Here is a 57,671-nt window from a genome sequence, read left to right on the forward strand (position 1 = left end):
CTGCAGCAGGAAAATCAACTTACATATGATGAGTGGAAAAAAAACGAATTTGATATAAATTACACGTTTATAGTGCTCAAGTGCAATTTATTACTTATAGCAGCTGAAAATGGCTATGAAAAAGTAGTAAGATACTTAACAAAAAACGGAGCTAATGTTAATGTACAAGATGAATGGGAAAAAACCTCCTTACATTATTCTGCTCAGCATGGGCATGCACAAGTAGTAGAAGTTTTGCTAGAAGAAGGAGCAGACGTTAATGCACAAAATGAAGATAAAGGGACTCCTTTGCATTATGCTGCTTATAGTGGTCATATAGAAGTAGTAAAACATCTTATAAAAAAAGAGGCAGATGTTAATGTAGTGGACAGATATGGAAGAAGTCCTTTACATTATGCTGCTGAGAATGGATACACACAAGTAGTAGAAGTTTTGCTAGAAGAGGGAGCAGACGTTAATGCACAAGATAAAGACGGAAGAACTCCTTTATATTATGCTGTTTATTACACTCATGGTGAACATCCAAGACTAAATTATCAACATCCAAAAGTAGCGAAACTTCTGCTAAATTATGGTGCAGATCCATCATTTATTCATAGACCTGAAGCTATAACAGCAGGAATTACTGTAGGTATATTAGCTGCCATTGTTGCTCCATTAGCACTCATTTATGCTACTGCATTACCTGCACTAGCAATAGTTGGAATTACTGTGGCATCTGCACTGATCGTTGGTGGAATTTCCTATGGGGTTGCATATAAGTCATCAGAGCATTCATTAAACAGTAAGCTAAGTGAGGTTAGCTGCAGTAATGTTGATGGAAATAAACAAACTGTACAACCATAATTATTAATTCACCACAGTAACCGCGCCGTGGCAGTGTTTGTACTTCTTTCCAGAATTACAAGGGCACTTGTCGTTTCTTGAGACTTTGGGAAGTCTGCTATTTCTAGCAGAATGTAACCTATTGCCTATCTCTTGGTTATCTGCCAACTTAAAGTGCGCTAGGCGGTGAATGGTGAGTTCCTTCCATTTTTCAAGCATTGACTCAAACATCAAGAAAGCTTCGCGTTTAAATTCATTCAGTGGATCTTTCTGCCCCATGGCACGTAGGCTTATGCTTTGTCTTAGGCTCTCTAGAACTGAAAGGTGTTCCCTCCATAAATGATCAAGTGTCATTATCATCATTTGCTTCACGATCGTATTCCACAAATCTGTAGTGTGCTGACTGTTGAAATATTTTTCTTTCTCAGTAAAAAATTCTTGTATCTTATCATTTATATAATCCAAAGCTTCTTGTTTGTTTAAAAACTTTGCTAAATCTTCTTTATCAAGCGTTATTCCATACCTTGTATGGAATTCTTTGACTATATCTTCAATATAATCCTCATAATAGCCACTTTGGACTATACCTTCTATTACGCTCTCATTTACTTCGCTATATACTTCAAGTAAATCATTAATTTCGTTGCCTAAGATATTGTTTCTCTGCTTAAAAATAACTTTACGTTGGTTGTTGATTACGTCATCAAACTTAAGTAGAGATTTCCGCACGTCATAGTTTCTAGCTTCAACTTTCTTTTGTGCTTTCTCGAGTGCCTTATTGATCCATGGATGATGAATAGCTTCGTTATTCTTTAGCCCTACTTTTTGTAAAAAACTTCTCATTCTATCAGAGCCAAATATTCTCATTAGGTCATCTTCGAGCGATAAAAAGAACTTAGAAAGTCCAGGATCCCCCTGACGACCAGAACGGCCGCGTAATTGATCATCTATTCTCCTGCTTTCATGTCTTTCGGTTCCAACCACACATAAACCACCAGCTTTTATAGCAATTTCCTTATCTTTTTTTACTCTTTCAACTATTTCTTGGTATTTTTTTTCTCTTTCATCAGCATTTTTTATCTTCTTTAGCTCCACCTTTGCAATCATTTCAGCATTTCCACCAAGCTGAATATCAGTTCCACGTCCTGCCATGTTAGTTGCTATAGTGATACTACCTGGCACTCCAGCTTGCGCTATTATGTACGCCTCTTGTTCATGATAACGAGCATTTAATACTGAATGCTTAAGAGAATGGCTTTGCAAAAGCGCAGAAAGCTTCTCAGAGTTTTCGATGCTCACCGTGCCAACAAGGACCGGTTGAAGGCGTTTGTAGCATTCTTCTATAAACTTCAACACAGCATTAAATTTTTCCTTTTCTGTACCGTAAATTTCATCATCAATATCAACTCTTTTTACAGGTACATTGGTTGGAATTTTTACTACATTTAATCTGTATATATCACGAAACTCTTCTGCCTCTGTTGCTGCTGTTCCCGTCATTCCGGAAAGTTTATTGTACATACGAAAGTAATTCTGAAATGTGACCGATGCTAAAGTTTGGTTTTCATGCTGAATTTCAAGATTCTCCTTCGCTTCAAGTGCCTGATGAAGACCATCGGAATATCTCCTGCCCTCCATCATACGCCCAGTAAATTCATCAATAATCACTACCTTGCCATCCTTTACTATATAATCTTTATCAGCAGTAAACAGCTTATATGCACGTAATGCTTGGTCTATATAATGAGTCATTATCATGCTGTCAGTATCATAGAGCGAGGAATTTTCAGGAATGAGATTGTATGACCTTAGTAGTTCCTCCACTCGTGAAATACCATCTTCAGTCAAGAATACCGTTCTACCTTTTTCATCTACTTCATAATCGGAGTCAACTAATTTGGTTACTATTTTATTGATATGCTTATATATCTGATTGTTTTCCTCAACCGGGCCAGAAATAATAAGCGGAGTGCGAGCTTCATCAATGAGTATTGAGTCCACTTCATCAACTATTCCGTAGTGAAAGCCTCTCTGAACCATGTCTTCTTGAGAAAATTTCATATTGTCTCGCAGGTAATCAAAGGCAAGCTCGTTATTTGTGGAATACACGATATCTGCACTGTAAGCCTCTTTCCTCTCTTCGTCTGTCAAGTTATTCGTAATAAACGCAACAGAAACCCCAAGAGAATTATATAATTTGCTCATCCACTCTGTGTCTCGTTTTGCAAGATAGTCGTTAACAGTTACGACATGTACGCCTTTCCCTTCTAAGGAATTTAGATATGCTGCTAAAGTTGCAACGAGTGTCTTTCCCTCTCCTGTTTTCATTTCTGATATCATGCCATTGTGGAGCACCATTCCACCAATCAGTTGAACATCAAAGTGCCTCATGTTAAGAAACCTTCGAGAGGCTTCACGCACAACTGCAAATGCAGGTACGAGAAGATCATTTAACGTTTTCCCATTTTTCAATTCTCGATTGAATTCTTCAGTTTTACCAGCAAGCTCCTCATCAGATAAGCTCTGCATTTCTGTTTCTAATGCATTTATTTGCTGAACAATTTTCCTAAAGGATTTTATTATCTTCTTGTTTGTTGATCCAAATATCTTTCTTATAAAAAAGAATGACAACGTAAAAATAAAAAATATAAGAATGGCTGTCAAAATTAGCGGAGAATCTAGCATAAACTTAAGTAAAGTCTTATTTAATATGAGATTATATTACTAAATGCAGCCTACAGCAATGACATATTAGATTCGGGGAATCTTTATGCTTAAGACAGCAAACAAAATTGACCCTGTTCGGCACTGTTATTACAATGTTAAAGAATCTGTTGCATTATCTTAGGCACTTGGTGACTTTAATTTTTTATAGAAAGAAGTTATTCGTAGGTTTAGTAGGGTATGAATGTAGAAAACAAACAGTCTGAAGTACTTAGTAATCGTACATTTAAGAAGAGAGATGGCACATCAACAGGTGATCATGGTCGCAAGTATGAAGTAAAATTATTAATGCTGTATCTACTTCATGGGTTAAGTAGTAAAATTGACTTTTGGTTAGCATCAAACATAGAAGGTTTTGGAGCCTTTGATGATATTTTTTTTGAGTATAAAGATCAGAAGAACAAATCGAGAATTATCTTGGTTCAAGCTAAGCACTGCAATACACATCGCTCTCCGAAGAATATTACTTTTGAAGATTTGTTTATTGATGGAAATGATAGAAAGCAACAGAAAGAAGATTTCGGGTTAAACAAATATTTTGAATCTCATCCTGAGATTAAGCAAAACCCTGAGTGTAAGAACAGTGATATTACGCTTGTCATTCATACTAATGTCAATGTGAACCTAAAAAAAGGTACAGAGAAGCAAGGAAGCGTAGAAACATTAGAGAAGTATCTGGAAGAGTCAAAGTTAACAAATGATAACACTTTAAATATTTATGAAGGTCAAAAAGGAACGTGCTACAAAATAAAAAATCATACTGAACTGAAAAAATACTTCAGTTGTGGTAGTGACGATGAAATAGAAGATTTTTTACTTAGAATAAGGTTTGTAGTTGATCAACCTAATCATTCAAAATTAGATGATATTATTAAGAAAGAAATAGGGAATATATACAAAATATCAGGGGAAGAAGATATTGATACGGTTTTTGTCCGTGTATTTGACAAGGTAGAGAAATGGTGGGCACAAAAGGGTAGCAAAGTTTCTTATCTAACAAGAAAAGACGATTATTTTAGGGAAGCTATAGAACATCTTTATAGTCTCAAACCTAGAGAAGATCTATTTGAACGGTGGAACATTCCACCTAAAATAGCTAGTGGAAATTTCATTGAACGAGAATATCTCAATGAAGAAATAGTAAATCATCTAAAGACAAAAAATGAGCCAGTTATATTAACTGCTTTGTACGGGTTAGGTGGAGTAGGTAAAACACAGTCAGTGCTAGATTTTATTCAAAAACATGGGAAAGAATACAAGGCAATATGTTGGTTTAATGCAAAAGATGAAGATCAACTACTCAGTGAATATGTTAATTTAGGAAGAAAATTAAATATTATTCACGATGAAGACAACATTTCTATTGCACAGCGAGCTTATTATGTGAAAAACTGGCTAGAAGATTCTAAACGTGAAGGCTGGTTGTTGATTTATGATAATGTATCAAATTATGAAGTCATTTCTAAGCTCAGACCTACAAAAGGCGGCAAAATAATAGTTACGTCTCGTAATACTGAATGGCCACAAGGGAGTATAGGTGTAGACGTTTTTACTCCTCCAGAATCAGAATTATATGTTAAGAAAATTCTAGGCCAGGTTTCAGAAAGCGATAGGCCAAATATAGGTATATTGGCAGAAAAGTTAGGTAGATTACCTTTGGCATTAGCTCAGGCTTGCGCTTACATCAAAGAAAACAAAATGACTATCTCACGTTACTTAGAAATTTATGCAGAAAGGAAGCTTTATTTATTATCTCATAAAACACTACCTAAGGATTCTAACCATGAGCCTGTGTTTATTACTTGGGATATTACAATGGACGCAATTCGTAATGAGTCTAAACTAGCAAGCAAGTTGTTAGTAGCTTGTGCATATTTAGACAATGATATTCCTAAAGATTTGTTAAGAATATTTCCTGAGATTGTAGAGAACAATTCTGAAGAAAAACCTTTTGAAGAAGTATTAGGTATATTATTGAGATATTCGATGCTAGTGTCCAATGAGCAGAGTAGTAGTGTTTCTATTCACTGTTTAGTACAAGATGTAATTAGGCTAAAGTCAAAGGAAAGTGGAAAAATTAAAAAAGATATAAAAACCGTTTTTCAATTATTAAAAGAAAGCTTCCCTGACGACAGTGACAAATTAGAAGATTATGCTAAGAAACGACAGTTGTTACCACATTTAGAAACGTTCTTATCACATATAGATGATTGGCTAGGAAAAAATCCTTTAGAAAAGCAAACAATAGAGAAGGATTATCTTGTGGATTTGTTAATACGAATGAGTGATGGATATTATTACTTGGGTAATCCTAGAAGACAAAAGGAGTCGCTTGAACGGGTTTTACCTATCTTTAGAAAACATTATGGATCTGATCATTTTATAGTCGCCACGGCACTGACAAACCTCGGTATCGCTTGCGGGGATTTAGGTGATCACAAGAAAAAAAAGACGTTGCTTGAACGGGCTTTACCTATTTCTGAGAAACATTATGGCCCTGACCATTTCGAAGTTGCTGCCATACTGACAAACCTAAGTAGTTCCTACGGGACTTTAGGCAATCATGATAAACAAAAGGAGCTTCTTGAACGGACTTTAACAATTAAAGAGAAACATTATGGCCCTGACCATTTCGAAGTTGCTAGGACACTGGCAAACCTTGGTAACTCTTATAGGGCTTTAGGTACTCCTCAAAAAGCAAAAGAGTTGCTTGAACGAGCTTTAGTAATTCAAGAGAAATATTATAAACCTAATCATTTTGAGGTTGCTAGGACACTAGTGAATCTAGGTAATGCTTACAGGAATTTAAGTGATCCTCAGAAGGCAAAAGAGTTGCTTGAACGAGCCTTAGTAATTCAAGAGAAACATTATGGCCCCAATTATTTTGAAGTTGCTATTACACTAACAAACCTTGGTGTCTTTCATGGGGATTTAGATGACTACGAGAAACAGAAGGGGTTACTTGAACGGGCTTTAGCAATTAATGAACAACATTATGGCCCCGACCATTTCGAAGTTGCTAGGACACTAGTGAATCTAGGTAACGCTTACAGGGATTTGGGTAATCCTCAGAAAGCAAAAGAGTTGCTTGAACGAGCCTTAGTAATTCAAGAGAAACATTATGGCCCCGATTATTTTGAAGTCGCTATTACTCTGACAAACCTTGGTATCTCTCATGTGGATTTAGGTGACTATAAAAAACAAAAGGAGTTACTTGAACGGGCTTTAGCAATCAAAAAGAAACATTACAGGCCTGACCATTTTGAAGTTGCTAGAACACTGGCAAACCTCGGTAATTCTTATAGGGTTTTAGGTAATCCCCAGAAGGCAAAAGAGTTGCTTGAACAGGCTCTAGCAATTCGAAAGAAACATTACGGCCTCGACCATTTTGAAGTTGTTAAATTACTGGCAACCCTCGGTATCGTTTATGGCACTTTTGGCGATCATCAGAAAGCAAAAGAGTTGTTTGAACGAGCTTTACCTATTTTTGAGAAACATTATGGCTCTGGTCATGTTCAAGTTGCCAAACTACTGGCAAATCTTGGTATTGCCTATGGCGCTTTGGGCGATCACAAGAAACAAGAGAAATTGCTTGAACAGGCCTTGCCTATTTTTGAGAAACATTATGGCCCTGATCATCCGGAAGTTGCTAAACTGCTGGCAGAACTAGATGACATTTAGGTTTTTAGCAATACTGGATTAACAACAATTCATTTGAGCTACACTTCCAAAACTAATCTATTTGGATCTTCTATATAATTTTTTATTTTAACGAGGAAAGTTACTGCTCCTTTGCCGTCAACTATTCTGTGATCGTAAGAGAGAGCAATGTACATCATAGGTCTGATTTCTACTGCATTACCAACAGCAACTGGCCTGTTTTGTATTGAATGCATTCCAAGTATTCCAGATTGCGGAGGGTTTATTATCGGAGTAGAAAGAAGCGAACCGTATACTCCGCCGTTTGAGATAGTGAATGTTGCACCTTCCATTTCTGATACTTGTAATTTACCTTCGCGAGCTTTTTTGCCAAGAGCAACCAAAGTCAACTCAATTTCTGCAAATGACATCTGATCGGCACCCCGAATAACTGGTACAACAAGACCTTTATCGGTGCCAACAGCAACACCTACGTCATAGTAATGTTTATATATGATTTCATCGCCTGAGATTTCAGCGTTAATTTCAGCAATTTCTTTCAATGCTTGCACCGTTGCCTTTATAAAAAACGACATAAAACCAAGTTTTATTCCATATTTTTTTTCAAAGGCGTCCTTATATTTTGCTCTTAGATCCATGACATTTTTCATGTCAATTTCATTGAACGTGGTCAGTATTGCAGCAGTATTTTGCGATGCTTTCAAACGAGCGGCAATTACTTGCCTTATTTTGCTCATTTTTACTCGTTCCTCTCTTTGCTCTCCATTTACTACACTTTTTGGCAATTCATATTGTTTTATTGCAGGTTGTTCAGCTTTGTTCATATGGCCTATCACATCTGCTTTTGTTATTCTGCCTCCCATGCCAGTTCCTTTGACGCTTTCTGCACTGATTGCATTTTCTTCCATAATTTTACGAGCTGATGGAGCATCTTTTTTAGCAGCACTTTCGCTTTTATCTTCTTTTCTCGCTTCCTCTTTTACTTCTCCCATGGAAAGCTTTGCTAACAATTGATCAGGACTTATTACATCATCTTCTTTTATAAGAAATTCAGTTATTTGCCCTGAAGCTTCTGCAGTTAATTCGAGTGCTGTTTTGTCAGTTTCAATTTCAAAGATCAAGTCATCTACTTTTACTGCTTCTCCAATACCCTTCTTTATTTTTACTATACCTTCTGTAACTGATTCACCACCAAGAGTTTTTGGTGCTCTGATTTCTATAATTTTGCTCATAAAACAACTTCCGTATAAAACTTTCTATAGATTTATACATGAAAAGAGACATGTAATAAACTAATAAATTCATTGAGGCTCTTATCATTTAGAAGTGACAAACGGATAACATATTCCCAAATGTCATTCCAGCACGTGACGCTAGGCCATAAAAATTCCTTGACAAGCTTTGTCAGCCCCCCTATCATGGTACTGAAGCTATTTATTTATCTTCGCAATCTGTGCAGGTTAATGACAAAAAACTTAGGGTATTTGGCGTCTCATGTTTAATTTTTCGCACTGCGTGCATCGCATGTCTTTAAAAATTTTTAGGTTTTTACCTATATAAGCCGAAACGCGCTTACAAAGCGTTTAAGACAGCAAAAAACGTCAAATTGACAAGGGAGAATTTGAATGCTAGCTACTACGGGGTTTCTTTGCCTTTTTTCCTGCTTAGTAAATTTCTTAAACACTTGCGGTGTAGGTTAGTTGCAAGTTAAAAGCAGCTAAATCGCTCTTAATCAAGCGTTTTAGAATAAAAAAAACGCCGATATTTTAGTACATAGTAAATAGCCAACCACCACGGGGCTTCTTTTGCCTTTTTTTTCGCTTGGTAAATTTTTTAATATTTATAGCTAAACGACAACCGTCATCCCGCTGCTTGTTAGCGGGATCTAGAGATACCGCGAATGAATCGCGGTATGACGGTTAAATAATTCGTCATCCCGCTACGTGTTAGCGGGATCTAGAGATACCGTGACGGTATGACGGTTCGCGGTGGTATGACGATAAGGTTTATACCTTGTCATGCAAGTAGCTTGACACTAGAATCCAGTAAGCTTGTTTATGCATATAAAAGGTTATTATTTTGTAAAGGCAAAGTTGCTTTTGGTTTTAAGTTAAAGTACAATAAATGCAAAGGCTCATATAAACTGGATCCAAGTAGTCAGCTACTCGGATGACATCAGAGAGAGGGTAACCGAAGTTCATGCGATACACGTTACCAAAGTGTTTAAATAATTAATTAGGTTAAGGTTTGGTATTCAAACAGTCGTACATATGCTAGTCAAAATAGGTACCAGAGGAAGCAAGCTTGCAGTTGCCCAGGCTTTGGAAGCAAAACAAAAGTTGCTGGACTCTTTTCCTAACTTATCTATTGAAATTGTTAAGATAAAAACTTCTGGAGATAAGTATGCAAACGCAAATCTTGCTGAAATAGGAGGTAAAGGATTATTCATTAAAGAAATTGAGGCTGAATTGCTCGAAAATAATATAGATATGGCAGTTCATTCGTTAAAGGATGTGCCTGCGTTTTTCTCAGGGGGCTTAACAATTCCTTGTGTTTTAGAAAGGCTAAGTCCATGCGATGCGTTTATTTCTCATAAACACAATAGCCTTGAGTCTTTGCCACAACAGGCTATTATTGCCACTTCTGCAATAAGAAGAAAAGTTCAGTTACTAAATTTTAGACCAGATTTAAATATAGTACCGTTACGTGGAAATGTAACAACTAGATTGCAAAATCAAAGTTTTGATGGAATAATTTTAGCTGAAGCAGGGCTCATAAGATTAGAAAAACATCACTTAATTACAGAGGTATTGCCACCAAAAGTTATGTTAAGTGCAGTGGGACAGGGAGCGATTTGTATTCAATGTAGAAGGAATGATGTAAAAATTATCGATCTTTTAGAGAAAATTAATAATAATATGTCTTTTATAAGAGTGAAATCAGAGCGCAGTTTTATGAAGACAGTGAATGCTTCATGTTTTACACCACTTGCAGCTTTGGCTGAATATGTGAGCGAAAATATGCTACATCTTCGTTGTATGTTGGCAGATGAAAAAAATATATACTTCACTGAGCGCACTTCATTTATAGAAGATGCGGAGAAAATGGGTATGGATGCAGGGTTAGAGTTGAAATCAAAATGCTTATAAGCTTACCTAAAGTACGTGGAGTCTATCGTTATGACATCTTAATGTCTAAAGCAACGTGGTTAAATGTCGGTGGACGAGCTGATATATTATTTAAACCACGTGATATTGAAGATTTAACATGCTTGATTAAAAACACTGAGTTGCCAATCAACGTTATCGGTGCAACATCCAACATAATAGTGCGGGATAGTGGCATTCGAGGAATAATAGTAAAATTGGGTAAGGAATTTTCATATATAAAAAGTAAAGGTAACAACTCCATTGTTGCAGGTGGTGCTGCGCTGCTCAGGAACCTTGCTTACTTTGCAGGAGAGCAACAAATTGGTGGACTTGAGTTTCTAGTTGGAATTCCAGGAACAGTTGGTGGCGGAATAGAAATGAATGCAGGTGCGTATGGTAGTGACATCGCAAGCGTTGTACAATCCATAAAAGCAGTGAATCTAGAGGATGGAAACCTATATGAGTTCTCCAGCGAAGAAATGGGGTATTTTTACCGTGGACATAGCCTAAAAGGAAATTGGATTTTTGTTGAAGCTGAGTTTAAAGGAGTAAACTCAGAGTATGAGCTTATACTGCAAAGGTTAAAGGAAGTTATTGAGAGGAAAAATAAAAGCCAGCCAATAAGAGGAAAAACTGCTGGGTGCATATTCAAAAATCCAAAAAACTACCGAGCATGGGAGTTAATTGATAAATCTGGCTGCCTAGGGTTAAATATTGGTGGAGCTAGAATCTCTAAGAAACATTGTAACTTCTTGCTCAATTACGATAATGCAACTGCATCTGACTTGGAAAACCTTGGCAACAAAGTAAAAGATGCAGTAAAGGATAAATTTAATGTTGAACTTGAGTGGGAAATAAGGGTTTTGGGTAGCTATTAGATAGTTTTTATAGCTTATGTATATTCGTTCAGGAGAACGGCAAATAAGGTAGACAAGTAATCTAAAAAAATAATCATAGAGAAAACGTGAGGTAATGTGGTTAATCTTGTAGAACTTTGCAAGAATCTAGAGAGAAAAATAGCAAAGTTATACCAATTCTCATTATTAGTGAATCAAATAAGCGATATTGCAGAGTTATTTAATTGTGGAGTGAGAAAGAAAGGCAATAGTATGGCTTTTTTTCCATTGTTGCCTATCCGTTTGTTGTGCAGTGGGAATTGGTATTAGAGGTTGTCCGGAAACAAGTAAATTCAAGCATATTCCCTCTTTAACATAACCCTACTCATAGCTAGGTATATGAAATTCTCAGTGGATGTTGTGAGTAAATCATACTCCTTCGATAGCCTTCTATTCCTATTAACCCAAGCAAAAGTCCTTTCTACAACCCATCTTCTTGGCTGTACTTTAAACCCTTGTTCTCTTGTTGGTAGTAGCTCAGGTGGCGTATCTTTGTGCACCCAAAATCTACATGGAGGCCTTGTAACAATTTCAATATCTATGTCATATTCTTCCTTTATGTGATTCTTTAAATTTCTTCCTTGGTATCCCATGTCAGCCCACATTTTTTTAACTTTAGTATATTTTGTTCTCATATTGTTTAATGCTATTTTAATACCATCTCTATCATTTTCGTTAGCAGCGCCTACGTAACAACCTAGTATAAAACCCTGAGTGTCTGTAATTATATGCCTTTTTCTACCCTTTACTTTTTTACTTCCATCATAGCCTTTGATCCCCCCTTTTCTGTAGTCTTTACAGATTGACTATCTACTATACAGGCACTCGGCTGCTCATTCCTTCCTATTTTTCTTCTACTATATTTTGTAATTTCATAATTCATTTTCTCAAAAATTCCCTGCTTCTTCCATTGCCTGAACTGCTCATACACAGTCTTCCATAGCGGAAAATCATTTGGTAAATACCGCCATTGACACCCTGTACGCAATACATAGAAAATTGCTTCTAATATTTCTCTTTTGCTATACTTTGGCGGCCTTCCTCCTTTCTTGTATGATACTCTGAAGTGTTTTTCTATTCTTGCCTATTCCCTTTCGCTTAGATCTGTTGGATACTTTTTTCTCATCTTTACCCCGTACTAAAATTTCAGATATTATAGCCTTTTACTTGTTTCCGGACAACCTCTAAGCTGAACGGACACTATTGTTATACTATATCTTATATACAATTGTGCAATATGGATAATGGCAACAAATTTACTAACGAAATTCAGTGACTTATGATTGATAATTAAAGTTCTTAATTAGTAATTGTTCACACTTAATTCTTCAATCTCACTAATAGAAAGGCCAGTAAATTTGACAATAGTGTTAACATCAACATTATTAGCCAGCATTGCTTTTGCGACTTCAATTTTCCCTTCAATTTTCCCTTCAATTTTCCCTTCAATTTTGCCTTCCTCTTTACCGATTTTGATGCCTCTTTCTTCGCCAATTTGGATTCCTTTTTCAGTAGCAAGATCAAGTCTGTATTCAAGAATGGCTTCTTCTTTGCGTAGATCCATTATTCTTTCTTCATAAGCTACTAAATCTTTTTCATTCCAGCTAAACCTGTCTAATTCATCGTAGGCTAACTTTATTATCGGTGCTTTTTCTGCTATTTTCCTTAAGTCTTCTTCCGTAGTTTCATCTGCATATTTGAAGAAAAATAACCAACGATCCACTATGCTTTCTAGCTGTTCTTCCTTATTCTTAGGAAATTTAGGTAGTTCAATAAATACAAATTGAAAATCTTTTAAGTCATGCTCATTGGTTTTCTCATCTCTTATAGTGTGGCTGGATATATAATCAAGCTTATCAGGAAATAAATTACAATTAGAGATAGCAATAAAGAAAACCTTCTTTAAATCAATGTGCTTACCAGATTTATCAGCTTGCCTTGAGTAAGCCTTAGCAGCATATAATTGAGCTCGTTTTTCGAAGCCTTTATCGCGAGTAAGCTGCATTTCAATCACATACCTGGCCCCACTAGAATCCCTGCAAAGAACATCAACTATACTTTGTTTATCAGATGCAATTTCAGGATCCATTATAGTACTGAGGAATTCCACTTCTTGTATAGTATTTATCTCAGTAAACCCTAAAATATCATTCAAAAAATGTATGAGAATATTCTTATTTTTTTCAGTGCCAAATATTTTTTTGAAGGTCAAATCCAGCTTAGGGTCGAGAAACTTAGATAAAGCCATAGCCAAAGTGCTTAAAAATATTAATAATTATACACTATTATTAACAATTATTCAACCATATTTTTGAAGATAGCTATGCCGCCGCGAACCGTCATACCGCCGCGGTATCTCTGGATCCCGCTAACAAGCAGCGGGATGACGAATTACTTAACCGTCATACCACCGCGAACCGTCATACCGCGATTCATTCGCGGTATCTCGGCATAGATTCCGCTAACTAGTAGCGGAATGACGATTGTGTATCGTGTTTTGCTAAAAATCACAGAATGCAGTCTGGTTACCTTAATTAGAGGTTTAGCTTTAACTTTAAATGAACTACTCAACCGTGACAGACTTAGCTAAATTTCTTGGACAATCTGCATCTAACCCTTTTTTTGCTGCAGTAAAGTAAGCAAGGAATTGCATAGCAACACTGTAGATGATTGGAGAGATAAAGTTATCAGTGTCTGGAAGTTGCACCACATCTGCGCAAACTCCCCTTAGGAATGGCGCTCCTTGTTTATCACTGAAGGCAATTACTTTGCCTTTTCTTGCAATAATCTCTTGTATATTAGATAGCGTTTTAAAGAATAAATCATCATAAGGGATAATTGCTATAACAAGCACAGTAGAGTCTATTAAAGCAATAGAACCATGCTTCATTTCTCCCGCTGCAATACCAATGGTATTGATGTATGAAAGCTCTTTTATTTTCAATGCGCCTTCCATTGCAACTCCGTATGAACTTCCTCTGCCAATTAAAATAACGTTATTGTGTTCTAATATGCTGCCTGATATATGTTGTATTTTCATCACATTTAAAACATGCTCAACATACTTGGGAATAGAGTTAATAGCGTTGCTTAGCTGTTTTATTCTCTCTCCACCCAGTATACCTTTTATTTTTCCAAGCTCCGCGGCAAAGCATGCTAAAGTTGCAAGTTGCGCAGAAAAGGTTTTTGTTGAAGCAACACCAATTTCTTGCCCAGCAAGAGTATGTAACACAATATCTGAGATCTTTTCAATGCTGCTGCTAAATGTATTAGTTATACTTATGATTGTTTGCTTCTGTGATTTCGCATAACGCAGCGCTTCTATGGTATCTGCAGTTTCGCCAGATTGAGAGATAAATAACCCAATGCTGCCTTCTTCCAGCTTGACGTTGCTATACCTAAATTCTGATGAGATTTCTAGATATACTCGAACTTGAGCGACATTTTCCAGCCAATACTTTGCTATTAGCCCAGCAAAATAAGATGACCCGCATCCAACTATAGTAATGTAACTCAGCTCAGAAAACAATTTTTTGTTAGCAAATATTACCTCTTTATATTGCTTGTAAAATTGATTTATTGTTTTGTTTAATGCACGCGGTTGCTCAAAAATCTCTTTTAACATGAAGCTAGGGTAACCATTTTTGCTAATTAGAAAATCACTTGGACTACTATTTTCTATACTGCGTTTAACTTGTGTACCATTGTTGTATATACTAACTCCACTAGATTTTATCACTGCAATGTCATCATCTTCCAAATGCGATATTTTTTCCACAAATGCACTTAAAGCATTAGAGTCAGATGCAGCAAACACTGTGTTACAGTTATAGCCTATTGCTAAAGGCAAATTTCTCTTCGCAACAAATAAGGCGTCTGGATATTCTGCAAATAATAAGGCCAAGGCAAATGAGCCGTGTAGGTTGTTTAAACACTTAAATAGAGAATCAACTGGCGACAATCCTTCATCGAGATATAAGGTTAGCATGTTTGGTATGATCTCTGTGTCAGTGTCAGTATGGAATGACATGCCCCTTTCTTCTAGGCCCTTTTTTAGCAGATTGTAATTCTCAATTATGCCGTTATGAGCAACAACAACGTTATTTGTACGAATGGGGTGAGCATTTTTAAGGCCTGGGACTCCATGTGTAGCCCAGCGAGTATGTGCTATACCAACTGTACTGTGAGACATCTTGCTGTCATCAACAACTTCACATAACCTTTCGACTTTACCTTCTGATTTTTTGACTTCTATCTTACCTTCGTTATTTATGATTGCTATACCTGAGGAATCATATCCCCTATATTCCAATTTTTGTAACCCAGTTAGTAAGGTTGGTATTACTGAATCACCGCTACTTACTACACCAAATATTCCGCACACAAATGGATCACCAAACAAACTTTTTTCTAAACATGTTAAGCATTTTTGCCTTTATTACTGGTTGATTTATATTCTTTTTATCATTCTTTCGATTTTACCTTTTTAATTGGTTTAGCTGCTACTTTTTGAGTTTCTTTGCTTAAAACCTCAGATATAGCGGACTTTAGAACTTTTATCTCAACTTTTGGTGCTATTTCTATTATAAATTGTGCATTTGCCTCATCAACTTTATTAACTTCACCTATTATTCCACCAGAAGTAATGACTGTATCACCACGTTTTATTTGATCTATCATCTTTCTATGTTCTTTTAGTTTTTTTTGTTGCGGGCGAATAATGAGAAAATAAAATACCACAAATATTAAAATCAATGGAGTAAAACTAGCAAAAGATGCGCCGATACTTGATGTATTGCTAGTTGCATCTGCTGCAAAAACTTCAGAAATGAGCATATTTAATCCTAATTGTTAATGATAAAAACAAACCTATTTAAGTATTAATTACAATACCATGCCATGTCAAGTTTGGTGAAGGCGTTTCTCAATACCGGCAATAATACTGCGAATTCTAAGTTATGCTAAAACTAATATGGCGGGAGTGATGAGACTTGAACTCACGACCTCATGCGTGACAGGCATGCGCTCTAACCAACTGAGCTACACCCCCCTAATTTCTTTTTAGCGTTTTCGGGCTTCAACTTTAAAGCTAATAAACATGTTGCCCTTTGTCAATATTTTTTGTTTGCGCTTTGCTGTCTTTTCTATTACTATGTAAATAATTTAATTTCACACATGGCTTGTACAAGTAGTCCCATTAGGGTTATGCCATGGAAGATAAACTATTTGGAGGAATGATATATGACAAATTTGCCTAAAGTCACTGTGCGTGATTTAGCTGAATCTGGTGTACATTTTGGTCACAAAATTAGTCGCTGGAACGCAAAAATGGCTCCATACATATATGGAGTGCATCAAGAAAATCGTATACATATAATTGATTTGCGAAAAACACTACCATTGCTACAGGTGGCCATGAAGGCTTTATATGACGTTGTATTTCAAGGTGGTCGCATTCTATTTGTTGGTACAAAGTTTCAAGCTTTTGATATTATTGCAAGTGAAGCGATTCGTTGTGGTCAATATTATGTGAATCATCGTTGGCTTGGTGGTATGCTTACTAATTGGGGCACTGTTTCTTCTTCGATAAAAACCTTGATGCAATATGAGAAAATATTAAATGACGAGGATAGCATTTTAACAAAGAAAGAATTGGGAAACATTGAAAAGAAAAAGCAAAAGCTTGATAAGGCGCTTGGCGGTATTAGAGAAATGGGAGCAATTCCTGATATCTTATTCATCATTGATACTAATAAAGAGCATATAGCGGTTAAGGAGGCTAAGAAGTTAGGAATTCCAATAGTTGCAATACTTGATACTAATTCTGATCCAGATGGTATTACTTATCTAATACCTGGAAATGATGACTCAAGAAAATCAATAGAGCTCTATTGTAAATTAGCTACCGACTCTATATTAGCTGGAATAGAGTCTAGTCTAGCAAAATCTGGAGTTAAGATTGATGATATAAGGGGTGATGAGTTTATTCAAGAAAAAGAAGATGGTATTGTGCAAACTAAAAGGAGACGTAGTAAAGTTTACAAAGAAGAAGAAAGGGAGGTAGTAACAAATGAAGATGAATCCAGATGATATAAGAGAATTACGTGATAGAACAGGGCTTGGCTTAAGTGACTGTAAAAAAGCATTAGAAGAATGTGATGGTGACATTAAGAAAGCCGTTGATAAGTTACGTACAATAGGTCTTGCTAAAGCTGACAAAAAATCTGATAGAGTAGCTTCAGATGGGCTCGTTGCTATGTGTTTGACTGAAAATTGTGGTGTATTGATTGAACTCAATTGCGAAACCGATTTTGTCGCAAGGAATGAGAAATTTATAGAGTTAGTTTTAAATTTAGCATCAATTGCTCATCAAGAACGCTGTACTAGCGTTGATGAGTTAAAAAATGCCAAGTATGAAAGCATTGGCACAGTGCAGGAAGCTATTATGAATGGTACGTCAGTTCTTGGTGAGAAGCTAGAGTTAAGCAAGCTTTGTTACTTAGAAGCTAAGGATGGAGTTATTGCTGGCTACGTACATGGTGATGCGCATGGCTTAGGTAAGATTGGTGCTTTAATTGCATTGCAATCATCTGGTGATAAGGCGAAGCTACAAGAGATTGGGAAACAAATAGCTATGCATGTAGTTGCTATGAAGCCTGAAGCCTTGTCTATAGATGATTTAGATCAAATGAAGTTGAACAACGAACGTTCTATAATTGAAGAGCAAGTGAGGAGCTTAAATAAACCTGAAGAAGTAGCAAAAAAAATAGTAGATGGACGAATGGCTAAGTACTATGAAGAAGTTGTTTTACTGGAGCAAAAATTTATAAAGGATGATAAGATGAAGATTTCTGATTTTATAAAATCAAGCGAGTTGAGTGCTGTTAAACTCTCTAATTACAAGTTACTTGTTTTGGGTGATGCAGATTAAATAGCAAAAAATGTTTATTTCAACAAATGAAAAAAGCGAAATAAAATATTCCAGGGTGTTATTTAAAATCTCTGGTGAGGCTTTGATGGGATCAAAGCAATTTGGTCACGATATGGAGACTATAGGTGAGTTATCTAAAGGCATAGTTGAAGTTTGTAATCTTGGAGTTCAGGTATGTATTGTTGTTGGTGGTGGTAATATCTTTCGTGGCACATCTGCGTCTTTAAGTGGTTGTGAAAGAGCAAGCAGTGATTATATTGGAATGCTTGCAACTATAATCAATGCTTTAATTTTACAAAACTTTTTAGAAAAAAATTTAGTAGCTTCTAGGGTATTATCTGCAATACCCATGGCCACTGTATGCGAACCTTACATCAGAAGGAAAGCTATTCGTCATTTAGAAAAAGGTAGAGTGGTAATTTTTGCAGCAGGCACAGGCAACCCATTTTTTACTACAGATACAGCTGCAGCCTTACGTGCTGTTGAAATGAATTGTGATGTTATTCTAAAGGGTACGCAAGTAAATGGTGTATACTCCGCTGATCCGAAAAAAAATGAGGATGCTGTAATGTATGATAGGCTTTCTTACACGGATTTATTGACTCGTGATTTAAAAGTTATGGATGCATCAGCAATTTCACTTGCTCGTGAGAATTCTATTCCAATTATAGTTTTTTCTTTGAAGGGAGAAAAAATAGTCAATATTATTAAGGGTCAAGGTACTTATACTATAGTTTCAGATTGTAAACATTAGGTAATTTATGTTAAATGAAATAAAAGCTAAAACAAAAGAAAGAATGCTAAAAACTATTCAGTCCTTTCATGATGATATTAAAGGCGTACGCACTGGTAGAGCTAGCGCATCGTTGCTTGATGGTATAGTTGTAAATATCTATGGTGGACATCAAAAGTTAAATCAGGTTGCAGGTGTTTCGGTTATAGATAACAAAACTCTATCAATTAAAATTTGGGATATTAATGTTGTCGGTGAAGTGAAAAATGCTATATTAAATGCCAACTTGAATTTAAATCCTGTTGTTGAGGGCAATACCATACGTATAGCTCTTCCGGACTTGACACAAGAAACCCGTGAAAAATTAGTGAAATTATTGCATCAGTTTGCTGAAAATGCACGGATTGCCATTAGAAATATACGTAGAGATATTATGGAAGAAACAGAAAAAATGAAGGAAAATAAAGAAATCTCAGAAGATGATTTTCATGGTGCTAAGAAGGAAATACAAAATATTACTGATGATAATATAAAAAAGATTGATGGTGAATTGTCCATCAAAGAAAAGGATATACTGAATCACTAAATGATATGGAGAAAGCTTACATAGCAAATGATGTCGTTCCAGTGTTTGACACTGGAATCCAGCCTTTACTATACAACTATCTGATGCACTTGTTTGAAATCAAATTTCCTGGATCCCAGTGTCGGAGCACTGGGATGACACCAATTTTGCATTCAAGTACCAACTATTGGTGTCACTACAGTAACTCTCTTCCTGTCATGCAAGTAGCTGACACCTTCCAGGTGTCCATTGAAATCCAAAAAATTTCACTCAAGTCAAAATTAGGTTAAATTTAAATGTTGAATCAAGAATCTTTACCGAAACATTTAGCAATTATTATGGATGGTAATGGTAGATGGGCAAACAATCAAGGAAGAGTAAAAATTGATGGTTATAAAAAGGGCAGTGAAGTTGCATACGATATTGCCAAGTATTGTACGGACTTAACTATACCCTACTTAACTTTGTATGCATTCTCTATGGAGAATTGGCTTAGACCTAAAAACGAAACTGACTGTCTATTTGATTTATTTTACTCCGTTTTAACTAATGAAGATAAAGTCAATTTCATTTACAATTGTAACATTAAGTTGAATTTTATTGGCAATTTAAGTCTGTTACCCAGTAAAATATTGGATCAAATTAAAAAAGCAGAAGAAATGACACATAAGAACGATGGTTTATTACTCACTGTGGCAGTCAGTTACGGAGCAAAGCAAGAAATTACACAAGCTATAAGCAATATTATAAAAGAAAATATTGCTTATGTATCAGAAGAGGAATTTGAAAAATTTCTATATACTAAAGATTTGCCAAAATTGGATTTATTAATTCGCACTGGTGGCGAAAAAAGGTTAAGCAACTTTTTATTATGGCAAGCAGCTTATGCTGAATTGTATTTTTGTGATACTTTATGGCCTGATTTTTCTTGTCAAGATTTGAGTAAAGCATTAGAAGATTATACAAAAAGAGAGAAAAAATATGGTAGATAATAATTTTATAATTAGAATGTTGTCCTCAATAGTAATATTATTCATATTTTCCTTTGCTACATATTTCAGTGATTTATCGTTTTACCTATTGATTTTTTCAATAGCAGTTTTATCTTCTTTTGAATGGTATAATCTAACCCAAGGAAATAAAATTTTATACGTTTTTGCATTATTATTGATTGCACTACCAAGCGCCTCATTAATATATTTATATAATCTACCACAAGGAAAATACGCATTAGTATGGTTCGTCTTAACCATTTGGGGAATTGACGTTACTGCCTACCTATTTGGTAAGAATTTTGGTGGAGCTAAAATTTGCCCAATTCTTAGCCCTGGAAAAACTTGGGCAGGACTTCTTGGTGCGATTTTAGCTGGAGTAGTGTGCACAATTTTTGGATCAATATTTTTTGGTCTATTTTCAATTTTTTATTCTCCAATCATTGGCCTTGCAATTGCTATTCTAGCGCAACTTGGCGATTTCACTGAGTCGCTTGTTAAAAGAGCTTACGGTGTTAAAGATAGTGGAAATATGATACCTGGCCATGGGGGAGTGCTCGACCGTATGGACAGTTTCATTTTTACTGCCCCTCTTATTGCTATTTACATAAGCTAAGTCTGCAGAAGTGCCATTAGAGCTCATCCCTAGTCAGCTCCCCAACCGCTTCTACAGTGCAGTCATGGACAAACGTCTTTTCACAATAAGGGCAGGCTATTTCCTCTTCTTCTCCCATATCTAAATATATTAATGGATGGCCGGAACCCTCATCATTCTCATCACCATGACAACAAACTTTTCTATTATTAACCCTCACTTTTGACATGCTGCTCCTTTAGCTTATAACATTTTATATATTGAATATACCCATTCAGAAATAAAAAACAACAAGCACTATTCTCCATTTTTTATCCTATTCAGATTAATCAATTCGTTTTGAACACCTTTTGATACAAATTTGCTAACATCTTCTCCTAATCTTGCTATTTCCTTTACAAAGCTTGATGAGATAAATTGAGTATCTTCAGAAGCAGGAAGAAATATGGTTTCGATTTCAGGAAGAAGTTTATAATTTACCCAGCTCATTTGAAACTCGTAATCAAAATCCGATACTGCTCTTAATCCCCTAATAATAACAGAAGCATTCTGCTCTTTGGCAAACTTCACTAGCAACCCATTAAAAGATATAACATCTGCATCAATTCCTAGTCCTTTAATTTCATTTTCAGCCATGCTTGTGCGTAGCTTTGTGTCAAAGGCAGTATGCTTATTAACGTTTTCTGCAACCCCTATTATTAATTTATCGACTAGTTTACACGCTCTTTTGATTATGTCAAGATGCCCAAAAGTTATAGGGTCAAATGTGCCAGGGTAGATTCCTATTTTGTCATTAATGTTCATCCTTTATTTTTATAAACTACTTTAAAAACTTTTGATAGACATAATAACATTTTTTATCTAAAAATAAAAGTATACAGTTGGCCTGATAGCTCAGTTGGTAGAGCAAAGGACTGAAAATCCTTGTGTCGCTGGTTCGATTCCTGCTCAGGCCACCTTCTCTTTCTTGGCGAACTTGCCTTTTTGTCATAAAATACTCTATATCGTAATATAAATATTAGGGAGGCAAGTCATGGTATATAAATATTATAATAAACTATTTAATATCTTATTAATTATAGTTCTATTATTAAGCAATATTACTTATGCTGGCGTTAGTGAAAAACCGGCATCTCAACATGTAACCAGAAAAGAAGAACCAGCGTCAACTGTCTTGACGGCAGAAAATACAGTAAATAATGACATAGTTGTTGGTTTGTTGAAAACGGAAGAAGCACATGAGCTTGGGCTATCTCAAAATATCTACGAGATGTTTAATAACTTTGGAGTTAAAACCGTACTCATTGATTACAATAAAATAATTAACTTAAAAGAAATCCAAGAAAAGTCGCTTATCTTTGCAAAACAAGATGAAACATTGGCAAAGAAGCTAACATTAGACCGAATAAAAGTTGAAGTTGCAAAGTTTGTTAAAGAGCACAAAATAAATAGAATATTTATTCCGGATAATTTACACTCAGCACCCACTCCTTGTCGCCAGCTTGTTACTGAAGCAATTGTAAAAATAGTGGATGATAACCCTGTAATTCATTTGCTTGGCATATGTGAAGGCATAATGAATGCAAAGGGAATTGAAGTAGTGAGTGTTGTGAGTGATGAAGAGAAACGAAGATCTCATTTAAAATCAGCACCTAATCCACAGAAAGAGGATGTACCTCTCCAGCAGATAAAGATCGTTCCAAATAGTCGTTTAGCAGAAGTAGTAGCCAAATTCCTAATACCTAATGAAAATGGCTGGTTTTCAACATATTTTCCAGATGCTCATTCAGGAGCAGTAAGTAATACACCAGAAAATAGAAGAAAATTGGAGTCACTTGGATATAAAGTTGCAGCATTTTCCAGTGAGGGGGTAATAGAGGCTATTGAAGATAAGCATGGTAATGTTCACTTTCAAAGTCATCCAGAAGCCCTTGTTGTGAAGTCAGATAAAAACCTCTATTTATCAAATCACAAGGAACGTCAAGTGTCTACACTAGTTGCTATAGCGATTATGAATGATTTTCTTTATCGTGCTTAATGGCTATAGCTTTAGGCTTACCGACGATTTGATAAACGATAGATTTGTCATGTATCCGTTCAGGCAATGGCGTCAACTTAAGGAAAAATATCAGCGATAGTGTATAAAATTTCTCTCCAAATTTTTTATCATTAAATTATCCAAAGAGTGCAAGGGACAGCACTTTTGTTTCTATTTTATTGCAACAAAAAAGTTTAAAATGTGTCTTTTTTAGGTGAGGCATGCAAAAAGGAAAAGATCTTATCTTACAAATTAAAAATGCAATATACTCGAAAACTTTTCAGAAAATCCATTGTGTTGAGTTTTACACGAACAAGAAAACTTCCTTTTTCGACAGTATTTTCTATGATTTTAAAGTTAGTTAAAAAAAGTTTGGGAATAGAATGTGAACTTATGGAGCCATTGACATGTGACCTTACCCAGAAAAAGTGGAGAGAAAGTTTGGAATGTTTTTCACAAAGAGAATGATGAATCAAAATGCTCAGGAATGCAATAGTTAATAGTGACGTTGTTTGTTATAAAAAATTTCTATATATTCAAATATAGCAGTTTTGATATGCTGTTTAGAGTGCCGAGAGGTGTCTATTGGTAACTCCCTTTTTAGAGAACTGAAGAAGCTTTCCACAACAGAATTGTCGTAACAACAACCTTTATGACTCATCTATGTTTTTTATGGATAAGAGATATTGATAACCTTGCAAAGTATATTGTGAACCTTGATCACTATGTAATAGTAGATTTTTGGCAGGTTTACGCTTGTTAACGGCCATTAATAAAGAGTCCATAACCTATTGTTTATTTATTGAACTGCTCATTAACTACCATGCGTGAATATAGATCGATTATTGTTGCCAAATATAGCCATCCTTCTTTGGTTTTTATATAAGTAATCCCATACTTTATTTGGTTGATCGACAATAAAGTTTTGGTCTAATATATTGGGAGCTACTGTCCGTTTGTTGTTTCTTAATTTTAAATTTTCTTCTCAATATAGCCTGAATACCATTTTTCTGCATAATACTTTGCACTGTTTTTAAGTTGCAACTTTTACCCAAAGCCTTTAATTCAGCATGAATTTTAGGAGCTCCATATCTACATTTAGAAGCTTGATATATTTTTTGAATATCTGCTAATAACTCTTTATTTGCTGATTCTCTACTGCTTATTTTCCTTGTAGTCCACTTATAGTAGCCACTAGCAGAAAACCCTACATAATTCCTGCACTTTATAGTGTTTACTATGCTCTTTTATGAAAAAATATTTTACTCTTTTTGACTGGCCAGGGCTTTTTTTAAAATGTCTCTTTCTCTTGTTACTTTTGCTAACTCTTTCTGTAAATCAAATCTCTCTTTGTCATAAGGTGCTACATCTGGAAATGCATTTGCCGCTGACTTTTTTTCGTTATATTTCTTCATCCATTTTCCTAATACACTATCCCTTATTCCTAGATCTCTTGCTACTTTTGCAACTGGTTGACCTACCTTTCTTTGTTCATTTGCCAGCTTAACAGCTTCCAATTTGAATTCTGCCGTATATTCTCTTGCCATTTCTAATCCTCCAAAATTTTATTTTACTCGAAAAAACTCCTTTCTTTCTCTCCACTTTTTCTGGGTAAGGTCAGTATGGGAAAAGGTGAAAGATGTACTAAAAAACCCAGAGATGATAAAAAAGGAATACCAACGTAGAGTATTAGAAAATAAAAATGATGAATCATCAGAGAAAAAGTTTGCAAGAAGAGAAAATCAAATAAAAGAAGGTATCGAAAAATTAATGGAAGATTATTATAGTCAAGAAAATGCAGGAGAGAAAGGATATATAAGCGAGGAAGAATTTAAACAGACAATGAGAAAAATGAAAGAACGCTTACAAGGGATAGAAGAAGAGAAAAAAAAGGTAGTTGATCAGAAGGCAGTAGAAAAAGGAATAAGTCTTATTATAAATAGCATAAAGAATTTTTATTCTAGTGTAAAATCGAACCTGGAACAGCTAGATTGGCAAACTAAGCGCGGCATTATTAAAGCATTAATAGGACAAATTAACATTGGTTGTGATCAGGTAGAAGTAGGATTTCAGATCGAAGAACCAGCACAGGATGGGGGAATTCTTAATTTGTATCATTGTACTACACATCGTAATAAGGGGGTTGGCAAAATGTGTCAAGCAAGTTTTTTCGTTTCTATAAATCTGGATTTCAGCGTTATGCGCTGGAATGACAACGTGAGGTAAATTTTTCAACATCCCAAAATTACAGAATTCAGTCTGTTTAATTAAGTGTGAACTGTTACACGAAAATTTTGTAAACAGATTAATATACCCTGTTTTTGCTATTCATCTAAAAATGGAACCATAGAGTACGTTGAGGAGCGTAAGCAAATTTTAATGCAAAAATTACTATCAAAAAATAGATTATGCAAGAGGTCTAATTATTCTGCCGCAATTTTGCTCTATCACACTTGCCACATTTAATATTCCAGCTTCATCATAATAATTTCCAATCACTTGCAAGGCAAGTGGTAAACCCTCATTGGAGAGCCCAACAGGAACAGAAATAGCAGGCAATCCTGCCAGACTTGCCGGCACAGTAAACACATCATTGATGCACATAATTAGCGGATCTGGCTTTTCATTTAAGCCAAAAGCTTCTGTTGGAGCAGATGGCACAAGTATGTAATCTATTTTTTCAAACGCTTTTATAAAATCATTTCTGATTAATGCCCTAATGCACTGCGCTTTTTCGTAATATTCATTATAATGACCTGAAGAAAGCGCATAAGCGCCAATTAAAATTCTTCTTTTCACCTCTTTACCAAAACCTTCTGCTCTTGTTAGTGAATACATTTCTTCAAGGGTATCAGCATCAACCCTTAATCCATAACGCACACCATCGTAACGAGCAAGATTGGATGAAGTTTCAGCAGAACAGATTAAATAATAGACTGGTATTGCATATTTAGTATGTGGCAGAGTAATGTCAACAACTTCAGCGCCATTTTCTTTTAAATAGGAAGCAACTCTTTCCCAATTATGAACTATTTCCTCTGAAATTCCATCCATCCTATATTCTTTTGGTATACCAATACACTTACCCTTGACATCACCATTTATAAAGCTAGAAAATTTAGGCACTGGCTTTTCGCTCGATATTGAATCTTTTGTATCATAGCCACAAATTGCTTCCAGCATTAATGCTGAATCAGAGACAGAACGAGTAATGACTCCTGCTTGATCCAGAGAACTCGCAAATGCAATCATACCAAAACGCGAGCATCTTCCATAAGTTGGCTTTATTCCAACTACTCCACAATAAGCTGCTGGTTGGCGTACAGATCCACCGGTGTCGCTCCCTAACGCTCCAGCGCATAAAAATCCAGCAACCGATGCTGCAGATCCACCAGATGATCCACCAGGAACAACTTTTTCCCCATCGCTTTTTCTAATCCACACATTTTCAACAGGGCCAAAATAGCTATTTGTGTTCGCAGAACCCATAGCAAATTCATCCATATTAAGCTTACCGAGCATGGCTGCTCCACTTTTTAAAAGCAAGTCAGACACCGTAGATTCGTAAGTCGGAACGAAATTTTCCAGCATTTTTGAGCATGCTGTTGTTTTTATTCCTTTTGTACAGAATAGATCTTTGATGCCAACTGGTACACCCATGAGCGGCGAGATTAAATCATCCTTTTGCCTAGAGAAATGTTCATCTGCAGCTTTAGCAGCTTTCATTGCTATCTCTGGGGTTTTTGTTATAAATGCATTTAATTTCTCATTTTCAACCGCACTGATGTGCGCCTCTACGAGTTCAACGGCAGAAAAACTCTTTTTTTTGAGCCCGTCATGCATTTGTGTAATACTTAACTTTCTTAGTTCATTCATCAATATTTAATTTTTAGCAAGACGTTAATTATAACATGGCACGATAAAAAATCCATACATTTATAGTTACAGCTAGAAATGTAGCTAAGGTAACTTAGATTCACCGACAATCGTCATCCCGCTACTTGTTAGCGGCTAAGAGATACCGCAGCGGTATGACGTAGAAGCTATACTTTTATACTCACCAACTCAGTATCCAATCCGGATTGTATCTTAAGAGGTTGTCCGGAAACAAGTAAATTCAAGCATATTCCCTCTTTAACATAACCCTACTCATAGCTAGGTATATGAAATTCTCAGTGGATGTTGTGAGTAAATCATACTCCTTCGATAGCCTTCTATTCCTATTAACCCAAGCAAAAGTCCTTTCTACAACCCATCTTCTTGGCTGTACTTTAAACCCTTGTTCTCTTGTTGGTAGTAGCTCAGGTGGCGTATCTTTGTGCACCCAAAATCTACATGGAGGCCTTGTAACAATTTCAATATCTATGTCATATTCTTCCTTTATGTGATTCTTTAAATTTCTTCCTTGGTATCCCATGTCAGCCCACATTTTTTTAACTTTAGTATATTTTGTTCTCATATTGTTTAATGCTATTTTAATACCATCTCTATCATTTTCGTTAGCAGCGCCTACGTAACAACCTAGTATAAAACCCTGAGTGTCTGTAATTATATGCCTTTTTCTACCCTTTACTTTTTTACTTCCATCATAGCCTTTGATCCCCCCTTTTCTGTAGTCTTTACAGATTGACTATCTACTATACAGGCACTCGGCTGCTCATTCCTTCCTATTTTTCTTCTACTATATTTTGTAATTTCATAATTCATTTTCTCAAAAATTCCCTGCTTCTTCCATTGCCTGAACTGCTCATACACAGTCTTCCATAGCGGAAAATCATTTGGTAAATACCGCCATTGACACCCTGTACGCAATACATAGAAAATTGCTTCTAATATTTCTCTTTTGCTATACTTTGGCGGCCTTCCTCCTTTCTTGTATGATACTCTGAAGTGTTTTTCTATTCTTGCCTATTCCCTTTCGCTTAGATCTGTTGGATACTTTTTTCTCATCTTTACCCCGTACTAAAATTTCAGATATTATAGCCTTTTACTTGTTTCCGGACAACCTCTAAGTATGTATTTACTGCTTACCTTATTTTGATTAACATATGCATAAGACTTTGGGCTTAATATGTATCACATTTTAAAATATAAAGATTATGAACCAAAAATAGACGAAAGTGCTTTCATCGCAGGTGGTTCGCATATCATAGGCAAGGTTGAAATAGGAAGAGATGCAAGCATCTGGTTTAATTGTGTAATCAGAGGGGACGTTGGATCAATAAAAATAGGTGATGGAACAAATATTCAAGATGGAACGGTAATTCATGTGGATAGAAACCCAGGTGGTGACACAATTATTGGCAGCATGGTAACAGTGGGACATTTTTGTGTGTTGCACGCATGCACGGTGCATGATAAGGCGTTTATTGGTATGGGCTCTACCGTGATGGACCATGCAGTTGTGGAGCCTGAAGCTATGGTAGCTGCTGGCTCACTGGTAACACACGGAAAAGTGATAAAAAGTGGGGAAATATGGGCTGGCAGGCCAGCAAAATTCTTCAAAAAAATGTCGAATGAAGAAATTAAACATATTACACAATCAGCACAAAATTATATTATGCTAATGAAGGAATACAAAAACTGAAGTTCGCGTCAAGTGTTTTACTTGACACGTACATTTCGGCTTAACCCTTGTTACTTCTTTTTCCCATCTCATTTACTTCTTGTTCTTTTGCCCCATCTACTTGAGTACTAGGTAATACTGCATATGTAATACCACCAGCTACGAGTGCAGATGTTACTGCTATACCAATTATTACTAACATCTCTAACCTAACTGTATGTTCAAGTGCAGTAAATGCTATCAGTCCAGCAGCAAGACCAACACCAACAGTAGCGGTGTACTTCGCTCCATTGCCTTGTTTTGGTTGCTCAGTTGTTTTGCTTTTATCTTCCAATGTTTGTTTTTCCTTCTGTAATTTATCAACAAGACTTTTACTCTCTTCTAATTGTTTATTTAACTCCACAACTTCAGCATTTTTAGCTTGCAACTGCTGAACTTGAGCTTTTAATTGTGTTATTTCCTCATCTCTAGCTTGTAACTGAGCAGCACTTGGTCGGTTGTTTAGCTGTTCTTGTAAATCTTTTATTTCATCGTCTTTAGCTTTTAACAGAGTAGCATTTGGTTGGTTGTTTAGCTGTTCTTGTAAATCTTTTATTTCATCGTCTTTAGCTTTTAACAGAGTAGCATTTGGTTGGTTGTTTAGCTGTTCTTGTAAATCTTTCATTTCATCGTCTTTAGCTTCTAACTTTTGCTCTAAGATGTTAACAAGCTCATTACCCTGTTGTAGTCTTTTACTTGCTGATCTTCTTCTTTTTTTTGACTCAGTAACATCTTCTTGCTCATTAACAGAACCTTCACTTAACGGCGTCCTACCACTAGAAAGAACACTTCGATTACCTTTATTGCCCGACGTAACCTCATTATCATCGGCAACCTGCATTGTATCATTAATCCCTTCAGACACAGGCGTGCTACTCGCATCAACATAATCATTTAAAGAATCTTGATTACCAACTGAAGAACCTTGTAACGACTGCTCTGTTCCTGATTCAATAGAGTTTTTATTTATAGTTCCTTCTTGATCAGATGTTATATCAGTTGGTGAAGTTGCTCCAGGTGAAGAACTTTGATTTTTATTCGAGTTCAACATATTAAACCTCAATATACATAATTAACATTACATAATACCCTTAGAACCTAGGGTCAAGTAATATTTTTATCATAGCATAGAAAATTTATGTTCGTAAACAAAAAATTTTGGCGTAGAATTGCCGTATTTGCTTAATTGTGCTATAGCTAAAGTAATTTAGGTTTACCGACCATCGTCATCCCGCTGCTTGTTAGCGGGATCTATACCGCGAATGAATCGCGGTATGACGTTGCTAGCTTAAGGTTTAAAATTGAGAAATATTTATGTTAAAAGAAAAATACGGCTTTAAAGAAATTGAAGACAAATGCAACATATTATGGGAAGGCAGTAAAGTTTATAAATGGAATGGTGAAAAGGATAACACTTTCACTATAGACACGCCTCCACCGACAATATCGGGAAAACTCCATATTGGCCATATATTCAGCTATTGCCATACAGACTTTATTGCAAGGTTTCAGCGCATGCTGGGAAAAGATGTGTTTTATCCAATTGGGTTTGATGATAATGGGCTTCCCACTGAAAGATTGGTTGAACAAACCTATAAAACCCGTGCAAAAGAAGTTGGCAGAGAAAAATTTATAGAGATGTGCCATGAGGTTATTGAAAAATCAAAGCAAGAATTCAAGGAACTATTTAAATCGGTCGGCATTAGTTATGACTGGGATTTGGAATATCACACGATCAGCAAGGAAACTGTGACGCTTTCACAGATGTCGTTTATTGATCTATATAACAAGGGATATGCATATAGAAAAATGCAGCCTATCCTTTGGGACCCGGTTGATAAAACAGCAATTGCGCAAGCAGAAATAGAAGATAAAGTTTTTGAGTCATCCTTAAACACGATAGTTTTCTCTACTCAAGAAAATGAGCAGATCAATATTGCAACTACGCGACCTGAACTACTTCCAGCATGCGTTGCAGTTTTTTGTCATCCAGAGGATACGCGCTACACTCATCTGATCGGAAAAACAGCGGTAGTGCCAATAACAGAGGAGAAAGTTCCAATAATAGCAGATGATAAGGTTAAAATAGATAAAGGCACCGGGCTTGTTATGTGTTGTACATTCGGTGATGAACTCGACATATATTGGCAGCAAAAGCATAACCTGCCGATGAAAATTATCATCGATCAGGATGGGAGGATGAACCTAGATGATGTCATTCCACCACACCCCGGCGTCATGAAAGTAGCTGACACTGGAATCTACGATGAAATAAATGGATTGAAAGTTACAGCAGCAAGAAAGAGGATGATTGAAATCTCGAGTGGAAAAGGACTTTTGATAGAAAGCACTAACATTTCTCATTCTGTTAAGTGCGCAGAAAGATCTGGTGCACCACTTGAGATATTACCTACTTATCAATGGTTTATCAAGACCTTAGAGCAAAAAGCTCAAGTATTAGATAAAGTAAAAGAATGCAATTGGCATCCAGCTACTATGCGTAAACGTATGGAAGTGTGGATAGAAGGGCTAAATTGGGACTGGTGCATCTCAAGGCAGCGCTATTTTGGTGTGCCATTTCCAGCGTGGTATTCTAAACGTAAGGGAGAAGAAGGTAAAATTATTCTAGCTGAAGTAAAGGCCCTACCTATTGATCCACTCAAAGATTTGCCAAAAGGGTATAGCAAAGAAGAGATTATCCCAGATCAAGATGTAATGGATACTTGGGCCACAAGTTCAATTACTCCTCAACTGAGTGCACTGGCAGTAAACAGTGAGTTTAGTTTACCAAATCATCGCTATGATACGATATTTCCTGCAGATCTGCGCAGCCAGAGCCATGAGATAATCAGAACTTGGGCTTTTTATACTATTTTAAAGGCACATTATCATGCAAATTCTTTACCTTGGAAAAACATTATGATCAGCGGTTGGTGTTTAACCGATGATAAGAAAAAGATGAGTAAATCAAAGGGTAACATCATCACTCCTCATGTAATACTTGAAACTTATGGAGCTGATGTAGTGCGCTATTGGGCAGCGAACTCAAGGCTTGGAGTTGATACAGTCTACTCTGAAAATACATTCAAAATTGGCAAGCGCCTCGTTACAAAACTTTGGAACGCTAGCAAGTTCGTTTCCATGTTCATGGAAAAGCATCAAGTGATGAGCATAAATTCTGCTCACGAGACAATGGATAAGTGGATATTGTCTAAGTTATACAAAGTTATAGAAAGAGCAACGAACAACCTATTACAGTTTGAATACTGCGAAGCTTTGAGTGCAGTAGAAGAATTTTTTTGGAAGGATTTTTGTGATAACTACTTGGAACTAGCAAAAAAGCGCGCATATGGAGATAAAGTAGACAGCGAAACAAACTTAAGTGCAAAGCAAAGTTTGGCATATGTACTGAATATTATTTTGCGGTTATTTGCACCTTTCTTGCCTTACATTACAGAAGAGATATACCACCAGTTGTATAGTTATAATTCTGTACACAATCAAAGTAATTGGCCGAGCAAAGAAGAACTTATCTACGATAAATATTCAGAGGAAATGGGAGATAATGTTATTCAGATATTAAACATTATCAGAAAGATAAAGGCAGATAATAATGTATCAGTTAAGCATCTGATAAAAAAGTTGATGATAAAAGCAGATCTACGAGAGGATAAATTGAATCAATCTGCGCAGGATGATTTGCAGGCAGTTTGCAATGCGGAAACGATAGAGTGGATGCAGTCTGAGCTTGAAACTGAAGACGGAAAATACATAGTGAATATAGACTTATACTGATTTTTATAGCTTTACTTCCTTTAATATCCATGCTATTGCAATCATTATTAGTATGAGGGAATAATAATAGGGGATTTATATAATAAAGCCAATGCACCTTATCTTATAGCTGGTGCTCTTGCTACTTTGGTATTGCTTGCGTCTAGGACACTTGCTGTTGCCCCTTATGTTAAGTTCTTGTCTTCAGTTGCAGCCTTTAATGTAGCTCTTCCTGTTGCTTTGAGTTTGTCTATACTTTCTGTTCTGGTGCTTGTACTTTCATGTAAAATAATTAGTAATAATAAGAAAATAGAGGTTGAGAAAAATAAATTTGCTGAAAAAGAGCAAGAGTTAGAAAGCGTAAAACAACAATCAGAGAGTAGGGTACAAGAGTTAGAAAGTAAAATAGCTCTGGGAGAAAAAGCTAAAGAAGCTGTAAATAAAGAAGTGAAGGAATTAAAAGATCAATTAACTCGAGAAAAGCAAGATTTGGAAAGCGAAATTGCAGGGTTAAATAAGGAAATAGAGCAGTTAAAGAAACAACAAGATGATGCACAGCAAAAATTAGATGATGCTACAAAAGAGTTAAATAATAAAGGTAATCAAATCCGAGAATTAGAGGGTAAGATAGGTGCCCTTAATAATAAGAACAAAGATTTACACGATGAAAATACAGAATTGAGTGCAAAAGTAAAAGGTCAGTTAAAACATAAGGAGGAGATGCTTTCTCTTGAATACCAAGAGTTACATGATGAAAATGTAAGATTGAATGAAAGAGTGGATTCTTTAATGGAGGAATTATCTCAACCTCAAAAAGAAATAGATTCCTTAAAAAGGCAGTTAGATGAATTAAAATATGAAGGAATTTTAGCTCTTTTATTAAAAGAAAGAATAACAGAATTGGAAACATGTTTAGAAAAGAGAAGGAAAAAAGTAGGAGAATTAGCAGTGCAGTTAGAAAAAGACAAAACTTCTTGTTTAAAATCTGAATTAGGGGAAGTAGTAAAAAGAGAAATACGATTGAAAGAAAAGTTAAGTAAAAAAGTGCAAGAAACGATCCAGCTAGCTAAAGATTTAGAACAAAAAGAAAAACTATGCAAGGAATTAGAAGAGGAAAAAACTAAAAATCTTGATAAGATCGGAGAGTTAAAAAAACTTAATGAAAAGTTGCGCGATAATAACAGTCAGTTGAAAAGTAGCGAAAAAGATTTGGATGACGAATGCAGTAAATTAAGAATACGTAATTCTGATTTGGAAAGAAAAGTTAAACGTCTGCAAGCAGTAATTGAGCAGGAAGACGAGCAAAGTCATTCCATTTCTTCAGATATAAGCAGTGAACATTTATCAGAACTTGAAGGAATAGGTGAAAATGAGTCTGTTAATAAACAGTTCCCGAAACCAAAACCACCTTATATATCCACTCCAATAAGATCGCCATGTAAAAAGCTGAATGATGCTTCATGTGATTCTGGATATACCAGTATACGTTCTACCCCGATCAATAGCTAACTAGACATTATAAGTACAATGGTACACTCGATACACAAGGTCTAAGTCATTTTTTAGCTAGCAGGCTGAAAAAGGAAAGTTTGTTGTAGGTGCAGCACTATAATTCCTCCACAGATAAGAGAATTTTAATAAATATATACAAGACTGCTGGAGTTTTGTCCGTGGTGGGAGGGGAGTAATGAGCAATTTGCTTAGTGAGGCTAATGCATTTTATTTTGTAGCTAGTTCCTTAGCTACTCTTACGTTACTTACATCTTTAGCGCTTATTGTAACTTCTAATGTGCCTCTTCCTCTAATTCTTGCTTTAGCTACATTATCTATTTTGGTGCTTGCACTTTCGTATAAAATAATTAGTAATAATAAAAAAATAGAGGTTGAGAGAAATAAATTCGCTCAGAAAGAGCAAAAGTTAGAAAATAAAATAACTCTGGAAAAAGAAGCTGAAGAAGCTGCAAACAAAGAAGTGAAGAATCAATTACATGAATTAACTAGAGAGAAGCAAAATTTAGACAAGAGAGCAAAAAGATTGGATCAGAAAGTAAATGAGTCAGAAGCTGAGAGAGAATCTCTTCTTGAAGAAAAAAAATCTTTAGAGAAAAAATTAGAAACAGCAAAGAATCGTACGTTTGAAATAGACAATGAATTGGACAAAACAAGAAAGGAAACAGGTAAGCTTAATGAGCAGGAAGAGAAATTAAAACTTGAAATCTCATGTTTGAAGAAACAGTTGGAAGAAAGAAGTAGATTTATTGCAAAGCTGAAGATGGAAGTGGATGATAATAAACATTTAGAGCTAGAGAATAAGGGGTTGAATGATAGAATAGAAACGTTACGTGAAGTACAAAAGGCACTACGTGAGAAAAAACATGAACTTAGTGAAAAAGTAGAGGCATTGAATAAGGAAAAAAATAAACTTTCTAAAGAAGTAGAGGAATTACGTGAAGAACAAGAAAGGCTGCATGCAAACTTAGATAAGCTACAATGTAAAATTAAAGAGGTCAACAAAGAAAAGAAAAATTTATCTAAAGAATTAAAAGAGAAATTTGAAGAGTTAGATGAAGCAAATGGTTTAATTAAAAATCAATCTTTTGAGTTAGATGGGATAAGAAAAGATTGTAATAATGAAGTAAAAAGTTTAAGAAATTCACTTTTAGAACGAGACAGTCAAATAGAAGATTTTTTGAAAGAGAAAGAAAAACAAGTGAATTTTGCGCAACTGTTGATAAGATGCGTAACAGACAATATAGAAGAACCAATAAGAAATAATGATGGAAAAGCAATATTAGATACGATTCAAATATTAAAGTCTGCGTTACAAGGAGAAATTGCACGGCTTTTGCCAGACGAAACGCCTTCTTCTTCGCTGGAAGATCTTGGATATGAATCATTATTTGTCAGTCGCTCATCCACCCCGACCAAGTTGCCAAATTCACTATTGACAGAATCTTATGAACGCAGTCAGTTCAATCAGAGTGAAAGTATTTGCAAAACACAACAATGAGTCTTATTATAAGATAAATCATGCAAGATAATGAACCCAATAATATGCGCACTGGATACACAAGACTTAAATAAGGCTATTTCTCTAGCTAATGCTCTGCGTGGTAAAGTTGGCATGGTAAAGCTGGGATTAGAATTTTTTGCTGCTCAAGGTCTTTCTGGAGTGCAAGAAGTTGCAAAATGCAATGTACCAATTTTTTTAGATCTGAAATTGCATGACATTCCAAACACTGTAGCCAAAACAGTTGAAGTAATAAAAGTTCTGAACGTTGAAATGTTAACTCTGCACATCAGCGGTGGGACAAAAATGCTTGAAGAAGCGCTAAGTGTAGTGCAAGGCACAAAAATAAAGCTGATTGGAGTGACAGTGCTAACTAGTATGAGCAATGAGGATTTAAACGAGCTTGGAGTAGCAAGAGAGGCAAAATCACAGGTAATTTTGCTTGCAAAGCTTGCAAAAAAGATTGGACTCCATGGAATAGTCTGTTCTGCACTAGAAGCTCAAGAAGTGCGCCGAGAGTGCGGTGAAGACTTTAAAATTATTACTCCAGGAATTCGTATAGATCCAGGTCATGACGACCAAAAAAGAACAGCAACGCCAAAAGAAGCAATAAATTCAGGAGCTGATTATATCGTCATTGGCAGACCCATTACAAAAACTACAAGTAGTGCGGAGCTAATATTGAAATCCATGAAAGAATTTTAATATAATAACTTAATTTATAAAAATACTAACATATTAATTAGGAATAAGCATGAGTAATATCAATAGAATAATACGCGAAGTAATCAAGGAATTCCGCTCAAAATTACCAGATAAGGAAATAGAGGAATATTCTGGCAAATTGAATAAGCTACATATCTACCAGTGCAATAAGCATATAATAGAAAATAAGAAGCTATATCATTATACAATAAATGGGAAAACCCATGCTATGGATCAGCATGGGCATAATTTTGTCAAGAGTTTAGAAGTTATCTTGAGGAATAAGCCACAAATTTCCTTAGAAGAGGTAATTGATTTTATGGAAAAAATAATTAATTTTGGTCTTGATAGTTGTTATGGAGCATTTGAGATGATATTTGAATCTCGCTCTGGTGTTACAATAGATGATGCAGTTAATTTTGTAAAAGATAGCTTATCTAGTAAATTTTATAGATTCCATGGCAGTGGGATTTTCAAAGTAATATTAGAACTTAATCCAGAGAGCTCTCTTGAAGAGATAGAGAAACAATTTAGCAAAGTAGTAGATCCTTACTTTCTTAATGCTTGGAGTCGAGAAAGTGAAAGGGCTTTTGCTAAGATATGTAGGTTATGTAGAGAAGGACGTGTGGAGAATATGCAGAAATTTGATTTTAGCAATTTTAATTTAGATCAAGATAGTGCTGGAGCATTAAGAGCACTGTTACAGTATTGTGTTGACGTTTCTAATCAAAAAGCTTTAGGTGATTCACATGAATTGCATAGAGAAGAGATGGAGGGGATATATAAATTTGATGATAATTACGATTTAAATTTAGATAGTGATCATAATGATAGTATCTGGCATTGAAATTATACTACAATAATAAAATAACTGGATAAAAATTATCACCAAAAAAATTCAAAAAAGTGCTTGACATAAAAGAACGAACATTATATAGTGTCATTATCCTTTATTTTACCTCGCTTAATTCAATTACTGGATTAAGCTTACAGTACTAAGCGTGGCACAAAGTGCCACGCTATTTTTCGGTTTACATTTTCAACAGATAAAAAATGATGCCATTTCAGTGCCAAGCACATAACTGTACGAACATTCATTTTTAAAGGTAAATTGCACAACAGATGATGTCATTCCAGTGCTTGAAACTGGAATCCAGAAATTTTGCTTATAACTGAGCTGATGAGCTAAAGGTAGTTGTCTTACGCTAAAACAAACGTTTTTAATTAAGTTGCATAGAAGCTGGATCCCAGTGGGCTTTGTTGCATCGCTACTTATGAAAGGCTAACTATAGTTAGGATTATAAGCAACCTATTGAAAATCTTGTTTTTTTGCAATCAATCTGATCAAATTTAAGAATAGTAATTTGTTATTTATATTAATAAATTTAATTCTATTGAAAATAGCTAAAGCATTGAAATTCTTGAATTTTAGCCAGATTAGTGAGTGGTAGTGAAATTTCTTTTACTCAAATTTAGGTATTCACTGACCGTTCTTGTTATAAATACCAGAATAATAAGCTACTGATATTCCCTATCTTTTTTATCTTTAATCCATCATAGCTAGCGATGCAACAAAGCCATCCCAGTGTCAAGCACTGGGATGACAAGAAAGGGAGCACTGGAATGACATCGTTTACTATGTACCATATTGCAATATTCGTACAACTGTGGGAAACGTCTATGGATGCCATTCCTATTACCTTATTTCCATTTTTATTTCATTTTCAAAGGAGGCTATTATGTCACTTACCGATATCGCTCACCGTATCAATGAACTCGCTTCATCATGGGAGCAATTTAAATTAATAAATGATCGCAAACTAAAAGAAATTGAAAGCAAAGGGCGTGCTGATTCTGCAACAATTGAGCAGCTATGCAAGGTAAATAATGCCATTGATAGTTGCAAAGAGCGTTTAGACTTGATCGAAACTGCAGCTCAACGCCCAGAAGTAAATACAGATTTTAGCACAAGCGATAAATATTTTTCTGATTATATCCGCAAGGGAATGGAAAGCGGTTTATCACACAAAACCCTCAGTGGAGATGACAGTGATATCGGGGGATATCTAGTTACTCCGCATATTGTAAAACGCATAAACAAGCGCGTAACTGATTCGTTCCCAATGCGACAAATATGCTCCAGTCAAAGAATCTCTACTGAAACATTGGATTACATTATAGAAGATTTTGACCGCGCCGGTGCAGGTTGGAGCAGTGAAACAGTAGATGATGAGGACGGTGGCAATAAGTCTAAGTATGATTTTGCAAAAGATACGGACACGCCCAAAATCCAAAAGATTTCCGTCACAACTTACGAGTTATATGCTCAACCACAAATATCACAAAAGTTACTCGATGATGCGTTTGTCGATGTTGAGAGTTGGCTGGTGGAAAAGATTGCCGAGACTTTTAGTAATACCAATTCTCATTGTTGTCCAGTCAAATAGGAAACATTGCAGAGTTGTTTAGTTGTGGAGCTGGCAAGAGAAGTAATAAATTTGCACAAAGCACCCTCAAGTAGAGCAATTGTATCGTATATTTTATTGCGCAAAATGTTCTGTTTTATATATAACCAAAGCCTCTCAACAGGATTTAGCTCAGGTGAGTATGGAGGTAGGTATATAATGTCGATATTTTTAGGTACCTTTAAATTTTTTGACCTATGCCAACTAGCACAGTCCATAACGAGAAAAGCCTCTCGTGTTTCTAGATATTGCGAAATTTGCTCAAGAAATATGTTCATGCAATCAGTGTTGACATTTGGTGCAAATAAGCTAGAACTCTCTCCATTTCTAGGATTAACTGCACTATAGAGATAGAAATTTTGCCTACCTAATTTTGTTTTAACCTGTGTTCTAATCCCCTTTTTAAACCACCCATGTCCAACTTTTGAATGTGTGCCAAACCGTGATTCATCAAAGAAAAATAGCTCTTTTTCTGGATACTTGCTAATAGCTCAATTGAGATTTTTTTTTGAATTCCTCTTGTTTGCTTTTATCTTGTCCATTATGAACTGGTCTTGGTGTAATATATGAGAATTTCATCTTTTGCATATGGCGGTGTACTGTAGATTTGCTGATATTTAATCCGAACTTTTCCTGGATTCTTATTCTCATTTCTTTAATGGTGATATTAGGATTTTCTTCTATCCACTCTTCAATTTGCTGTAGTTGAGCCTGATTTAATTTAGTTTTTCTACGACGTTGTGAAGGAGCAAACAGTTTTTCTTCTCTGCCAATTTTCAAGAGTTTTACCCACGAAGTTAGTGCGCTTCTTGAAATGCAATATATTTTTGCTACAGCCGTTATACTGTACTTTTTTGCTGCAATTACAGCATTTAGTTTTTTTGAAACATATGCATTATTCCTTACTTTCTTCAGCATTTCTTTTGCTGATTCTACTACTTTTTCATCCAATAATTTTGATCTTAATGCCATTTAAACCTCGCTATTTTACTTACTTCAGTATGGCTTTTCTTCCATCATTGTCCATCTGTTTGCCCTGTAATGGGAATTGGTATTAGAGGTTGTCCGGAAACAAGTAAAAGGCTATAATATCTGAAATTTTAGTACGGGGTAAAGATGAGAAAAAAGTATCCAACAGATCTAAGCGAAAGGGAATAGGCAAGAATAGAAAAACACTTCAGAGTATCATACAAGAAAGGAGGAAGGCCGCCAAAGTATAGCAAAAGAGAAATATTAGAAGCAATTTTCTATGTATTGCGTACAGGGTGTCAATGGCGGTATTTACCAAATGATTTTCCGCTATGGAAGACTGTGTATGAGCAGTTCAGGCAATGGAAGAAGCAGGGAATTTTTGAGAAAATGAATTATGAAATTACAAAATATAGTAGAAGAAAAATAGGAAGGAATGAGCAGCCGAGTGCCTGTATAGTAGATAGTCAATCTGTAAAGACTACAGAAAAGGGGGGATCAAAGGCTATGATGGAAGTAAAAAAGTAAAGGGTAGAAAAAGGCATATAATTACAGACACTCAGGGTTTTATACTAGGTTGTTACGTAGGCGCTGCTAACGAAAATGATAGAGATGGTATTAAAATAGCATTAAACAATATGAGAACAAAATATACTAAAGTTAAAAAAATGTGGGCTGACATGGGATACCAAGGAAGAAATTTAAAGAATCACATAAAGGAAGAATATGACATAGATATTGAAATTGTTACAAGGCCTCCATGTAGATTTTGGGTGCACAAAGATACGCCACCTGAGCTACTACCAACAAGAGAACAAGGGTTTAAAGTACAGCCAAGAAGATGGGTTGTAGAAAGGACTTTTGCTTGGGTTAATAGGAATAGAAGGCTATCGAAGGAGTATGATTTACTCACAACATCCACTGAGAATTTCATATACCTAGCTATGAGTAGGGTTATGTTAAAGAGGGAATATGCTTGAATTTACTTGTTTCCGGACAACCTCTAAGGAAGAAAGCGAAGCCTTCATTAAGGGTGAGGGCACTTTTCAACCAAAAGGAATTTTAGCTTATGAAAATGGAAACAGTTATAATAAAATAGAGCAAGTTAAAACTGAAAAATTAGATAGTGATTCAATAATGATGTTGTATTACTCTCTGGACGAATATTATTCCAAAAATGCGTCATTTTTGATGAACAGGAGTACGTTGAAGGACATTAGGCTACTAAAAGCTCAAACAGGTCAATATCTCTGGCAACCAAGTTTGTCGCTTAAAGCCCCAGATACCTTAATGGGAATACCAGTATATCAATCTGCCGATATGCCACCAGCGCCAAACAATCAGCTACCAGTAATTGCGATGGCAGATTTCAAACAAGCTTATAAGATTGTAGATAACAGAGGAATGAGAATATTAAGAGACCCTTATACGAATAAACCTTATGTGAGGTTTTTTGTCACTAAGCGTGTCGGCGGAGAGGTTGTAAACACCAGTGCTATTAAATTGTTGAAAGTTGCGAGCAAGTACTAAAAACTTCCGCAGCATCATCTTTATAGCTGATCAAAGCAACACGTCATACCGCGATTCATTCCATAACTGTACGAACATTGTGATTTTGGCCCATCAGGAGGGTGTCATCCCAGTGCTTGACACATATAGCTAAACTGACTTAGATTTACCGACAGTTTGAAAAACAAAAATTCGTCATTCCGCTACTTGTTAGCGGAATCTATGCTGAGATATCGTGGCGGTATGACGTAGGAAAACCTTTCTTGGGTTAGCTATAGTTTGCTATATTATGTGATTTTATTTTTAGCGTTGCTTCTTATATTATGTAATTTATTTTCCATAATATACATTATGTAATTTTCGATGCTAAGATCTGTTATAGCTCTCAGTATGATATGAGTGATTCTCTTTTAATAATTATTTTTTAAATAGTTTGTTGGTTCATCAATTTCTTTAGGATTGATATCTACAATTATTTTTCCGTTTTTTAACAGAATAATCCGATCTGATATTTTTGTTAAAAAATCCAAATTGTGAGAAGCGATAATCATAGTAATACCCATATCTCTAACTGATTGTAGTAGTTCCACAACGTCGACTATTGTTGCTACATCTAAACCAGACGTTGGCTCATCGCATAATAGAATCCTTGGATTCATCATTAAGCTTCTGGCAAGCGCAACCCGCTGTTTTTGCCCACCGGATAGATTACTAGGGTAATCATTTTTTTTAGAGGCAATACCCAAAGACTCAAGTAGTGAATCACTTTGATCCTGAGTTTTGTTTTTAAGTTTGGGAGCATATGTAAGATTTTCCCAGACAGTCATATGTGGGAAAAGTTGAAAATCCTGAAATACAAAACCAGTACTATCATTGCATTCAATGCTACCAGAATCTAAAACTTCGAGTTTTTGTATACAACGTAACAATGTTGATTTACCACTACCAGAAGGACCAGCAAGACCAACTATAGATTGTTCTATAATCAGGTTAATATTATTAAGTACTGGAATATTATTAAATAATTTACAAACATTATGCATTTTTATCATATATACCTTTCTGTTCAATCTTTTTGCCTATATATTCAATTAGTAATACAAGAGCGTAATAATAAGCCCCAGCAAGACAAAGTGGTATAAAATAAGTAAATTGTTCTGCTGCAAGCATTTGCGCAGAGCGCATAATATCAACACCACCAATAGTAGAGATTAATGCCGTTTCTTTAAGGAGTGCAATGATCTCATTTATCATTGCAGGAAGAATATTTTTAATAACTTGTGGTAATATAATATCTCTCCACATATAGAAACTAGGTATTTGTAAAGTTTTAGCTGCTTCAAACTGGTTTTTTGATATAGTTTCAATACCAGCTCGTAAAATCTCAGCAATATAAGCACAGCTATTTAGACCAAATGCTATAATGCCAGCACTAAATATGTTTAATTTAGTTCCTGCAATGGTTGGAGTCATAAAATAAACAACACTTAACTGTAATATAAGGGGGGTGCCACGTATTACAGATATAATTCCATTAATTAATGGAATACAGATCTTATTATATCTGAGTACTGAAAATAACCCTCCTAGACTCATACCTAAAAGCAGTCCTCCAATCAATAATTTTAAAGTAAAGGCAAGGCCTGTTCCAACAAACAAGAAATTAGAAATTAATTCTTGCATCAGTTATCTCCTAGCCATTTTTCTGCTATCTTTTGTATTACACCTTTACTTTCTAAACTTTTTAACGCCTCGTTTATTTTATCCTTTAAATCAGATCCTTTATTCACAGCAATAGAATAACCATTATCTGACTTAGCGATGGCTGACCATGATAGACCAGGATTTTTTTTGCTAAATACTTTACCTTGGAATTCATCAATTAGGACGCTATCAACATGACCAGACTTTAATGTTTCTACAGCTTGATTATTATTGTCTATAGCAATAATTTGAGCTGTTGTAGGAACATGCTCTTTTAGCCAAATTTCCATGACAGTTCCTAGTTGAACGGCTATCTTCTTGTGAGTTAAGTTGTTTATACCGGCTATGGGTTTATTTTTGTGATATAGAATACCAAATTCCCCTGTATAATAACTATTTGAAAAATCAAAATTTTTTTCACGCTCTTCTGTGCTACCAATAGTAGATATAGCAGCATCTACAGAATTACTTTGCAATGCTGCAAATATAGTACTAAACTGCATATCTTTAAATATCGCTTCTTTACCTAACTCTTTTGCTACTAATTGAGCAAGCTCAATGTCAAAGCCAGTAAATTTACCATTTTCATAATATTCAAAAGGTGGATAATCTGCAGAAATTGCAAATCTAATGATATTATCGTGTTTATCTTCCTTGCATCCTGTTAATAGAATACTTATCGCTATAATAGCATTTAAAATGTATTTTTTCATATTACTAATTTATATTCATATTTTATTCATCTTGTGAATATAGACATTAAAAATTGAATAGTCAAGAAATAATGAATATAATTTCAAATATACTTATTACATATTCAATATGAGGAAAATGCATAATGCATGACAACACACTAGGTGAACATATTTTAAATATTATTCAAAATCATGAAATTTTAGAACAGAGCGATTTACAGACCTTACTCAAAAAAAGAGGGTATAACATTTCTCAGGCTACTTTATCAAGAAAATTGAAAGAACTTAAAATTGCCAAAGTTGCTGGTATGTATAAAGTAATTGACATCAACCAATATCGATTACCATTAATACTTAATATGCAAATTTCGGATTTTGGTTTAATAGTACTACACACTCAACCAGGACAAGCTAGCAGTCTGGCTTACTTTCTAGATCAGAAATATGTTATTTATTCATTAAATAATAGCAAAAACATAGGAATTATAGGAACTATAGCAGGTGATGATACAGTATTATTGATCATCAAAAGTAAGGCTGAACTTAACAAAGTATTACAATCAATTTATGAAACATTTCCATATTTAAGTCCTGAATAAGAATGTTGTAAGTTAAAAATGTGATATAAAGGAGATAAGAGGGATTTCTTTGTTTAAATCTTTGTCTTCTTTTTTTCAATATACCTACATATCAGAATGGACAATTCATATAGAATCAGCATAGGTATTGCAAGCCCTACTTGGCTTAATACATCAGGTGGAGTTAAGATTGCAGCAATAATAAAAATTACCACTATTGCGATTCTACGTTTATTTGACAAACTTTGTGCAGTCAGTAGCCCAACTCTCACCATTAATGTGAGTATGACTGGAATTTGAAATGCAGTGCCAAATGCAAACATAAATTGGAGAACGAGGTCTAAATATTCGCTAACTGATGGCATAAACTCTATCGGTATATCGAAGGATTTACCACTGTGTTCGAAGTTGATAAAAAACTTCCAGGCTAAAGGAAATATATAGTAATAGACTACAGTAGCTCCCGTTACAAATAAAACCGGTGTTGCAATTAAGTATGGCAACAACACTGCCCTTTCACTTTTATATAACCCAGGTGCTAAGAACATATAGAATTGCCATGCAAACACAGGAAAAGAGAGCAAAAGTGCACTCATCATTGCAACTCTAAGATACACAAAAAATGCCTCTGTTAAGTCTGTGTAAATTAAAGAAAAACCTTCGCTACCTTTTGTTGCTTCTATTAAAGGTGCGAGTAAAAAACGGTATATATTTTCCTTAAAGTAATAACAAAAACCAAAAGCAACGCAAAAAAATAGAAAGCAAAAGATAACTCTTTTTCTGAGTTCCGCAAAGTGCTCATAAAATGAGGCGTATTTGTTTGAGTTCCAGTTCATACTTTACTATAGCTCAATAATACTATGTCTAACATTCTCAGCGAAAAAGCCCACTCATTGTCATACCACGCTGCAACCCTGCATATATCACCTGTAACATATGTACCAGTTAAATCCACAATTGCACTATAAGGGTTATGCACAAAATCTATTGAGACTAAAGGTTCCTCGCATATAGAAAGTACATTTGACATTGGATAACCCTCTGTCATCCTAGTACCCTCTGATGTCATCCGAGTAGCTGACACTGGGATCCAGAAATTAGATTCCAGCGTCACGCGCTGGAATGACGTAGAGGAGAGAGCTGCATCCTTAAATATTTCATTGATTTCTTCAACGGTCGCTTTCTTATCAGTCGTAAATTTAAAATCAACCATAGAAACATTGCTAACTGGAACTCTGACGGAAGTGCCATCTAGTTTTCCTTTTAATTCATGGATGACAGAACCAATTGTTTTTGCTGCCCCGGTTGTAGTTGGCACCATAGATAATCCGCAAGCCCTTGCTCTACGCAAATCTTTATGATTACCATCAAGAACATTTTGATCATTCGTGTAGGCATGTATAGTAGTCATAAAACCGCTTTTTATGCCTAAACTAGAATGTAGGACTTTCACAATCGGAGCAAGGCAATTTGTAGTGCAAGAACCTGCTGATATCACTTTATGCTCTTTTTCGAGCATATCGTTATTCACACCATAAACTATAGTGACATCAGCATCTGGAACTGGAGCAGAGACAATTACTTTCTCTGCATTGTGCCTTATTGCTTCTTCACGTTTGTTGAATGCACCAGTACATTCAAGTATTACATCAACATTCCAAGGAATATTTTCAGGGCTCCGTTCTCTATACAAAGAAAACTTTCTGCCATTTATGGATAGCCAATTTTGAGACTCATTAAAATCAATATCACCACTGAATTTGCCATGAACAGAATCATATTTAATCAAATGTGCATGCTGCTTTGCACTGAGCGATCCATTGATAGCTACAACTTCTATTTGTTTGCTATATTCTTCTATTTCGAAAATAGCACGCAATACGCCTCTGCCTATTCTACCCAGACCATTAATTCCTACACGAATCGTCATCTCTTCATTCAAAAAATTTAATTATAGAGGATATCACTTGATATTTCATTTTATTCTTTTGCTTTTCTATCGATATGAACATTATAGCAAGGAGACAGGGCTAAAAACTTGCTTGACAAACTCCGCCAGCCCCCTTATCATAAAGTTGAAGCTATTTATTTATCTTCGCAATCTGCAGATTAAAACGACAAAGGGAACTTTGTATTTGGCGTAAATCATGCTTAATTTTTTGCACTATGTGCACCTCATGTCTTTATAAAACTTCTGGGTTTCTACCTATACAAGCCGAAACGCGCTTATAAAGCGTTTAAGACATCAAAAGACGTCAAATAGAACAAGGGAGAATTTGAATACTAGCTACCCTAGGTTTTCTTTGCCTTTTTTTCTGCTTAGTAAATTTTTTAATGTTTATAGCTAAAAGTTAGTTGCAGTTTAAATGCAGCTGAGTCGCGGTTACTAAGTGTAAAAAACATAAAAAAACGCCAATACTGAAAATAGACAATGACTAGGGTTTCTTTTGCCTTTTTTTCGTTTGGTAAGTTTCTTAATATTCATGGCTAAAGATTGCACGAATGTTGCAATTACAAAAGCGTTTCTACTAGGAGGGTGTCATCCCAGTGCTTGACACTGGGATGGCTTTGTTGCATCGCTACTTATGAAAGGCTAACTATAGTTAGGATTATAAGTAACCTATTGAAAATCTTGTTTTTTTGCAATCAATCTGATCAAATTTAAGAATAGTAATTTGTTATTTATATTAATAAATTTAATTCTATTGAAAATAGCTAAAGCATTGAAATTCTTGAATTTTAGCCGGATTGGTAAATGGTAGTGAAATTTCTTTTACTCAAATTTAGGTATTCATTGACCGTTCTTGTTATAAATACCAGAATAATAAGCTACTGATATTCCCTATCTTTTTTATCTTTAATCCATCATAGCTAGCGATGCAACAAAGCCCACTGGGATCCAGGAATTTTATTAAGTTGGTAAGCATAAAAGTAGCCATTTTACGTTACAATACAATGTTTTGATGATTATGGAAAGGCTGGATCCCAGTGTCACGCACTGGGATGACAAAAAAGAGGCTACTCGGATGACAAGAAAGGAGCACTGCTATTATAGAGTGAAATGAGATCCCAGTGTCAAGCACTGAAATGACATCATAGGGGCTTGCATGACATCATTCTTTTTCTTGGATCCAAGTAGTCTACCAAATGATACATACGAACTTTTTTATATGGTGATTTTATTATACGCTGAAATCAACTATATTAGCACATTTCATCCATATCTACATACGAACTGTTTTGCCTAAGCTTATGGAAATAATTTAAATCTCCTATTTTTATAACCTTATTTTTACGCGGCTTGTTCTCACAAATATACGATCTATTTTTATCTTTTCAAAGAAAGTAAACAATCAAATTACTATTAGCGCTATCTACTGTAATATTCTTCCCAGAAGTGCTCTTGAACACACGTTGCTTGTGTCATCGAAGGTAAAAAGTTTATGATTGGTCTTGCAAGTTGATAGATTATTTGGTAGTATGCAAGCTAAGCTGATTTGCAGTTAGGTAAGAAAAGTAGTTTAATGTGTTAGTGGTGATTTGTGTATTAAAAATCAACAAGTTGGTAAAGAAATGGTCTGCAAATTAGAAAAGGAATCAATAAACTTGTTGAATGTGTTCAGCAAGGTATTTAGAGGGGGGAAAAATGTTAAGTGATTTGTCTTTAGACATGCAATCAACTAATTCTATTCAAGAAATACTTAAGCAGATATGTTCTAATGGTGCAGGTGAGAATGGAGAAGAAGCCTATTCTATCGGAATGATGTCTCCTTTGGTTAAATATATTGCAAATATTATTGAGGGCGTAGGTGAATGCTGTGGACTTCAAGAAGGAGTGGTAGGTGAGTTAGCAAAAGAAGTAGAAAATTTATTTGGTACACTTGAAGAAATGAAGAATAAAACTGATAGGCTTTCTGACGAAAGTCATGCAGTCGAAAAAAAGATGGAAAAATTACAACAAGATCTAAAAAATAATAATTATATAGAGGAAATGGCAACAGAAGCAGAATGTAAGCTTCTGTTGCGGTTGCAGGATGTAGAAAAAGAACCCAAAGATAGTAAAGCTACGATAGACAATCTAGAGGGACAGGTACTTTGGTCCCATCAAGAAAAAAAAAGATTGGAACAATTGAGTGAGGAGTCAAGATTGCAAATGCAAGAAATGAGTTTGTTGATTAAAGAGTTAAATGATAAGTTAGGTGATGCAAAGAGTGAAATTCGTTCTCTGGATGAAGCAAATAGAAATCTAAACGAATATAAAGATAAAAATGAGGCTTCAAAAAATCAGTTACAACTTAGAAATGAGGAGTTGGAAGGTTTAGTAAAATCCTTACAAGAGGAGCTATTAAATAACGATTCAGATAATTATAAGTTTTTACGAGAAATTGAGGATCTAAGAATTCATATAAATCGAGAAGAATCAAAAAATCGGGATCTGACTGTGGAATTGCTCACACTACAGGAAAAATTTGATGATTTAAATTTGAAATCTCAAGTTGTTAGGAACGAAAGAGTTGTATCAGATGAGCTAAGTGACGCAAATACTAAGGTAGACAATTTTACTCAAACGGAAATTGAACATGGTTGTTCCAAACAAGAAGAAATTCAAAAAGAAAGTAGGTTATTAGAAGAACCGGAACCGAATTCTAAGCAAGATTATTCAGAAATAAATGGATTGTACGATGGTCAATATGAGTTGATTAAGGAAGAACATCTATCACAAGTTTCATATAAAGATCGGACACAAATCCTAAGAAGGCGAGGATACTCAGAAGATGATATAGCTGGGATATTAGTTCTACGTAATTCTTGGTATACTAAAGTAGCGATGCCTTTACCCAAAGGTTATGAGATGCTTCCATCTTTAGTGGATAGTCGATGCCCGCTACGTAAAAAAGTTTGTGTTTGGTCTATTCAGGATCATGACCTCACAGAAAGTCAAAAGGAGTTAAACAAAAGGCTATTAGATATTATACAACATCTAGACTGGTATGATGATGGAGCCCCTTCTGTTTATGATAATGGCAGCGTTTTCGAGCTTGAAAAATTGTTAAAAGGTAATGAAGGTAATCCAGATCTGGAAGTTATTCTCAACCTTAGAAGGGGGGGATCTAAAGAAACAGTATTGCATGCGCTTTCAGGAGTTCGTACATATGAGATGGGTCGTGATCAGGAGAATCGTCCTATAGGTTTACTCTTGGCAGCAGGAGCAGATCGTAATGCCCAGGATAGCGAAGGAAATACACCTTTGCACCACGCTGCTGCTATTGGTAACGATGAAGCTGTAAACTCCCTACTTTGGAAAAGTGCTGATCCCAATATATGTAATAGGCAAGGAGAAACTCCACAACAGATCGCAATTGATGGTGGTTGCTACAATGTGGTGGGGCTCTTTTTGACTAAAAAACAAAAGGAGCTTAGTGAAGAGTTGTACAGGATGTTTGATGTATCTTTACATAAAGATTGGCATATAAATTCAAACCATTCAGAGTGCTTTAATAGCTTTACTAGAAACCTTAGAGAGTTTTTGGATAAGCACAAGAATAACCCAGATCTAAAAGTAGTTTTGAGTATTGAGAAGGAAGGCAAGTTAGAAGCAGTACAACATATAGAGTATATCTGTCGGCATAATCGAGATGTCTGTATTGAAGCAATGAGGTTACTCTCAGATGCAGGATTACCATTTTATGGTGCAGATCTTTGTAAACAACGAAAGTCTTATGATTATCTGTGGAATAGTTTGGAGCCAAACCAAGAGATGGAATTAGACAAATTTCTATGTAAAGTAACTGAAAGTCGAAGTATAGAACAGTTAGAAGACGTAGTACATGAAGCCATTAAATTTGGAATAAAACTAAATTTTAACAGGAGCCTTCCTCCAGAAGACCCTATTGCATGTAATTGGTATAGCTTTACAGATTATGTGATGAGAAGAATTAGCAAGTTAAAGATGAACCCCAAAATTGCTAGTGATATAGTATGTAGTTTGATATCACGAGGGGCGGTATTCTATGATAGAAATAGTATAAATCTAATGGATGAATTGCAACTAAAATTTAAAGACCATGAAGCTAATGTCATAAAAGCTTACGCAAGCTACATTAATAACACTGATAAGTTTATAGAAGCTGCAAGAAACGCAACAAGTGGTAAGTTATGTGGTGCAAAAATAGATCGTGGTAACTTCTGCTTGGAATATTCAGAGAGCAGCATAATAGATGTTGCAAAAATTACAAATAGGATGGACGTGGTAGGATGTGAAAGGCATGTGGTAAAATTTGGCAAAAATGAGGTGGAAATTATGGTGAAAAATGGTACGAGAAATTATGTAGATCTTACAGATGATAGCGATATTTTACTAACTTTAGGTACTAGCCTAGGAGGCCTAGAAGTGCGGTTATACCCTGATAAGCAAAATAAAGATCGGGTAAAGGTAGAAGTGAGTAATCAAAATCTACTGGAACGATTAAAAAATTGTAATGAAAAAATAGGAGAAAATGTCTTATGGGGAGGTTTACCAGTTAATCAGGCTATAGAACAAGGTTTCTTTACTAGATTAGGAGAACGTTGTCAATATTCCGAAACAATTAACTCAACTGCCCAAACTATGACTGATCGGAGTAAGATTTTTGGTTTAGAGGAAGAAATTATTGAAAAGGCAGAAAAACAAGGTGATAAAGAGCAAAAATCAAACATACCTGATGACTTCTGTTTAGGGCAAGCAATCAATAATGGAAGCTGTTTTTTTGATTCATTCAGGCAAAGTCTAGAACAACAGAAGGGAATCAAAGTTACTGTAGAGCAGTTAAGGAATGAGTGTAAGAGGTTTGCGCAAGACAATCCTCCAGAGTGGTTTATAATTAAAATTGGCAATGACTTTGATGAGGTTGAAAGTGAATTCGTAAATCGTGGAACTACGTGTGACCAATATATCAATAGCATTGAAAATAATCAGTTCTGGGGGCGTACCGATATCGAAGGTAGAATACTTTGTAGAAAATATGATGTAAAATTGCATGTTGTAGAGAGTAATCCATTAAATGCTACTGGTGAGCAACAAGATCCATACTTGCATCAACAAGTAGATAGTTCGGGATCAATCAGTGCAGGTGAGTATAATAGGATAGATTATGATGACAATGATGTCTTACATATAATAAATAAGGCACATGATCATTTTGAACCACTGCTTAATAGTAATAAAATCTTGGCAAAATGCTATTCAAGCTCACCAAGGTGTAATATGGACGAGTTAAAGATAGAATCTCACCAACATAAGCACTACTTGTAAGTGGATAATAGCTCCGTATATGACTTGTTACACAGCAATAATGGAGGAAGTTTATTCAGTGCGCTAAAAAAGGAGCTATTTTACTTAAAAAGTTTACTTAGTGCTTATGAACTTGCAAGTAAACTTCCAGATTAAAAGGGAGAAATAAATTGCTCCATGTACTACCTCCTCGAATTGTGTGCTGGGCTTTAGAGTATTATCGGTTGCCTTTTTGAGGTTTACAGAAACTTTCTCTCCGATCTATTATTAGACATGTAGCTAAAACCAGGGGAATTTTTTACTACTTTTTACATGCTCCTGTAAATAGCTGTTTTCTAACCAACTATTAACTTTCTTTTATGAGTATCACTTTGCATTCCAGCAAGGGAAATTTTAGGCAACATTAACACGTGTGATGGATCAAGTTGAAACTGCTTTATACCTGGCCTATTTTCCTCAGATCCTTCACCTACATTTCCTAATCTTCTTTTACATGACTGTACTGTTAAGTTTGATGAGGGTTGTGCCATAATATCTTGGTTATGGATAGCAAATTCCTCCCTCCCTCTCAAGAAATTAGCAACCTCATAGCAATCATTTTCAACAGCATAACGCAAAGGAGTCATACTACGGCCATCCAGTGAATTTACATTCGCTCCATTCTTTACAAGGTGCTCAGCAATACCTAAGTAACCATTTTTAGCAGCATAGTGTAAAGAGACCATCGAATCTCCATCTTTTAAATTTACATCCGCTCCGTTCTTTACAAGGTACTTAACAACATCTAAGTGACCATTTTCAGCAGCACAGTGTAAAGAGACCATCGAATCTCCATCTTTTAAATTTACATCCGCTCCGTTCTTTACAAGGTACTTAACAACATCTAAGTGACCATTTTCAGCAGCATAGACCAAAGGACTTACATTATGGTCATCCTTTAAATCTATATTAGCTCCGCCCTCTACAAGGAACCTAACAATATCTAAGCAACCTCTCTGAGCAGCATAGCACAAGGGAGTCATACTACGGCCATCCAGTGAATTTACATTCGCTCCATTCTTTACAAGGTACTTAACAACATCTAAGTGACCACCATCAGCAGCAAGGTGCAAGGAAATCATACGATCATAGTTCTGCAAACCTGAATCAGCCCCTTGCTCTACAAGGTACCTAACGATACTTAAGTAACCATTCTGAGCAGCAAAGTGCAAGGGGACCATCGAATCTCCATCTTTTAAATTTACATCCGCTCCGTTCTTTACAAGGTACTTAACAATATCTAAGTAGCCATTTTCAGCAGCAAGGTGCAAAAGAGTCACGCCATATTCACCCTTGAAATTTACATCAACCCCTTCTTCTATAACATCCTTAATGATATCTAAGCGACCACATTCAACAGCAACGTGCAAGGGAGTTATAATATCTATGTCCTTTAAATCTACATCAGCCCCCTTCATTACTAGGTATTCAGCGATCTCTGGGTAGTTCTTTTCAGTAGCACGTTCCAAAGGAGTTACACCATTTTCATCTTTTTTATCTATATTAGCTCCCCCTTCTACGAGACACTTAACGATATCTAAATGACCACATTCAACAGCAAGGCACAAAGGAGTCACACAACACGTACTTGGCATATTTATCCCAACTCCTCGTGCCATAAGGCACTCAACGATATCTAAGTGACCGTCCCGCGCAGCAAAGTGCAAGGAACTCATACCATCCACATCCTGCAAATTTATATCAACCCCTTCTTTTCCTACAAGGTACTCAACGATACTTAAATAACCATCTCTAGCAGCGTAGTGCAAAGAACTCATACCATCCGTATCCTGTAAATTTACATTAGCTCCGTTCTCTACGAGGCACATCACAATATCCAAGTAACCATACTGAGCAGCAAAGTGCAAAGGACTCATATCACCTAAGTTCTGCAAATTTATACTAGCTTTGTTTTCCACAAGTTGCTTAACAATGTCGAATCGACCAGACTGAGCAGCAAAGTGCAAGGGGACCATCGAATCTTCGTTTCGTAAATCTACACTAGCCCCTTTTTCTATGAGGCACCTAACGACACTTAAGTGACCATTTTCAGCAGCATAATGCAAGGGAGCAAAACCTAATTGATCAACAGCATCAATAATTGACTTTAATTGACTTTGATCTATTTTCTCTAATATAAGCTGAATAACTCTTTCATCACCACTTTTGGCTAGTAAATGTAAGATAGGAGTATCATCTTCACCACAAGGAGAATGAATAAACTCACTAACTAACTCTTTATATTTACCTGCATAACCCCAAATAGACACAGTGTGACTTTCCTCTGTAACGCCATCACTCACCAACAATGTCAACATTTCTCTTATAACTTTCTGCTCTCTCTCCTCTTTTCTTAACTCTAACCTTACTAGTTCTTGTGTTCCTTCATGAATCCTAGCCATTGATCTATCTACCACAATTAAGAAAAACTTTTCAAGCAGATTGATTGCAGATCTAACCTTTTCCAAGTCTTTTTCTAACTTTCTATGGTAAAAAATCTTTCTTACATCAATTTGATTGGAAACTAAGTAAGCCATAAAACCTAAAATGCCATACGACATTTTTTCTTTTTTTATTTGACCAATGGCACCACTGGCAGTCAAAACTTTTTCTTTCAGATATCCATTGATACCAATACTTTTTGCTTTCACATCTCCTGCTACCTTTGCCAAATTTAATGGGGAGTGAACTTCTGTTTCCAACAACCTTAATATAACCCCAGCTGGCTCACCTGACAAGGCTTCGAAAAGAAATAGTCTAGCTTCTCTTGGATCGAAATTACCCAGATGTACTCGTGCTACCTCTACGTTCCACTCTCTGTTAGAGGAAGTAATTAAAATAAAAGGGCCTTCTCTATCAGAAAACAAACGAAAACTAGATGGTAAGAACTTTTTAACCTCCTCCCATTCACTGGCATTATCAAAAACAAAAAAACTTTTTGCGTCTTGGAGATGATTATATACATTTCTGACAATAGATTCGACTTTCTTCTTTAACCCTTTATTATCTTTTAAAGGAATTCCTAATTTTTTAGCTAGCTGACGAAATGAGCCTGAAAGAGTTGCATATGACGAGGCATCCATCCACATAATCTTCGCCCAGTTGCAAGTCCCCCTTTTACAAAACCCATAGGCTCTAGCAAGTTCGCTTTTTCCTACTCCGGATTCCCCAGTAACTACGACCACCTGCGAATTTTCTATCTCTTGACTTCTACCATGTAACTTAATATCTAATTCTTCCATTATCTTTGTTCTGAAAATGAAGATATCCGGTAGCTTGTAAAAAGCAAAGGAAAAGGGACGCGTACCTTCAACTTGTTTGTTAATAAGCCTTACTACATCTTCTACATCTTTTTTTTGCGCACACTCCCGTCCATTAATCCCTTGTAATATATCGCAAGCTAATCTTGCTTTTTTCTCGTCACTCAGAATACATTGAGACTCCTCTCCTTCTTCCTTATCTTTTTGATTAAGCACATATTTTTCCTCTATCTCTGACCAATTTTTCAATTCCCACGAAAAAGGATATCGATAGCCATATCGCTTAACACCACCAAGTTTCTTCAATTCATAATACTTAACAGTATTATGCTCCACTTTTTCTATTCCCACCTCTTCATACAATTCTCCAGTCGAAAGGACTACACCCATTCTCCCATCCTGCACTTTATATCCATATGGTCTTAGATGTAAAGTCTTAGCTACGGTGTCTCTTGCTGACTGACCTAGAATAACACCCTGAACCATAAAATCAATTAAAGACCCTTCTACGTCATTGACTGCAGTATAACTCATTAATCTATGCACAGCATCAACTGCTAACTTTTCCATTCCCCTTTGCCAGACTACTACTTTCTTCCCCCTAAAAACTTGATCAGCATCTGTAATCCTAGACAACACCTTATAGAACTTTTGAAAAATTTCTAAGCCAACTTTTACACAAATCTCTCTCTGGTAACTTTTAGCAGACTTCATTCCTCCAGAAACCACTTTCGCTCTCTTCCTATGGTCTCTTTCTAAAAAGAAATCCACAAGCTTTTTTGCCGCGAGAAAAAACGCTTGTCCAACATGACGATCACCTTCATTGGGTATGTGCAGACCTGGTTTTGTAGAACTCCTCATTAAAGAATCAAGCGAACCTAATAACTTGCCCGCCTTCTTTCGTTTTGAACCCGGTGCTCCTTCTTCATCATATTCAGACATTTTTTTCTCAAATGCCTTAACAAAAGGGGTAACAAAACAAATTGCTCTTTCGGTTAGTTCATCCTCTGCAAGATCTGTATCATCTGATGATAAATCACTTTCTTGATCAGTAAGCAAAGAAGAACTACTTCTATCTCCAAAACCATAAACTTTTTCTTTAGGAACTTTCTCCCTTCTTTTGCCTTCATTCTGAATGCTTTCCTGCAAATCCATTATACTCCGTAAAGGCTTTGCAGATAACTTTCTTCCTTGCAATTTTTTGAGAAATTCTACATCCCCAGCATACACGGTCATCAATGCATAATAACAAGCCCACCAACCACAGTCAGATCCATTCATTTGTTGTCCCGTTAGCTTCCTGGTATCAAAAAAATCTACTTCATTTTTTTCACACAAAGGAAAAAGATTGTCAGTCATTGTCTTGCTAGTCAGACCATTCTTAAGCTCTGCAGGAATATTTGCTTGAGCGGAGGAATCAAAAAGATAAACCCTATACTTATCATTCTCTATTACTTTACCAGCTACGTTTTTGTATTTTTTAGGTAACAACACCCAACTAATCCAGTGAGCCCCTCCTACTTTGTCAACATCATTAGACTCATCAGCAAGAACCGTTGTAGTATTAGCTATAAAGACAAAAGGCTTATCTAATTCAGTACCATAGTGGTCATTTATTATAGAGCCATCTTTCGTTCGCCTTTTACAAATATGTTTAAGTGAATCCATAATATACTCTTTTTTATAAAAGCCAAAGCCAATGGGCGCAATGTAGTAGGCAAGTTCGTCTTCTCCAAGTGCCTGATTCATAAAATTAATTATATGATCATTATCTGCCCATGTTAATGGATTACCTGAATCATCACTACTGAATTCTACTTTGCTTAAACTGTCATAAATACTAGTTGCGTCGAGATATCGTGTGCTTAAGAAAGATTGTATTTTTCTTTTATCCATTTCTTTTACAACAAAAAACCGTATCCTAAATTATACAAGTTCAACATATTTTTGCAATAATATTGTTAAACACGTTGCTACCAATTGAGCGTACATTATGTAAAAAACCTAAATGCTTCGAGAAAGCATAAGTAACATCCGTGAGAACAAGTTTTTTTGGTATGGATTGGACTGCCGCTAGATCCGTGCGAACTTTCCTTTATAGTAATTTTAATACAACACGAAACTAGCTATTTTAGCCTACTTTCACCAAATTTATATACGAACTAATTTGCTCAAGCTTATGGAAATAATTTAAATCTTCTATTTTTATAACCTTATTTTTACGCAACGTGTTCTCACAAATATATGACCTTTTTTGCAATTTCAGAAGAGTCAATAATTCAATTCCTTATAACACTAGCTAGCATGGTATCTTCACTAAAATATTTTTTTAAAAAGTTAGTTGACTTAATGTTACATATCACATACAATATATCATATATCTTAGCTTAAAGGGTAAATATGGGTGAGTCTACTGGGATGGTAAAATCTATCATCAATCTACTAAAACCAAAATCCAAACCAGAACTATATGATATTGAATATGAATCCATTATAGAACATCTATCATCTAAAGAACATTTATTAAATGAGCTGATGAATGATATGTGGTACTCAGGAGATTTACCATCAGTTAGAAATCATAATGAACTACCTTCTTTAGTTGATAGCAAACTTGGACTAAGCGAGCAAATTTGTGTTTGGTTTGCTCTAGATCACGATCTTACGCCAAGTCAAAAAAATTTAAACAAAAAGTTACTTAGTGCTCTAAAATGTTTGGCTTCTAACTGTGGTTCATTTGATAATACTGAGCCCCTTGAAGAATTTTTACATGGTAATAAAAACAATAAAGATTTAAAAGTAATTCTTAATTTCAGAAGAGGAGAATCTCAATCAACAGTATTGCATGCAATTGCAGGAGCAAATATTGTTGGATTTCGTCGTACAGGAAATCAGGCTATAGATTTACTTTTAGGTGCAGGTGCAGATCCTAATATACAAGATAACAAAGGAAAAACACCATTATACATTGCTGCTGCCA

Annotated in this window: 50 protein-coding genes, 2 tRNA genes and 2 pseudogenes (2 of these 54 running past the window's edge); 30 read left to right on the forward strand and 24 right to left on the reverse strand. The window is 35.5% G+C overall.

Translation table 11 applies throughout. The features are described 5' to 3' along the window. On the forward strand, positions 1-846 hold the 3' portion of the coding sequence (locus tag ABWU47_RS04275) for an ankyrin repeat domain-containing protein (protein ID WP_006280032.1). 84 nt of this gene lie to the left of the window's left edge; the window shows 846 of its 930 coding nt (coding positions 85-930); its start codon lies off the left edge, out of view; its stop codon occupies positions 844-846. Positions 847-849: 3 nt separating this feature from the next. Here the strand turns inward: ABWU47_RS04275 and secA are convergent, their stop codons facing one another. After that, positions 850-3,510: a preprotein translocase subunit SecA gene (gene secA / locus ABWU47_RS04280; protein WP_006280033.1), complete on the reverse strand. Its 2,661-nt coding sequence runs from the start codon at positions 3,508-3,510 to the stop codon at positions 850-852. A 219-nt stretch (positions 3,511-3,729) separates the two neighbouring features. On the opposite strand from secA, the gene ABWU47_RS04285 reads away from it, so the two are divergent. Then, entirely contained in the window at positions 3,730-7,230 is a 3,501-nt protein-coding gene (locus ABWU47_RS04285; RefSeq protein WP_082246101.1) for a tetratricopeptide repeat protein, read from the forward strand. Positions 7,231-7,268: 38 nt separating this feature from the next. Here ABWU47_RS04285 and odhB read toward each other — a convergent pair whose 3' ends face one another. Then, positions 7,269-8,441, reverse strand: coding sequence for a 2-oxoglutarate dehydrogenase complex dihydrolipoyllysine-residue succinyltransferase (odhB, locus tag ABWU47_RS04290; protein ID WP_077188159.1), 1,173 nt, complete (start codon positions 8,439-8,441; stop codon positions 7,269-7,271). Positions 8,442-9,202: 761 nt separating this feature from the next. Between odhB and ABWU47_RS04295 the strand changes: the two genes are divergently transcribed. The 4 genes from ABWU47_RS04295 to ABWU47_RS04310 all read left to right on the forward strand — a co-directional run bounded on the left by ABWU47_RS04295 (position 9,203) and on the right by ABWU47_RS04310 (position 11,524). Then, positions 9,203-9,382, forward strand: coding sequence for a hypothetical protein (locus ABWU47_RS04295; protein ID WP_077188158.1), 180 nt, complete (start codon positions 9,203-9,205; stop codon positions 9,380-9,382). Positions 9,383-9,479: 97 nt separating this feature from the next. Beyond that, a complete protein-coding gene (hemC, locus tag ABWU47_RS04300; RefSeq protein WP_006279934.1) occupies positions 9,480-10,358 on the forward strand; it encodes a hydroxymethylbilane synthase in 879 nt (292 codons plus the stop codon). Next, positions 10,349-11,236, forward strand: a complete 888-nt coding sequence (murB, locus tag ABWU47_RS04305) for a UDP-N-acetylmuramate dehydrogenase (protein ID WP_006279935.1) — start codon at positions 10,349-10,351, stop codon at positions 11,234-11,236. The genes hemC and murB overlap by 10 nt, the downstream gene beginning before the upstream one ends. A gap of 96 nt (positions 11,237-11,332) precedes the next feature. Next, entirely contained in the window at positions 11,333-11,524 is a 192-nt protein-coding gene (locus ABWU47_RS04310; RefSeq protein ID WP_006279936.1) for a hypothetical protein, read from the forward strand. Between the two features lie 23 nt (positions 11,525-11,547). On the opposite strand, the gene ABWU47_RS04315 is transcribed toward ABWU47_RS04310, so the two are convergent. The 5 genes from ABWU47_RS04315 to ABWU47_RS04335 all read right to left on the reverse strand — a co-directional run bounded on the left by ABWU47_RS04315 (position 11,548) and on the right by ABWU47_RS04335 (position 16,304). Next, positions 11,548-12,332, reverse strand: a protein-coding gene (locus tag ABWU47_RS04315; protein WP_238513981.1) for an IS5 family transposase whose coding sequence is annotated in 2 segments (ribosomal slippage) — positions 11,548-12,011 and positions 12,011-12,332 — 786 coding nt in all. Because the reading frame shifts where the segments join, the coding sequence is not laid out codon by codon here. Positions 12,333-12,557: 225 nt separating this feature from the next. Continuing rightward, the gene (locus ABWU47_RS04320; protein ID WP_353285587.1) at positions 12,558-13,502 is read right to left on the reverse strand and encodes an Rpn family recombination-promoting nuclease/putative transposase; all 945 of its coding nucleotides are present in this window, start codon (positions 13,500-13,502) and stop codon (positions 12,558-12,560) included. Between the two features lie 315 nt (positions 13,503-13,817). After that, entirely contained in the window at positions 13,818-15,638 is a 1,821-nt protein-coding gene (gene glmS / locus ABWU47_RS04325; RefSeq protein ID WP_353285765.1) for a glutamine--fructose-6-phosphate transaminase (isomerizing), read from the reverse strand. 80 nt (positions 15,639-15,718) lie between these two features. Beyond that, positions 15,719-16,090 carry a preprotein translocase subunit YajC gene (gene yajC / locus ABWU47_RS04330; protein WP_015589055.1) on the reverse strand — a complete coding sequence of 124 codons (372 nt, stop codon included), beginning with the start codon at positions 16,088-16,090 and terminating at the stop codon, positions 15,719-15,721. A 137-nt stretch (positions 16,091-16,227) separates the two neighbouring features. Next, positions 16,228-16,304: transfer RNA gene (locus tag ABWU47_RS04335), tRNA-Asp, on the reverse strand. A 191-nt stretch (positions 16,305-16,495) separates the two neighbouring features. Here ABWU47_RS04335 and rpsB point away from each other — a divergent pair. The 7 genes from rpsB to ABWU47_RS04370 are packed head-to-tail and all read left to right on the forward strand — an operon-like array spanning position 16,496 to position 21,091. Continuing rightward, a complete protein-coding gene (gene rpsB / locus ABWU47_RS04340) occupies positions 16,496-17,344 on the forward strand; it encodes a 30S ribosomal protein S2 (protein ID WP_006279980.1) in 849 nt (282 codons plus the stop codon). Continuing rightward, positions 17,325-18,185, forward strand: a complete 861-nt coding sequence (tsf, locus tag ABWU47_RS04345; RefSeq protein WP_006279981.1) for a translation elongation factor Ts — start codon at positions 17,325-17,327, stop codon at positions 18,183-18,185. Before rpsB ends, tsf begins: the two co-directional genes overlap by 20 nt. Positions 18,186-18,201: 16 nt before the next feature. Further along, positions 18,202-18,939, forward strand: a complete 738-nt coding sequence (pyrH, locus tag ABWU47_RS04350) for a UMP kinase (protein WP_405196809.1) — start codon at positions 18,202-18,204, stop codon at positions 18,937-18,939. A 7-nt stretch (positions 18,940-18,946) separates the two neighbouring features. Further along, positions 18,947-19,504, forward strand: coding sequence for a ribosome recycling factor (gene frr / locus ABWU47_RS04355; RefSeq protein WP_006279983.1), 558 nt, complete (start codon positions 18,947-18,949; stop codon positions 19,502-19,504). A 5-nt stretch (positions 19,505-19,509) separates the two neighbouring features. Further along, positions 19,510-19,773, forward strand: coding sequence for a hypothetical protein (locus ABWU47_RS07100; RefSeq protein ID WP_410530062.1), 264 nt, complete (start codon positions 19,510-19,512; stop codon positions 19,771-19,773). A gap of 6 nt (positions 19,774-19,779) precedes the next feature. After that, positions 19,780-20,475 (forward strand): polyprenyl diphosphate synthase, encoded by a 696-nt coding sequence (gene uppS, locus ABWU47_RS04365; RefSeq protein ID WP_006279327.1) that lies wholly within the window; start codon positions 19,780-19,782, stop codon positions 20,473-20,475. Next, positions 20,465-21,091 (forward strand): phosphatidate cytidylyltransferase, encoded by a 627-nt coding sequence (locus ABWU47_RS04370; protein ID WP_077188153.1) that lies wholly within the window; start codon positions 20,465-20,467, stop codon positions 21,089-21,091. Before uppS ends, ABWU47_RS04370 begins: the two co-directional genes overlap by 11 nt. Positions 21,092-21,107: 16 nt before the next feature. On the opposite strand, the gene ABWU47_RS04375 is transcribed toward ABWU47_RS04370, so the two are convergent. After that, entirely contained in the window at positions 21,108-21,299 is a 192-nt protein-coding gene (locus ABWU47_RS04375) for a zinc-finger domain-containing protein (protein WP_006279326.1), read from the reverse strand. A 68-nt stretch (positions 21,300-21,367) separates the two neighbouring features. Continuing rightward, on the reverse strand, positions 21,368-21,874 hold the full coding sequence (gene coaD, locus ABWU47_RS04380; protein ID WP_006279325.1) for a pantetheine-phosphate adenylyltransferase: 507 nt from the start codon (positions 21,872-21,874) through the stop codon (positions 21,368-21,370). Positions 21,875-21,953: 79 nt separating this feature from the next. Here coaD and ABWU47_RS04385 point away from each other — a divergent pair. The 3 genes and pseudogenes from ABWU47_RS04385 to ABWU47_RS04395 all read left to right on the forward strand — a co-directional run. Then, a tRNA-Phe gene (locus ABWU47_RS04385) sits at positions 21,954-22,026 on the forward strand. Between the two features lie 218 nt (positions 22,027-22,244). Beyond that, a complete protein-coding gene (locus ABWU47_RS04390; RefSeq protein WP_082246099.1) occupies positions 22,245-23,108 on the forward strand; it encodes a gamma-glutamyl-gamma-aminobutyrate hydrolase family protein in 864 nt (287 codons plus the stop codon). Positions 23,109-23,329: 221 nt separating this feature from the next. Then, a pseudogene (locus tag ABWU47_RS04395) lies at positions 23,330-23,537 on the forward strand (IS4 family transposase); the annotation flags it as partial. A gap of 67 nt (positions 23,538-23,604) precedes the next feature. Here the strand turns inward: ABWU47_RS04395 and ABWU47_RS04400 are convergent. The 3 genes from ABWU47_RS04400 to ABWU47_RS04410 all read right to left on the reverse strand — a co-directional run bounded on the left by ABWU47_RS04400 (position 23,605) and on the right by ABWU47_RS04410 (position 24,655). Next, complete coding sequence (locus ABWU47_RS04400) at positions 23,605-23,769, reverse strand: IS3 family transposase (RefSeq protein ID WP_081600772.1); 165 nt, start codon at positions 23,767-23,769, stop codon at positions 23,605-23,607. Between the two features lie 238 nt (positions 23,770-24,007). Continuing rightward, positions 24,008-24,349, reverse strand: coding sequence for an IS3 family transposase (locus tag ABWU47_RS04405; protein WP_095866567.1), 342 nt, complete (start codon positions 24,347-24,349; stop codon positions 24,008-24,010). Positions 24,350-24,370: 21 nt separating this feature from the next. After that, complete coding sequence (locus ABWU47_RS04410) at positions 24,371-24,655, reverse strand: transposase (RefSeq protein ID WP_038198869.1); 285 nt, start codon at positions 24,653-24,655, stop codon at positions 24,371-24,373. Between the two features lie 85 nt (positions 24,656-24,740). Here ABWU47_RS04410 and ABWU47_RS04415 point away from each other — a divergent pair, with 85 nt between their 5' ends. Then, positions 24,741-25,334 carry a hypothetical protein gene (locus ABWU47_RS04415; RefSeq protein WP_231115873.1) on the forward strand — a complete coding sequence of 198 codons (594 nt, stop codon included), beginning with the start codon at positions 24,741-24,743 and terminating at the stop codon, positions 25,332-25,334. A 180-nt stretch (positions 25,335-25,514) separates the two neighbouring features. Here ABWU47_RS04415 and gatA read toward each other — a convergent pair whose 3' ends face one another. Continuing rightward, positions 25,515-26,984 carry an Asp-tRNA(Asn)/Glu-tRNA(Gln) amidotransferase subunit GatA gene (gene gatA / locus ABWU47_RS04420; protein ID WP_044471200.1) on the reverse strand — a complete coding sequence of 490 codons (1,470 nt, stop codon included), beginning with the start codon at positions 26,982-26,984 and terminating at the stop codon, positions 25,515-25,517. Between the two features lie 241 nt (positions 26,985-27,225). After that, positions 27,226-28,010 (reverse strand): IS5 family transposase gene (locus tag ABWU47_RS04425; RefSeq protein ID WP_238513981.1). Its coding sequence is split into 2 segments (ribosomal slippage): positions 27,226-27,689 and positions 27,689-28,010, totalling 786 coding nucleotides; the frame shifts between segments, so codons are not numbered across the junction. Positions 28,011-28,179: 169 nt separating this feature from the next. On the opposite strand from ABWU47_RS04425, the gene ABWU47_RS04430 reads away from it, so the two are divergent. Beyond that, positions 28,180-28,695, forward strand: coding sequence for a gamma carbonic anhydrase family protein (locus ABWU47_RS04430; RefSeq protein WP_236514800.1), 516 nt, complete (start codon positions 28,180-28,182; stop codon positions 28,693-28,695). Positions 28,696-28,735: 40 nt separating this feature from the next. On the opposite strand, the gene ABWU47_RS04435 is transcribed toward ABWU47_RS04430, so the two are convergent. Next, on the reverse strand, positions 28,736-29,764 hold the full coding sequence (locus ABWU47_RS04435; RefSeq protein WP_353285588.1) for an ATP-binding protein: 1,029 nt from the start codon (positions 29,762-29,764) through the stop codon (positions 28,736-28,738). Positions 29,765-30,027: 263 nt separating this feature from the next. Between ABWU47_RS04435 and ABWU47_RS04440 the strand changes: the two genes are divergently transcribed. From ABWU47_RS04440 to ABWU47_RS04460, 5 genes are all read left to right on the forward strand, one after another. Beyond that, the gene (locus ABWU47_RS04440; RefSeq protein ID WP_236514798.1) at positions 30,028-32,508 is read left to right on the forward strand and encodes a valine--tRNA ligase; all 2,481 of its coding nucleotides are present in this window, start codon (positions 30,028-30,030) and stop codon (positions 32,506-32,508) included. 132 nt (positions 32,509-32,640) lie between these two features. Then, entirely contained in the window at positions 32,641-33,996 is a 1,356-nt protein-coding gene (locus ABWU47_RS04445) for a hypothetical protein (protein ID WP_353285589.1), read from the forward strand. A gap of 178 nt (positions 33,997-34,174) precedes the next feature. Then, the gene (locus tag ABWU47_RS04450) at positions 34,175-35,497 is read left to right on the forward strand and encodes a hypothetical protein (RefSeq protein ID WP_353285590.1); all 1,323 of its coding nucleotides are present in this window, start codon (positions 34,175-34,177) and stop codon (positions 35,495-35,497) included. 30 nt (positions 35,498-35,527) lie between these two features. Next, positions 35,528-36,202 carry an orotidine-5'-phosphate decarboxylase gene (pyrF, locus tag ABWU47_RS04455; protein WP_006279404.1) on the forward strand — a complete coding sequence of 225 codons (675 nt, stop codon included), beginning with the start codon at positions 35,528-35,530 and terminating at the stop codon, positions 36,200-36,202. Between the two features lie 49 nt (positions 36,203-36,251). Next, on the forward strand, positions 36,252-37,049 hold the full coding sequence (locus ABWU47_RS04460) for a hypothetical protein (protein ID WP_077188146.1): 798 nt from the start codon (positions 36,252-36,254) through the stop codon (positions 37,047-37,049). Between the two features lie 649 nt (positions 37,050-37,698). On the opposite strand, the gene ABWU47_RS04465 is transcribed toward ABWU47_RS04460, so the two are convergent. Then, positions 37,699-37,893 (reverse strand): hypothetical protein, encoded by a 195-nt coding sequence (locus tag ABWU47_RS04465; RefSeq protein ID WP_182309424.1) that lies wholly within the window; start codon positions 37,891-37,893, stop codon positions 37,699-37,701. Positions 37,894-37,941: 48 nt separating this feature from the next. Between ABWU47_RS04465 and ABWU47_RS04470 the strand changes: the two are divergent. Then, positions 37,942-38,616: pseudogene (locus tag ABWU47_RS04470) on the forward strand (phage major capsid protein); the annotation flags it as partial. Positions 38,617-38,627: 11 nt separating this feature from the next. Here ABWU47_RS04470 and ABWU47_RS04475 read toward each other — a convergent pair. Then, a protein-coding gene (locus tag ABWU47_RS04475; RefSeq protein WP_410530063.1) for an IS630 family transposase occupies positions 38,628-39,639 on the reverse strand; the annotation gives its coding sequence in 2 pieces (ribosomal slippage) (positions 38,628-39,158 and positions 39,160-39,639; 1,011 coding nt in all). 192 nt (positions 39,640-39,831) lie between these two features. Here ABWU47_RS04475 and ABWU47_RS04480 point away from each other — a divergent pair. Together ABWU47_RS04480 and ABWU47_RS04485 are read left to right on the forward strand one after the other, a co-directional pair. Beyond that, a protein-coding gene (locus tag ABWU47_RS04480) for an IS5 family transposase (protein WP_238513981.1) occupies positions 39,832-40,616 on the forward strand; the annotation gives its coding sequence in 2 pieces (ribosomal slippage) (positions 39,832-40,153 and positions 40,153-40,616; 786 coding nt in all). Continuing rightward, positions 40,609-41,166, forward strand: coding sequence for a phage major capsid protein (locus tag ABWU47_RS04485; RefSeq protein ID WP_353285591.1), 558 nt, complete (start codon positions 40,609-40,611; stop codon positions 41,164-41,166). The genes ABWU47_RS04480 and ABWU47_RS04485 overlap by 8 nt, the downstream gene beginning before the upstream one ends. A gap of 389 nt (positions 41,167-41,555) precedes the next feature. Here ABWU47_RS04485 and ABWU47_RS04490 read toward each other — a convergent pair whose 3' ends face one another. The 3 genes from ABWU47_RS04490 to ABWU47_RS04500 are packed head-to-tail and all read right to left on the reverse strand — an operon-like array spanning position 41,556 to position 43,562. After that, positions 41,556-42,197 carry an amino acid ABC transporter ATP-binding protein gene (locus tag ABWU47_RS04490; protein ID WP_077188144.1) on the reverse strand — a complete coding sequence of 214 codons (642 nt, stop codon included), beginning with the start codon at positions 42,195-42,197 and terminating at the stop codon, positions 41,556-41,558. Next, on the reverse strand, positions 42,181-42,828 hold the full coding sequence (locus ABWU47_RS04495) for an amino acid ABC transporter permease (protein ID WP_077188143.1): 648 nt from the start codon (positions 42,826-42,828) through the stop codon (positions 42,181-42,183). The genes ABWU47_RS04490 and ABWU47_RS04495 overlap by 17 nt, the downstream gene beginning before the upstream one ends. Further along, positions 42,828-43,562: a substrate-binding periplasmic protein gene (locus tag ABWU47_RS04500; RefSeq protein ID WP_077188142.1), complete on the reverse strand. Its 735-nt coding sequence runs from the start codon at positions 43,560-43,562 to the stop codon at positions 42,828-42,830. Before ABWU47_RS04500 ends, ABWU47_RS04495 begins: the two co-directional genes overlap by 1 nt. Positions 43,563-43,687: 125 nt before the next feature. On the opposite strand from ABWU47_RS04500, the gene ABWU47_RS04505 reads away from it, so the two are divergent. Next, positions 43,688-44,143 carry an arginine repressor gene (locus tag ABWU47_RS04505; RefSeq protein WP_064125001.1) on the forward strand — a complete coding sequence of 152 codons (456 nt, stop codon included), beginning with the start codon at positions 43,688-43,690 and terminating at the stop codon, positions 44,141-44,143. A 53-nt stretch (positions 44,144-44,196) separates the two neighbouring features. Here the strand turns inward: ABWU47_RS04505 and tatC are convergent, their stop codons facing one another. Together tatC and ABWU47_RS04515 are read right to left on the reverse strand one after the other, a co-directional pair. Then, positions 44,197-44,958, reverse strand: coding sequence for a twin-arginine translocase subunit TatC (gene tatC / locus ABWU47_RS04510; protein ID WP_006279807.1), 762 nt, complete (start codon positions 44,956-44,958; stop codon positions 44,197-44,199). Then, positions 44,955-46,052, reverse strand: a complete 1,098-nt coding sequence (locus ABWU47_RS04515) for a type I glyceraldehyde-3-phosphate dehydrogenase (RefSeq protein WP_077188141.1) — start codon at positions 46,050-46,052, stop codon at positions 44,955-44,957. The genes tatC and ABWU47_RS04515 overlap by 4 nt, the downstream gene beginning before the upstream one ends. A 606-nt stretch (positions 46,053-46,658) precedes the next feature. Here ABWU47_RS04515 and ABWU47_RS04520 point away from each other — a divergent pair. Then, positions 46,659-46,787 carry a hypothetical protein gene (locus tag ABWU47_RS04520; RefSeq protein WP_265026416.1) on the forward strand — a complete coding sequence of 43 codons (129 nt, stop codon included), beginning with the start codon at positions 46,659-46,661 and terminating at the stop codon, positions 46,785-46,787. A gap of 142 nt (positions 46,788-46,929) precedes the next feature. Here the strand turns inward: ABWU47_RS04520 and ABWU47_RS04525 are convergent, their stop codons facing one another. Continuing rightward, complete coding sequence (locus ABWU47_RS04525; RefSeq protein WP_353285592.1) at positions 46,930-47,061, reverse strand: hypothetical protein; 132 nt, start codon at positions 47,059-47,061, stop codon at positions 46,930-46,932. A 707-nt stretch (positions 47,062-47,768) separates the two neighbouring features. On the opposite strand from ABWU47_RS04525, the gene ABWU47_RS04530 reads away from it, so the two are divergent. Further along, on the forward strand, positions 47,769-51,413 hold the full coding sequence (locus ABWU47_RS04530; protein WP_353285593.1) for an ankyrin repeat domain-containing protein: 3,645 nt from the start codon (positions 47,769-47,771) through the stop codon (positions 51,411-51,413). Between the two features lie 314 nt (positions 51,414-51,727). Here ABWU47_RS04530 and ABWU47_RS04535 read toward each other — a convergent pair whose 3' ends face one another. After that, the gene (locus ABWU47_RS04535; RefSeq protein WP_353285594.1) at positions 51,728-56,587 is read right to left on the reverse strand and encodes an ankyrin repeat domain-containing protein; all 4,860 of its coding nucleotides are present in this window, start codon (positions 56,585-56,587) and stop codon (positions 51,728-51,730) included. 504 nt (positions 56,588-57,091) lie between these two features. On the opposite strand from ABWU47_RS04535, the gene ABWU47_RS04540 reads away from it, so the two are divergent. Next, positions 57,092-57,671 carry the 5' portion of an ankyrin repeat domain-containing protein gene (locus tag ABWU47_RS04540; RefSeq protein ID WP_236717738.1) on the forward strand. It continues 323 nt past the right edge of the window, so the window shows 580 of its 903 coding nt (coding positions 1-580); it begins with the start codon at positions 57,092-57,094; its stop codon lies beyond the right edge, outside the window.

The sequence above is a fragment of the Wolbachia endosymbiont (group A) of Gastracanthus pulcherrimus genome, assembly GCF_964028265.1.
GTDB classification, from domain to species: domain Bacteria; phylum Pseudomonadota; class Alphaproteobacteria; order Rickettsiales; family Anaplasmataceae; genus Wolbachia; species Wolbachia pipientis.

What these genes read in the sequence shown, in the direction of transcription:
- secA (WP_006280033.1), bottom strand. Translation starts at nt 3,510, where the DNA reads ATGCTAGATTCTCCGCTAATTTTGACAGCCATTCTTATATTTTTTATT.
- ABWU47_RS04320 (WP_353285587.1), bottom strand. Translation starts at nt 13,502, where the DNA reads ATGGCTTTATCTAAGTTTCTCGACCCTAAGCTGGATTTGACCTTCAAA.
- tatC (WP_006279807.1), bottom strand. Translation starts at nt 44,958, where the DNA reads ATGAACTGGAACTCAAACAAATACGCCTCATTTTATGAGCACTTTGCG.
- ABWU47_RS04505 (WP_064125001.1), top strand. Translation starts at nt 43,688, where the DNA reads ATGCATGACAACACACTAGGTGAACATATTTTAAATATTATTCAAAAT.
- ABWU47_RS04500 (WP_077188142.1), bottom strand. Translation starts at nt 43,562, where the DNA reads ATGAAAAAATACATTTTAAATGCTATTATAGCGATAAGTATTCTATTA.
- ABWU47_RS04400 (WP_081600772.1), bottom strand. Translation starts at nt 23,769, where the DNA reads ATGAGTCATAAAGGTTGTTGTTACGACAATTCTGTTGTGGAAAGCTTC.
- ABWU47_RS04460 (WP_077188146.1), top strand. Translation starts at nt 36,252, where the DNA reads ATGAGTAATATCAATAGAATAATACGCGAAGTAATCAAGGAATTCCGC.
- ABWU47_RS04370 (WP_077188153.1), top strand. Translation starts at nt 20,465, where the DNA reads ATGGTAGATAATAATTTTATAATTAGAATGTTGTCCTCAATAGTAATA.
- tsf (WP_006279981.1), top strand. Translation starts at nt 17,325, where the DNA reads ATGAAGATGAATCCAGATGATATAAGAGAATTACGTGATAGAACAGGG.
- ABWU47_RS04375 (WP_006279326.1), bottom strand. Translation starts at nt 21,299, where the DNA reads ATGTCAAAAGTGAGGGTTAATAATAGAAAAGTTTGTTGTCATGGTGAT.
- ABWU47_RS04530 (WP_353285593.1), top strand. Translation starts at nt 47,769, where the DNA reads ATGTTAAGTGATTTGTCTTTAGACATGCAATCAACTAATTCTATTCAA.
- ABWU47_RS04295 (WP_077188158.1), top strand. Translation starts at nt 9,203, where the DNA reads ATGACGATAAGGTTTATACCTTGTCATGCAAGTAGCTTGACACTAGAA.
- ABWU47_RS04285 (WP_082246101.1), top strand. Translation starts at nt 3,730, where the DNA reads ATGAATGTAGAAAACAAACAGTCTGAAGTACTTAGTAATCGTACATTT.
- ABWU47_RS04410 (WP_038198869.1), bottom strand. Translation starts at nt 24,655, where the DNA reads ATGGCAAGAGAATATACGGCAGAATTCAAATTGGAAGCTGTTAAGCTG.
- ABWU47_RS04430 (WP_236514800.1), top strand. Translation starts at nt 28,180, where the DNA reads ATGTATCACATTTTAAAATATAAAGATTATGAACCAAAAATAGACGAA.
- ABWU47_RS04450 (WP_353285590.1), top strand. Translation starts at nt 34,175, where the DNA reads ATGAGCAATTTGCTTAGTGAGGCTAATGCATTTTATTTTGTAGCTAGT.
- frr (WP_006279983.1), top strand. Translation starts at nt 18,947, where the DNA reads ATGTTAAATGAAATAAAAGCTAAAACAAAAGAAAGAATGCTAAAAACT.
- ABWU47_RS04535 (WP_353285594.1), bottom strand. Translation starts at nt 56,587, where the DNA reads ATGGATAAAAGAAAAATACAATCTTTCTTAAGCACACGATATCTCGAC.
- ABWU47_RS04440 (WP_236514798.1), top strand. Translation starts at nt 30,028, where the DNA reads ATGTTAAAAGAAAAATACGGCTTTAAAGAAATTGAAGACAAATGCAAC.
- rpsB (WP_006279980.1), top strand. Translation starts at nt 16,496, where the DNA reads ATGACAAATTTGCCTAAAGTCACTGTGCGTGATTTAGCTGAATCTGGT.
- odhB (WP_077188159.1), bottom strand. Translation starts at nt 8,441, where the DNA reads ATGAGCAAAATTATAGAAATCAGAGCACCAAAAACTCTTGGTGGTGAA.
- uppS (WP_006279327.1), top strand. Translation starts at nt 19,780, where the DNA reads ATGTTGAATCAAGAATCTTTACCGAAACATTTAGCAATTATTATGGAT.
- murB (WP_006279935.1), top strand. Translation starts at nt 10,349, where the DNA reads ATGCTTATAAGCTTACCTAAAGTACGTGGAGTCTATCGTTATGACATC.
- hemC (WP_006279934.1), top strand. Translation starts at nt 9,480, where the DNA reads ATGCTAGTCAAAATAGGTACCAGAGGAAGCAAGCTTGCAGTTGCCCAG.
- ABWU47_RS04485 (WP_353285591.1), top strand. Translation starts at nt 40,609, where the DNA reads ATGCTTGAATTTACTTGTTTCCGGACAACCTCTAAGGAAGAAAGCGAA.
- yajC (WP_015589055.1), bottom strand. Translation starts at nt 16,090, where the DNA reads ATGCTCATTTCTGAAGTTTTTGCAGCAGATGCAACTAGCAATACATCA.
- ABWU47_RS04490 (WP_077188144.1), bottom strand. Translation starts at nt 42,197, where the DNA reads ATGATAAAAATGCATAATGTTTGTAAATTATTTAATAATATTCCAGTA.
- ABWU47_RS04525 (WP_353285592.1), bottom strand. Translation starts at nt 47,061, where the DNA reads ATGGCTACTTTTATGCTTACCAACTTAATAAAATTCCTGGATCCCAGT.
- gatA (WP_044471200.1), bottom strand. Translation starts at nt 26,984, where the DNA reads ATGAATGAACTAAGAAAGTTAAGTATTACACAAATGCATGACGGGCTC.
- coaD (WP_006279325.1), bottom strand. Translation starts at nt 21,874, where the DNA reads ATGAACATTAATGACAAAATAGGAATCTACCCTGGCACATTTGACCCT.
- ABWU47_RS04515 (WP_077188141.1), bottom strand. Translation starts at nt 46,052, where the DNA reads ATGACGATTCGTGTAGGAATTAATGGTCTGGGTAGAATAGGCAGAGGC.
- ABWU47_RS07100 (WP_410530062.1), top strand. Translation starts at nt 19,510, where the DNA reads ATGGAGAAAGCTTACATAGCAAATGATGTCGTTCCAGTGTTTGACACT.
- ABWU47_RS04495 (WP_077188143.1), bottom strand. Translation starts at nt 42,828, where the DNA reads ATGCAAGAATTAATTTCTAATTTCTTGTTTGTTGGAACAGGCCTTGCC.
- ABWU47_RS04435 (WP_353285588.1), bottom strand. Translation starts at nt 29,764, where the DNA reads ATGTTGAACTCGAATAAAAATCAAAGTTCTTCACCTGGAGCAACTTCA.
- ABWU47_RS04465 (WP_182309424.1), bottom strand. Translation starts at nt 37,893, where the DNA reads ATGGCATCCATAGACGTTTCCCACAGTTGTACGAATATTGCAATATGG.
- pyrF (WP_006279404.1), top strand. Translation starts at nt 35,528, where the DNA reads ATGAACCCAATAATATGCGCACTGGATACACAAGACTTAAATAAGGCT.